We start from the raw sequence: 56,291 nt of genomic DNA on the forward strand, positions 1-56,291 counted from the left end.
AGCCGCTTCCCGCACGCTGCCCACCGACACCGCCAGTCGCAACACCCCCACACGAGACTCCAACAACACCTCAGGACCCACGCCCCACCTCCAGATTCAGGTGTTGCACTGACCCCCTGAATCTGCCTGCGGGATATCCCACACTCGCGCCAAGTTGCGCGGGTGCGCCCAGCACCTGGCCCGCAAGTTGGCGCGTACGTGGGGTATGGATGCGGGGTTTCCCACATTTGCGCCAAGTCGCGCGGGCGGGCCCGCCAAGTTGCGCGGGCGCGCGAGCGGTGCGAGCGGCGCGCGCGTAGGCTGACGCCATGACGGAGACCGCACCGAAGCAACGGCGGCGCGGACGTCCCCGCGGGGTTTCGGATGCGCGCGAGCGGATCCTCGCCGCGGCGGCCGACGAGTTCGGCAGCCACGGCTACGACGCGGCGACCATGCGGGCCATCGCGACGCGGGCGGGGGTCGACGCGGCGCTCGCGCACCACTACTTCGGCACGAAGGCCGACCTGTTCGCCGCCGCCGTCGGCATGCCCCTGCGACCCGACCGGGCGGTGCCGCTCATCCTGGCCGGGCCGCGTGCCGAGGTGGGTGCCGGCATCGTGCGGTTCGTGCTCGAGCAGATGGAGGATGCCGGTGTCCGCAAGCGCGCGGTCGCGCTGCTGCGCACGAGCATCGGCAATCGCCTGGCGACACCGCTGCTGGCCGAGTTCCTCCAGCGTGAACTGATCGGCCGCATCGCGACGTCGCTCGGCACTCCCGACGCGGAACTGCGCGCCTCGCTCGTGGGCAGCCAGATCGCGGGGCTTCTTATGGCCCGGTACATCGTGAAGCTGCCGGCGCTGACGGGCGCTTCGGTCGACGACCTCGTCGCCCGCGTGGGCCCGACCGTGCAGCGGTACCTCGACGCCTGAACGACAGCCCGACCCCTTGACGCGGGCCGGAGCGCGGCGCATTATTCATCGCATGATGAATAATGCGCATCCGCCCCACGACCCCACGCCGCCTCACACCCCCGCGGTCGTCGTGCGCGGGTTGCGCGTCACGCGCGGCCGCACCACGGTGTTCGCCGGGCTCGACGTCGAGATCGCGCGCGGCCGGATCACCGGACTGCTCGGGCCCTCCGGCGGCGGCAAGACGACCCTCATGCGCGCGATCGTCGGCGTGCAGAAGGTGGCCGGAGGCAGCGTGACCGTGCTCGGCGAGCCGGCGGGCAGCGCTGCCCTCCGGCACCGTGTGGCCTACGACACCCAGGCCGCCTCGGTGTACGCCGACCTCACGATCCGCCAGAACCTCCACTACTTCGCCCGGCTCATCGGCGCGCCCCGCCGCGGCGTCGACCGCGTGATCGACCAGACGGGACTGCGTGATCAGGCCGGCCAGACCGTGGCATCCCTCAGCGGCGGACAGGAGAGCCGCGTCTCGCTCGCCGTGGCCATGCTCGGCTCGCCCGAGCTCATCGTGCTCGACGAGCCCACGGTCGGTCTCGACCCCCTGCTGCGCGCGGAGCTGTGGGGAGTGTTCCGCGCGCTCGCCGACGACGGCGCCAGCCTGCTGGTCTCGAGCCACGTCATGGATGAGGCGCTGCGCTGCGACCGCCTGCTGCTCGTGCGGGCCGGGCGTCTCATCGCCGACACCACGCCCGCGGCGCTGCTGGCCGAAACCGGCGCACCCGACCCCGATGCGGCGTTCCTCGCACTGGTGGAGCGGGAGGCGGCGGCATGAACGCCGTCCGCACCGTGTCCACCGCCGGCCGCGTGCTGCGCCAACTCAGCCACGACCCGCGGTCGATCGCCCTGATGCTGGTGGCGCCGAGCCTTCTGGTGGGACTGTTCGCCTGGCTGTTCAGCGATCAGGAGGGCGTGTTCGACCGGTTCGGCGGGCCCATCCTGGCCCTGTTCCCGTTCGTCGTGATGTTCCTGATCACCTCGATCACCACGCTGCGTGAGCGGCGCAGCGGCACGCTCGAGCGCCTCATGACGACACCGCTGGGCAAGGCCGACTTCATCGTCGGCTACGCCCTGGCGTTCGGGCTCATGGCGACTCTGCAGGCGGTCGTGACCGTGGCCTTCGCCGTGTACGTGTGCGGGCTCGACGTCACCGGCCCGCTGTGGCAGCTGGGGCTGGTGGCGGTGGTGGATGCCGTGCTCGGCACCGCGCTGGGACTGCTGGCCAGCGCGTTCGCGCGCACGGAGTTCCAGGCCGTGCAGTTCATGCCCGTGCTGGTGTTCCCGCAGATGATCCTCGGCGGGTTGTTCATGCCGCGCGACCAGATGCCCGAGGTGCTCGAGGCCATCAGCGACTGGCTGCCCCTGAGCTACGCCATCGACGCCGTGGCGGCCGTCGCCGCCGGGGACGAGGGGTGGGATCTCGCCCGTCCGCTGCTCATCGTCGCCGCTTTCGGCCTCGGCGCCCTCATCCTCGCGTCCCTGACGCTACGACGCCGCACGCCCTGATCCGGCCGGAACGCGGCACTCAGCCGCGGGTGCGCAGCTTCGCGGTGAGGGCCTTCAGCTGCGCGAGTTCGTCGTCGCTGAGCACGGACATGCGGTCGGCGATCGCCCGGCCGTGCCGGGTGGCCAGGCGGCGGAACGCGGCGGCCCCCTCAGGGGTCGCGACCAGGATCGCCCCGCGGCCGTCGGCCGGATCGGGGATCTTCGTGATGAGCCCGCGGGCCACCATGCGGTCGACCAAGCGGGACACGCTGGGCTGGCTGATCAGCATGTTCGCGGTGACGTCGCGCAGCCGTGCGGAGCTGTTCTCGCCCCGGGTGACGGTCAGCAGCACGTCGTACTCGGCCTGCGCCAGTTCGCCGTCGTGGAAGGCGTCGTTGATCTCGTCGAACACCTCGTGCTGGGCGCGGAAGAGGCTCTCCCACGCGGCGATGGCGAGGCGACGGTCGGTCATGGCGTCCACTGTAGCGGGCACCATAGGCTGGTCGTCATGCGACGATTCCTGCGTGTTCTCGCCGTGGCCGCGATCGGAATCCTGGCATTCTTGATCCTGGCGGCGCCGGCCGCCGCAGACGTCGACGACTTCACCTTCGACAGCCTGACCGTCGATTACACGCTCACCCGCGCCGACGACGGCACGAGCCGGCTCCAGGTCGTCGAGGAATTCGTCGCCCGGTTCCCCGACGCCGATCAGAACCGCGGCATGCGCCGCACGATCCCCGACACCTACAACCGGCAGCCCCTGCATCCGCGCCTGGTGTCGATCACCGACGGGGACGGCAACCCGCGTCCGGCCGAGACCGACGCGCAGGACGGCAGCTTCTCGATGACTTCGCGCGCCGACGACTACGTGCACGGCGTGCAGACGTATGTGTTCACCTACACGCTCGAGAACGTGACGTGGCACTTCGACGACACGGGCCTCGAGTTCTACTGGGATGTCAACGGCGTCGACTGGGCACAGCCGTTCGGCGAAGTGACCGCGCGGGTGCACCTCGACGCGGCCCTGGCCGACCAGCTCTCCGGCCGTTGGGCCTGCTATGCCGGCGTGCAGGGAAGCACGTCGTCGTGCACGTCCGCCGATGTCGCCCCCGCCGAAGCCGGCGGGGTGACCCTGACCGCGACCCAGGCCGGGCTCGCCCCGCACGAGACCCTGACCGTCGCGGTGGGCTTCGCCGACGACACCTTCACCCTGTTCGACACGGCCTACCTCGCGGCGGCCGCCGGGTGGGTGCAATTGGCCGGCGGTGCCGGAGCGCTCGGGGCGGCCGGGTTGGCCGTCTGGTCGCGGCGGAAGTACCTGCGGGACGAGCCGGGACGGCCCACGATCATCGCCGAGTACACGCCGCCGCCCGGGATCGACGCGCTCGAGAGCGCGGTGCTGCTGCACAAGACGGGCAAGGCGATCCCGGCCGAGGTGCTCGAGCAGGCCGTCGTGGGGTCGATCCGCATCATCGAAGGGCCGAAGAAGTTCGGCGGCGGGCACAAGCTCATCGCCGAGCTCGTCGATCCCTCGCGGGCCGACGGCGACGGCCGCATGCTGCTGGACGGGCTCTTCCCGAGCGGGATGCCGGGGGAGCAGTACACCTTCGGTTCGCAGGACCAGCGGCTGTCCACCGCGGCGCAGAAGATCCTCAAGGAGGCGCGGCGCGCACTGAAGGACCGCGGCCTGTACCGTCCCGTGCCCCCCGTCGCACGGGCGCTGCCGTTCGCCGTGGCGATCGTGGCCGGCATCGTGGTCCTCGCGGCGGGCATCATCGCGCTCGACAGCGGCGTGGACTCACCGTGGCCGGTGCTGCTGATCGTCGGGTTCGGGGCCGTTCTGGTCTTTCTGTCGATCATGCTGCTGCGCTCGCCGCTGACGGTCGCGGGCGCCGAGGTGCGCGACCATCTGCGCGGGCTGCAGGAGTTCATCGAGTGGGCCGAGGCCGACCGCATCCGCATGCTGCAGTCGCCCGAAGGCGCCGAGCGGATGCCGGTGGACACGGGCGATCCGCGGCAGATGCTGCGCCTGTACGAGTCGCTCCTACCCTATGCGGTGGTGTTCGGTCAGGAGAAGGAGTGGTCGCAGCAGTTGGCGGTGCTCTACACCGCGACCGGTGCCGCCGGGCCCGCCTGGTATGACGGCGCCGGGTCGTTCAACGCCGCATCGTTCTCAGCGGGCATCGGCTCGCTGTCGGCGGCGGCGACGTCATCGTCATCGACCTCGGGCGGCTCGGCCGGTGGGGGCTCGGCGGGCGGCGGAGGCGGCGGTGGAGGCGGTGGTGGGGTGTGACCGGCGCCGACGCCCGGGCGCCGGAAACACACACCGAGCGCCGTTCGGTTCAGGATGCTTCGACCCGTCTCTCATGACCCGAATCTTCTCTACAACGGAGTAGCCATGCGCAAGCGCTGGATCGCGCTCATCGTCGTCGCGTCCCTTCTGATCGTCGCCCTCATCGGCGCCTATTGGATCGGTCGCAGTCTGTTCCACATGCCGACCGCCCGCGGCGTGGACTCGGTCGTCGGCGAACTCGACGGCACGCGGGTGCTCGGCGTCTTCGCCCACCCCGACGACGAGCAGACCGTCAACGGCCTGTTCTGGCGGGCCAAAGACCGCGACGGTGCGTACACCGCCATGACCACCGCGACCCAGGGGGAGGCGGGGCACCAGACACCGGTCGTCGCACGGCAGAGCGACCTGGGCATCGTGCGCAAGGCCGAGGCGCTGAAGAACAGCTTCCACCTCGGCGTCGATGAGCACGAGGTGTGGGACTACCCCGATGGCGGCCTGCCCGAGGTCGACGAGGACGAGCTCGTCGAGCGCGTCGTCGCGGTGATGAAGCGGGTGCAGCCCGACGTCGTGGTCGGCTTCTGGCCCGCCTCCGGGGCCACGGGGCACAAGGACCACATGGAGATGGGCCGGGTGACCGAGCTGGCGATCGCGCAGATCGCCGAAGAGGGCGGTGCCTACGCAGGCCCCGACCACCTCGTCTACACGATCAGCCCGACGACCGCCCTCACGATGTTCGGTGGCGAGGTCGGCGAATTCGTGGTCGCGAACCAGCCCGACCCCGAGTACGCCATGGCCGCGGAGACCGGCAAGAAGATGGACGGGTGGAAGATCCACGCCTCACAGGAGGACTACCTGCAGGCGGCGTACTCGCTGCCCGCCTGGCTGGTCTACCTGCTGTGGGACCAGGAGTTCTACCACGTGCGGGATCTGGCCGTAGACCCGCTGCGCTGAGGCCGCTCAGACGGCGGGGCACGGGCAGGGGATGCGCGACTGCATCCCGATCGGGCGCGCCCAGGTGGTGCGGGTGCGCCCCGCAGGCCGCGCTGTGCCCACTCGACGCGCACGCCGGCGACGGCGCATCGTGGCGGCCGCGCCGGACAGAGAGTCCTGCCGCTCCCGCATCAGCGCGAGCTGCGCGAGCTCCCGGTCGCGGACCGCGGTGTCGAGTCGGTATTGCATTTCGGCGGTGGTGACGTGCACGAGCATGGTGTCCTCCGTTGTTCCGATGTGCTCAACATACGAGGGGGTTCCGACATTGCCACCCGCCGGTCATCGGCAGGATTCGTGCGGACAACGACAGACCGATGCCGGCATCCGGACGTCGGACAGCGCCGACGACACATGACGTGCGACGCGGCCGGATCAGGCCTCGGCGGGACTGTAGGCGACCATCCAGTCGATGCCGAACCGGTCGGTGACCATGCCGAATCGTCCACCCCACGGCGGGGTCTCGAACGGCATGACGACAGTGCCGCCGGCGGTCAGGGCGTCCCAGAACCCCTGCAGCTGCGCTTCGTCGTCGCCGCTGACGGAGACCGAGATGCCCGCCGGAGGCGTGTACGGCACGTGGGCAGGGGTGTCGGATGCCATGAGCACGAACCCCGGGGGGGTCGTGAGCTGGGCGTGCATGACGAGATCGGCCTCGGCGGGATCGGCCGTGCCGGGGAAGTCCCCGAACGTGGAGACCGTCAGGTCACCACCGAAGACCTCGCGATAGAAGTCCATCGCCGCCGCGGCGGTGTCGCGGAAGGAGAGGTAAGGGTTGAGTGTGGGCACGCGCCCAGTCTTGCGCGGGGGTCCGACATCGCCGGCAGTTCACCGGGAGAAGGAAGGCGCAGGCGCTGAGGGCCCCCGAGGACAGAGTAAGGGCCGGTCGGAGAGGCTCCCGACCGGCCCTTGTCCCTTGCACCAAGAGTGTCCTGCAATCACATGCCGGTAGCTGCCACAGCAAAACAACTACCGTGCTTGCACTCTATAACGGAAAGATAACGGGCACAAGCATTTCCCGTTATCTGTTTGTGATTGTTTTCTCATGTGGATGGATCGGCCGCCACTGTCCGATGACAGTGATTCTGTCGTGCGTGCCATCGATCTTGTGTCTAGACGTTGATTCTGTCGTGCGTGCCAGTGATTCTGTGGGCGGGCCCGCGACACGCGGCTCTTCGTTGAGCAGTCGACGGGCGGCGAGTCGTACTCCGGCCGCGTCAGGTTGACTTCCTCAACTGAACATCGGGTCTGCTGAACGGATAGGTGACAGTTTGACCTGCCCCACGGATTCGGTTCCAGTCCGGGTCGCTAACTCGCGGCGGGGATGTCGTTGATTTCGAGTGTCTCGTATTCGATTGGGGTGCGGTAGCCGAGAGCGGAGTGTCGGCGCTGACGGTTGTGGAAGATCTCGATGTACTCGAAGATCGTGTTGGCGGGCTCGACCCTCGTCTTCCACTTCTTCCGGTTCAGCAGCTCGATCTGCATGGATGACCAGAAGCTTTCCATCATCGCGTTGTTCAGCCCGTCGCCGACCGATCCGAATGAGGGCAGCAGGCCTGCGGAGCGGATCTTCTCCCCGAACAGCCACGAGGTGAACTGCGTTCGATGATCCGCATGCACGATCCCGCCCGGTGCTGGACGACGATTCCGGATCGCCATGTCGAGCGCGTTGATGACGAGGGTGGTGTCCTGCTTGGAGTCGATCGACCAGCCGATGATGCGGCGACTGTAGGCGTCGAGGACCGCGGCGCAGTAGACCCAGCCTTCGCGCTTGCGGTGCTGCGTGATGTCCGTGACCCAGAGTTCGTTCGGACGCGGGCGGGCGAACTTGCGGTTCACGAGATCATCGGCGGTGACGACTCCTCGGAGTCGCTTGGTGCGGACCGGCCCGGGGAGCCCGTAGATCCCGGCCAGACGCATCAGTTTGTGCACCGTGCGCTCGCTGACGGTGACACCCATGGCCATGGTCAGCTCGGCGTGGACGCGGCGGTATCCGTATGTGCCGCGCGAGGTGACGTGCACTTCCCGGATCAGCCCGGTCAGCCATTGCCGGCGCGGCTCGGACTGGGTCAGGGGCTTCCGTTTGACACGGTAGTAGTGCTGCCTGGCGACCCCGAGGACGCGGCAGCAACGGTCGATCGGGATCCCGGCGTCGGCGAGGCGGTCGATCACCGGGAAGAGTCTTTTGGGCGGGGACACTCCTCGTCGAGGAACTTCGCCGCCTGCCGGACGATCAGCAACTCGGTCTCGAGCTCGCGGATGCGACGTCTCGCAGCTCGCAGCTCCGCCGATTCCGACGACGGGACACCCGGACGGCGGCCATTGTCGATATCGTCCTGGCGGATCCAATTCGAAAGCGTGACAGGGTGGATGCCGAGTTCGACGGCGGTCTGCTTGGCCTGTTTGCCGGCACGCACGAGCGCGACAGCGCGAGCACGAAACTCCGGCGGATAGGGACGAGGCATGAGGATGAGCCTTCCGGATCAGGCCACCGGCTAGCCACCGAAACTGGAACCCTTTCCGTGGGGCAGGTCAACCTGTCACGTAACCGTGCAGCAGTCCCCAGCTCGCGCTCTCATCGGAGTCGACGGGACTCGATAACGGCGTAGACATCTCCGTCGTCAGATGCGAAACTACTCGGTTCGAAATCGGGAGGTCGCAATGCGGATCGAAGGCCAGTCAGAGGATTGGGAACGCATCACCCAGGGGATGATCGAGCGCGCCAGGGAGACGGCGCCATCCGAGCCCGGCGTCTACAAGATGCCGTGCGGTGAGTGCGTGGTCGACTTCTTCGTCACCGCGGAGGGCGAGGAGCGTTGGCTCGTCGCAGGCGACGGCCACTCCTATACGCGGGAGTCGGTCGTGGTCGCGCGTCACGGTGAGCATCCCTGGGTGCGCCTCTACTCGCTCGCCGACGCCGCAGCGGAGATCGCACGGCTCGCCGCGTTGGGCGAAGGTGATCTGGATCGCGTAGTCGAGGACTTGATCGAGTCGATCGACGATCGCGAGGTCGAGAGCGTTGTGCGTGAACGCGCCGGGATGCGCGAGGTGCCGCTTGCGGAAATCGCTGATCGCTTCGGGATCGAACTCGGCGATGAGCGGGACCCAACTCCCGACGCGTGAGCGGAAGTCTGTCAGGAAGGAGATGGTGATCCTCACCGTTCGCCCGTTCGCCACGCGCGACCTCCATTCCGGACCACGTCGGCCCCTCGCGATAACGTGACATTCATCCCGTGTCGTGAGGTTCAGGAGCTACGGTGCTCCGTCGAGAGAGTATGAGATGGCCCGAGTAGCGAAGCCGAAGCACCAGAAGTCTCTGGAGCAGACCCTTTGGGAGGCGGCCGATAAGCTGCGTGGCAACCAGGAGCCGAGCGAGTACAAGCACGTCGTCCTCGGCCTGGTCTTCCTGAAATACATCTCGGACCGCTTCGAGGAGCGTCGTCAGGCCCTCGAATCCGAGCTGGTCGCGGATGGCATCAAGCCGGAGCGTCTGGCCGGCTTCCTCGAGGACCGCGACGAGTACTCCAGCCACAACGTCTTCTGGGTGCCTGCCGACGCCCGCTGGGAGTACATCCAAGGTCGGGCCAAGCTCTCCAGCGTTGGCGAGGACATCGACCGGGCGATGGATCTGGTCGAGAAGGAGAACGCCTCCATCCGTGGCGTGCTGCCTCGCAACTACGGCCGTGACGGCCTCGACAAGCGTCGCCTCGGTGAACTGGTCGACCTGATCGGCTCCATCGGTTTCACCTCGACCGATGACCACGGTGCCGACGACGTGCTGGGTCGGGTATACGAGTACTTCCTCGGCCAGTTCGCGGGCAAGGAGACCGGCAAGGACGCCGGAGCCTTCTACACGCCTCGCTCGGTGGTCAAGACGCTGGTCGAGATGCTCGAGCCGTACAAGGGTCGCGTCTACGACCCGGCTGCCGGTTCGGGCGGCATGTTTGTCCAGTCCGCCGAGTTCGTGAAGGCCCACGGCGGCAAGCGAACCGACATCTCCGTCTACGGCCAGGAGTTCACCGACACCACCTGGAAGCTGGCCAAGATGAACCTCGCCCTGCGAGGCATCGAGGCTGACCTCGGTACGCACTCCGCCGACTCGTTTACCGAAGACCTGCACCCGGATCTGCGGGCTGACTTCGTGATCGCCAACCCGCCGTTCAATGTCTCGGACTGGTGGGACGCCAAGCTCGCCGACGACCCTCGGTGGAAGTACGGCACACCTCCGCAGGGCAACGCCAACTTCGCCTGGGTGCAGCACTTCGTCTATCACCTGAGCCCCAAGGGTACTGCTGGCTTCGTCCTAGCCAACGGCTCGCTCTCTTCCAAGAGCGGCGGCGAGGGCGACATCCGCCGCAAGCTGGTCGAGGCGGGACTGGTGGACTGCATCGTCGCCATGCCCGACAAGCTCTTCTTCAACACCGGCATCCCGGTGTCGCTCTGGTTCGTCTCCAAGGACCGCCACGGCAACGGCCACCGCGAGCGTGACGACGAGGTGCTGTTCATCGACGCCCGCAAGCTCGGTGACATGGAGACCCGACGCCTGCGGGTGCTTTCCGACGACGACATCCAGAAGATTGCTGGCACCTACCACGCCTGGCGGAACCACGACGGTGGCTACGAGGACGTACCGGGCTTCGCCAAGGCGGCTTCGCGTGAGGAGATCGCCGGCCACGACTTCGTCCTGACTCCTGGACGCTACGTCGGCACAGAAGAAGCCGAGGCCGACGACGAACCCATCGACGAGAAGATCGAGCGGCTGACCGCTAAGTTGTTCGCCGAGTTCGACCGGGGGCGGGAGCTGGAAGAGGAGATCAGAACACGTCTCGGGGGCATCGCAAAATGACTCGGCTTGGTGATCTTGTAGACATGACGTTCGGATTCGCCTTCAAGAGCGCCGAGTTCACGGATTCTCGGGACGCGGTGCGTCTTCTGCGCGGCGACAACATTGGTCAGGGTCGCTTGCGATGGGACGGTGCTAAGCGGTTTCCGCAAGAACGCGTAGGCGAAGTCACCAAGTACCAGCTCGCTATCGGCGACGTTGTCCTAGCGATGGACCGCCCCTGGATCGAGGCTGGCCTGAAGTACTCGGTTGTTCGCTCCGGTGATGTGCCGTCACTGTTGGTCCAGCGTGTTGCTCGGCTGAGAGCAAAGCCCGCACTCGACCAGGGTTACCTAGCTGCAGTCATTGGCAGCAAGGAGTTCATGGACTACATCGTCGGCACTCAGACTGGATCTGCGGTACCCCATATCAGCGGTGGGCAGATCGGAGACTTCCAGGTTGACCGCCTACCCCCGCTGGCAGAGCAAGCGGCCATTGCACGGATTTTGGGTGTGATCGACGACAAGATCGAGTCGAACCGTCGAGCCATCGTGCTTGCCAGTGCCCTGCTCGACGCGATGGCGGTGCAGTACGGATCTGAGCTCCCGAGTGTTCCGCTCGCCCGCCTGGTGTCTACTCCGAAGAACACTGTGAACCCGAAGACTTTGGGCGAGCAAGTGGTCGACCACTACAGTCTCCCCGCGTTCGATGACGGTGCAAGACCCGAGCGGACGCCCGCGTCAACCATCATGAGCAACAAGCTCGTCGTGCCGCACGAGGCGATCATGGTCTCTCGCCTGAATCCGCGGTTCAACCGAACCTGGTGGGTTGGCGACGACGAAACGCAGCCGAAGCTCGCGTCGACTGAGTTCCTTGTTCTTACTGCTGAGACAGGCATTGAGCTGGCTGGGGTTTGGCTTGCAGTTCGTGACCCCTATTTCATGTCAGAGCTTGCTCGTCGTGTAACTGGCACGTCGGGAAGCCACCAACGAGTGCGTCCTGAAGATGCACTGGCAATTGAAGTGCCGGATATGTCGCAGCTTGACGTATCCACGAAGCAACAGGCGCTAGCACTCCTGACCCGAATCCATGAGCTTCGTGTCGAGAACGCGAGCTTGAGCTTGCTCCGCGACACCCTCCTCCCGGAGCTACTGTCCGGCCGTATTCGCGTCCCTGTCGGGGAGTCGGCCGCATGACGACGCTCGACACTGATTGGGCTATCAAGTCCCTCAAGGAATTCATCCATGCCACCGATCAGGTGGGCTACGACAACAGCCGAGGCAGTGGTGTGGTCATGCTTGGTACCCACCAGCGTGTCCCCGACAGCAAGGCCGCCGAACACGCCTACGTGGCGGAGCAGATACTCGACCGCGTCCTTCCAGAGTGGCGAGCGGCCGACAAGAAGAACGGCGAGGCAGCTGGCAAGGCTCGCTGGAAGCACCTGCGGGACTGGGCTGGCCGGGGCGTCGCGGCACTCGAGCGAGAGGCCGAGCTACGGGAAAAGCTTGGCGAGACGGCACCTCGTGTCTCCGCCGGTGACTTTCACTCGTGGATCTGGAGCGGGGCTGTGTCGCTTTGGCAGTCCGGCCACTACCGCGAGTCCGTTGAGGGTGCGATCAAGAAGCTGAACGCCGAGACTCAGAACAAGGTAGGGCGTCGCGACCTCAGCGAGACCGACCTCTTCAACCAAGCGTTCAGCGAGCACCCTCCAGCTGCAGGCAAGCCTCGTCTGCACCGCATGGCAGACGACGGCAGTTCGACATTCAAATCGGTTCAGCGAGGAGCTCGGACCTTCGCTGAGGGCGTCTTTGCTGGCATCCGGAACCCGCTGGCACACGAAGTCGAGCAGGAGATGAGCCAGCAGCAGGCACTCGAATACCTCGCCGCTCTCAGCGTTCTGGCACGCTGGGTGGACGAGTCCGAAGTGGAGGTTGCGAAGTGACCTCCTTCAACGAGAACACGGTCGAGCTGGCAGCCCTCGAGTACTTCGCCGAGCTTGGCTACCACACGCTTCACGGCCCGACGGTTGCCCCCGGCGAGCAGCTCGCCGAGCGGGCTTCCTACAAGGACGTCTTCCTCTGGGACCGGCTCCGCGATGCCGTTGGCCTCATCAACCCGAAGGTCCACCGGGCAGTTCGTGATGAGGCCATCAAGCGGGTTCAGCGGGCTGAGTCGCAGAGTGCCATCGACGAGAACTACCGGCTGCACAAGCTCATCACTGAGGGCGTGCCCGTCGAACATCGTGGTGCCGATGGTCAGGTGCGGACGACTCGTGTCTGGCTGGTGGACTTCGAGCGGTCGGCGAACAACGACTGGCTGGCCGTCAATCAGTTCACGATCATCGAGAACGGCAAGAACCGTCGCCCGGACGTGCTGGTCTTCCTGAACGGCATCCCGCTGGGTCTGCTTGAGCTGAAGAACCCGACGGCCGAACATGCCACGCTCAAGTCGGCTTGGAACCAGGTGCAGACCTACCGCTCTGACATCCCGTCGGTGTTCGTACCCAACGCCGTGACGGTCATCTCGGATGGCACTTCGGCAGCGATGAGCAGCTATACCGCTGGCTTCGAGCATTACGCCCCGTGGAAGACCATCGAGGGCCGGGACGTCGTCACCGACCGCCCTGCACTTGAGGTACTCATCAAGGGCGTCTTCGACCAGCGTCGCTTCCTCGACCTGCTCCAGAACTTCATCGTTTTCTCGGACGAGACCGCTACTGACAAGAACTCCGGCCAGCCCATCCGCATGCTGGTGAAGCGGGTCGCCAAGTACCACCAGTACTGGGCCGTGAACGCAGCTGTGGATAGCACGGTCGAGGCGTCCAGTCCGAGCGGAGACCGTCGTGGTGGTGTCGTCTGGCATACCCAAGGCTCGGGCAAGAGCTTTGAGATGGTCTTCTACGCGGCCAAGATCATGCGGGATGCTCGCATGTCGAACCCGACGCTGGTGTTCATCACCGACCGCAACGACCTCGACGACCAGCTGTTCGGTGAGACCTTCGCACCGGCTCGCATCCTGCCGGAGACGCCCGTCCAGGCAGAAACCCGCAGCGACCTGCGTACCAAGCTGAAGCGAGCTTCAGGTGGCATCATCTTCACGACGCTGCAGAAGTTCGCTCCGGGCGAGGACGGCGATGCCAACCCGGTTTTGACCGACCGTCGCAACGTGGTAGTGGTGGCCGACGAGGCCCACCGCAGCCAGTACGGCTTTGGCGAGACCATCGATTCGCACGGTCGTATCAAGGCTGGCCTCGCTAAGCACATGCGTGACGCCCTGCCGGGTGCAACCTACTTGGGCTTCACCGGCACGCCGATCGAGTCGGGCGACAAGAGCACCCGCTCAGTCTTTGGCGACTACATCGACGTCTACGACCTGACCCGTGCCGTCGAGGACGGTGCCACGGTCAAGATCTTCTACGAGTCTCGTCTGGCCAAGGTCGACCTCTCCGTCGACGACCTGGCTGCCTTCGATGACCTGGCCGATGAGATCACCGAGACAGTGGAGGAGGACGCCGCCACTGCCGCCAAGTCTCGCTGGGCTCGCCTGGAGGCCATCGTCGGCGCTGATGAACGCCTCGACCTGATCGCTCGCGACATCGTCGAACACTGGGAGAAGCGCCGGGAAGCTCTGTTCGGCAAGGGCATGGTCGTGGCCATGAGCCGCCGCATCGCGGTCAAGCTCTACGAGAAGATCGTCGCCCTGCGTCCCGACTGGCACTCCGACGACCCCACCAAGGGCAAGATCAAGGTCGTCATGACCGGCTCGGCGGCCGACCCAGCCGAGTTCCAGCCACACATCCACTCCAAGGACGTCCGCAAGGACCTCAAGCTCCGGGCCAAGAATCCCGACGACGAGCTGGAGCTGGTCATCGTCCGCGACATGTGGCTCACCGGCTTCGACGCGCCGAGCATGCACACGATGTACGTCGACAAGACGATGCAGGGCGCCGGACTGATGCAGGCCATCGCCCGCGTCAACCGTACCTTCCGCGACAAGCCCGGTGGCCTGATCGTCGACTACATCGGCGTCTTCGCCAACCTGCAGGCCGCCCTTGCCGAGTACAGCCCAAGCGACCGCGACCAGGCCGGTGTGCCCATCGACGAGATGGTCGCCGTCATGCTGGAAAAGCACGACATCGTCCGTGGTCTGCTCCATGGCGTGACCTACGACGCCTCGCCGTCGCTGTCGGCCTCACAGCGTCTGGCCGAGTACGCCAAGGTACTCGACTTCGTCATGGCCGACCCTGACCGCACCAGTCGCTTCAACGACCAGGTGCTGGCCCTGGCCAAGGCGTTCGCTCTGGCCGGTGCCCGTGATGAGGCGGCTGCCATCCGTAACGACGTCCGTCTCTTCACCGACATCCGTGCTGCCATCCTCAAGATCCAGAACCCTGACTCCGGCCGTGGTGGCTCCGGTGCCGTCGAGATCGACACCGCCCTCGGCCAGCTGCTCAACGAGGCCGTTGCCGCCGACCAGGTCATCGATGTCTACAAGCTGGCCGGTGTCGAGACGCCGGAGCTGTCCATCCTCAGCGACGAGTTTCTCGACTCGCTGGCCCAGAAGGAGAAGCCGAACCTCCAGATGGGGCTGTTGCGGCGTCTGCTCAACGACCAGATTCGCACCGTGCAGCGCACCAATCTCGTGCAGGCGCGGAAGTTCTCCGAGCTGCTCGACGAGGCGATCAATCGCTATACGAACAGGTCCCTCACGACAGCGGAGATCATCGCCGAACTGGTGAAGCTCGCCAAGCAGATGCGGGACGACGCGAAGCGCAACGAGCGTCTGGGTCTGTCCGCGGCCGAGGTTGCCCTCTACGACGCGATCGCTCAGAACGACGCTGCGGTTCTGCAGATGGGCGATGACACGCTCAAGAAGATCGCGGTCGATCTCGTCTGGGCGGTGCGGTCAAGCGTGGTCATCGACTGGGACCAGAAGGAGAGCGTCCGCGCAGCGATGCGCTCCAAGGTGCGCAGGCTACTTGCGAGGTATGACTATCCGCCGGATGCAGAGGCGAAGGCCGTCGAACTTGTTCTCGAGCAAGCCGAACTCTTCGCGAACAGTGAGGGTGCGCGATGAGATGTAGCGAAGTTGTTCAGACAGCCGGGGTCGGGAGCATGCATGACGCAGTCCGAGCAATGGAGCTGTCGAGATGAGTGGGGCGTTTGGCCCAATGAAGCTTGACTTCAGTAGCTTCTACAAGTTCGTGGCCTCGGTGGGGCTCATTCTGCTCGCAGCGTCAGTGGTGCTCCCGTGGTTCGTGTTGCGGACAGCGGCGCCTGACGCGCCCTCCGGTACCCCGGCCGCGGCAGTTGTCGATCTGGCGCTCGACGAGCGCGCGGGCCAATACCGCTTCATCCTTCAGGTCTATCCGTGGGTGTCGCTCGGGCTGTTCGTCCTGGGGTGCGGACTGACGGCGTACGGTCTCATCGCGTGGCGTGATCGCCAGAAGAAGCAGGATGCAGACGAAGATGAGGTCTATCGCCAGCGCAGAGAGCTTGGCCAGACAACACAAGCATCCGACGACGACCGAGACAAGAAGCTCGACCGCGAGGCGCTTGAAGACAACGGGCCGTCCGACATCATCACGCCCGACAGCCGGACCTCGGCTCCCAGCGGCCCGCCATCATCGCAGTCCGGCGAAACGGGCAACTCCTCAGAAGACAGGTATCGCGCCCGCCGAGACTTCATCAAGGAAGCCGAGGCGCACGTTGGCGATCTGCTAAGTGATGCGTTTGCCGACACGCATCGCGTAGAGGCCGGAGTCCGAATCGGTGCAGATGCCCCGATTCTCGATCTCGTTGCGCGAGCCGGTGATCCCTCGCGGTGGTCGAGCTTTGCGATGGAGGTGCGGCTGGTGGCGAGTTCGGGTCTGTCGTCCATGAGACTGCGTGACTCGATGCTCTCGGTCGCGATCGCGGCACGCGACGTGCCAGAGGGGCAGATCCAACTCCAGAGAGTGGGACGACCACCGGTCGCGAAGTCTGTTTCGCTCTGCTTTGTGATCGTCGACGACGAGCTTGCGCCGGGTGAACTCGTGTCGCGTCCGGCATTGATGGGGTTTGGCGACTTCGCTCAGCGTGCCCAACGCGTCGTCCGAACCGTTAACTCCGTACTCGCCCGCAAAGTGGGCGTCATCATTGTTCGGCGGTCGCAGTTCAAGGACATATCGGCTCACTGGGTGAGGCAGTCTGTGCTCGAATTGATGCAGCACCCCGAGGACCCGGCCTTCGCGTCGATGGCGAAGGCAAGTTTGTGACGCTTGGTGGTCGTGGGCAGGGGTTGAGCGAGTGAACGCCGCATCATCGTTGGCGGTCGCTGAGATCTTGCCGAACTGGATCGTTGACGGCGAACCGGTCACGGTAGTCATCCACGATCTTCTCCAGTTCGCGGGTCAGCGAGTTGAGGCATCGGTATTTGTGCTTGACTCCGCGGACACGTGGTGGCATATGGGGGTGCCGGTACATCTCGACTCTGCCGGCAATGGAAGCGCGGTGCACCCGGCGGGACTCTCTGTCGGGCGTCATGCGGCGGTCTACATCGGTGGAGTTCAGACTGAGTCCGGGCCTTTTCGGTTCGAGCATGTTCTCGTGAGTATCGCGAACTCGCCATTCCCCGGTGGAGACCTTGACGCAGTCAGGGGCGAGTTCGAGAGCATTCAGAAGGTGCAACAGGATCTGTACGAAACGCCGATCGGCGATGCCACCGTTGCCGGAGCGCTCCGCTACCGTGCGATTGTCCTGTTTGAAGCGCTCCTCACAACGATCCCCGTTCGCTTGCCCGGCGCGGTCGTGCGCCCCGTCGAGTCGAAACTGGCGAATGGGGAACACCTCGAGGTCGTCAACGCGCGGCTCGCGGAACTGGGTTGGGTCACGCGCATCCCAGCAGACAAGTGGAGCGCTGCGGTGACTAGTCAGTCTCATTTGTCAGAGCTCGTCATCCCAGAGTTATGGGCGACGTCGTTGGACGAATCGATGGAACTCGTTCGTGACGTCACAGCGAGGATGCTGACCGTACTATCCCGTCACCGCGGGTCCGCAGGTCGCGCTATCGCCACGGTCATCGAACAACCGCAGCCCGATGGCGGCGCGACCTATCGGGTGCTGCCTCATGCGCCCAGTTATCGCGGAAACCTCCTGGGCGGCCCCATTGGTGGAGAGGACCAACGGACCATAGCCGGCGAGTACCTCGCTGTTGACAGAGATCCGCTGCTGCGGTTGGCCTCGGACCTCTACGTCGAGGCGCTGAGTGAGCAGTCACCAGACGCCAGATACTTCCGCCTCTGGTCGATCCTGGAGTTCTTGTCGGGGGCCCGGGTGCCAAGCGGCACCGCGGTGCAACGCACGGATGGGACAGCGTGGCCGGGCCGCTACAACACCACCTCGTACGCCGCGCCTCGCGTGTACCAATACATCGCTACTGCGCTTCAGACGAACCATGTTGATGAGCGCAGCACCGCCGCGCCAGCCGCGGACCTCTATAAGGCTGTTCGTGGCTGGTATGGACGGCGCAACGCCACTGGCCACTACGGACGGTTCGCAGAAGCGGACCTCGAACAGAAGCGCCAGGGCTGGTACCAGTACGCACTCGACACGACACGTGACGAGCGAGAGAGCCTGCGATCGTTGGAGCGAATCGTCGAGATCATGATTGCCTTCGAGATGAGGGCGCACGCGCCAGAGCTATGAGCTTGGTCCTCCGTCTGTTGCTGACAAGTTGTGTGGCCATGCGGAGGGTGGCCGGAGCGGCAGAAGCCACAGAATCTCAGGGGTTGTCGCTGTCAAAGTGCGTGGCGTCGAACAATCGGCCGCCACACCGGCCCGGCTGCGGCGTGATCGATGTCAGACGCCGTACTCGGCGCGCACGACCTCGCGCAGCTGTGCGCTGCAGGCGGCCACGGCCGCGCGCCAGTCGGTGATGGCGTCGTCCCGCGCGCGGTCCGACACCGCCTTCAGCACACGGATCGGCACACCGAACTGCTCGGCGACCCACGCGTAGGCGTAGGTCTCCATGTCGACGAGCCCGGCGCCGAGGGCTCGGATCGCGGCCGCGGCCTCGGAGTCGTCCACGAACCGGTCGCCGGTCGCGATCGAGACGCCGGCGCCGGCGTGGTCCCGGTGGGCCAGCTGCACGCGCGGCGGCAACGAGACGTGCTGTCCGACGACGCCGTCGATGTCGGCCACGTCGTGCTGGGTGGCCGAATGGATGTCGTACACCGTGGGCTCGAGCGCCGGGTCGATCGCCCCGGCCGTGCCGACGACCAGCACCTCGTCGTAGGTGCCGGCATCCAACGCTCTCGTCAGGGCATACGTGGCCTGCAGCTTGCCTGGGCCGGTGACGAGCCGGTCGAACCCCTCCAACTCGGCGGGGAACGCGACCAGTTCGGCCTCGAGGGCGGCGACGAGGAGCTTCACCGGACCATTCTCCCAGCTGCATCGTCGCGAGCGCCGACGCCGCGCTTCTCACACCGGCATCCCGCCCGTGGTGAGCGAATCGCCCCGCAGACGTAACGCATCCGGCACGGCCGGCGAAACACCGAGTCGGCAGTCTGAGCGGACACCGACCTTGAGGAGCCGCCATGTCCTACGTGAAACCGACCGAACTGGTCACCCGCATGATCGACGCGGGCGAGTCGAAGATCCTCATGTCCGCCCGCGACACCGTCATGCGGGCGTTCATGGGCGGCGCGATGCTCGCCATCGGTGCAGTGTTCGCCGTGTCGGTGTCGACGCAGACCGGTTCGCCGCTGCTGGGCGCGCTGCTGTTCCCGGCCTGCTTCGCGCTGCTGTACCTGCTCGGCTACGACCTGCTCACCGGGGTGTTCACACTCGGGCCCCTCGCCTGGATCGACAAGCGCCCCGGCATCAACCTGTCCGGGGTGCTGCGCAACTGGGGGCTCGTGTTCGTGGGCAACTTCATCGGCGCGTTCATGATCGCCGTGCTCATGGCGATCTACTTCACCTACGGATTCACGACCGAGCCCAGTGCCGTCGGTCAGGCGATCGGCGAGATCGGCCACGGCCGCACCGTCGGCTACGCCGACCACGGCGCCGGGGGCATGCTCACCCTGTTCATCCGCGGCGTGCTGTGCAACTGGATGGTCTCCACCGGCGTCATCGCGGCCATGATGAGCGACAGCCTGCCCGGCAAGGTGCTGGGCATGTGGCTGCCCATCATGGTGTTCTTCTACATGGGGTTCGAGCACTCGATCGTGAACATGTTCCTGTTCCCGTCGGGCCTGCTGCTGGGCGCCGAGTTCACCCTGTGGGACTACCTGCTGTGGAACGAGATCCCCACCGTCATCGGCAACCTGGTGGGCGGGCTGACATTCGTGGGCATCATGCTCTACGTGACGCACTACCGCACGGCGCCCAAGCGCGTGCCGGTGTACCGCCCCAACGGCAAGAGCTTCGCGGCCTCGCCCACCAAGGTGCCGGCGGAGCTTCTCGAACAGCGCTGACGCGGGGGATGCCGGGGTGCGGCGCCCCGGCATCCCCTGTCCTGCGGTCAGCGCCGGTCGGCGCCCTCGCCCGGGCGGGGACGCCGCAGCACCCGCCGCCACAGGTGCACGAGCATGACGACGAAGGTCAGCGTCCAGGCGGCGAAGGCGATCCAGCTTTCGACGTAGCCGATCGAGAAGACGATGGGCAGGCTGTCGACGGTGCCGAGGAACTGCGACCCGACCCCGTACATGCCCAGCGGGAAGATGATGCTCCACAGTGTCGCCTCGTAGCGCATCGGGTAGCGGTGCCGCACATGCCGCCAGTAGCCGGCGACGATCAGCGGCGGGATCAGCCACGTGCCGAACGCCCAGAAGAACACGGCCGCGCCGGCGATGAGGCCGCGGGTCGCGTCGACCATCGGCGCGTCGGCCATCTCGACGATGCGGGCGCCGGCGACGACCGTGATGGCCGTGGCGCCCATCGCGACCCAGTACGGCGGGGTCAGGTCGGCGGGGCGGAAGGGGTAGGCCAGCATGCGCACCCCGACGAAGACGCCGACGGCGCAGTAGAGGAACGTGCCGACCGACCACGAGAACACCGCCAGCAGCGCCATCGCGTTGCGCCCGGTCTCGAACTCGGTCTCGAGTGTCGCGGCCAGCACCGCGATCGACTGGCTGGCGACCGCCCAGATGAACCAGGTGCCGTTCGCGGTCTGCAGGGCCGTGCGCTTCGCCTGGCCCAGCACCGCCGTCCACGGCACCGTGTAGCCCAGCGCGATCCAGGCGACGGCGGCGACCAGCAGCAGCCACAGGGACACGTCGTGGTAGCCGGCCGCGCTCAGCCGGCTGCCGAGCACGCAGGTGGCCGCCACGAAGGTGAAGAACCCGAACGCGCGCGCCGGGTCGGCGAAGTCGGCGGCCATGGCATCCCGGTGCCGCACGATGCGCACGACGTTCAGCACGATCAGCAGCACGTACGCGACGGCGGCGATGACCAGCAGCAGCGTGGACACCGCCATCCACCCGTTGGTGCGCAGGCCGATCGAGACGATGCCGGTCGCCATCACCAGCGCGAAGTATCCGGGTGTCAGGCCGCGGACGGCCGCGTCGACGCGCGCGGCGAGCGTCGCACCGGGTTGTGTGTCCGTGGCCGCCGTCGCCATGCGATCACGATAGCGCCGCGGTGCCGCGCCGCCGGGGGTGCACGCCCATCCGGTAGGAATGGCGGGCGGTCAGCGGCTGCGCTGGCGGGCGGCCTCGTACAGGATGATCGACGTCGCGTTGGCGGCGTTCAGCGAGGAGGCATGCCCACCCATCGGGATGCGGGTGAGCACGTCGCAGGCCTCGCGCCATGCCGTCGACATGCCCGCGTGCTCGTTGCCGGTCACGATCAGGGTCGGTCGCGTGAAGTCCACGTCCCAGACGTCGACGGTGCCGGCCTCGTCGGTGCCCACGATCTGCAGGTCCAGGCCGGCGGCATCCCTCCACTCGAGGAGCGCCTGGGCGCTGGGCAGCCGCACCGTCGGCACCATGAGCGACGAGCCGGTCGACGCGCGCAGCGCCTTCGGGTCGTACGGGTCGGCGGCATGCCCGGTGACCAGCACGCCGTGGCCGCCGAGCGCGTCGACCGACCGCACGATCGAGCCGATGTTGCCGGGCGAACTCGGCCGGTCGAGGGTCACCAGCAGCGCGTCGCCGGGTGTCGGCAGTCGTGCCGGGTCGTCGGGCGGGATGGCGACTACCAGCAGCACCTCGGGGGCGTCCTCTTCCTTCTCGCCCAGCTCGCGCATGAGTTCCTCGGCCACGGTGAACTGTGCGGCGCCGGCGGCGGTCGCGGCCGCGATCGTCTCCGACGCCCAGCGCGAGAGCGCCGAGGACCGGGTGGCGAGCACCGCGCGCGCCTCAAGCGGTGACTGCAACGCGAGCGTGATGGGCCGCACACCCTGCACGAACATCTCGCCGGCGCGGTTGCGCTTGGTGCGGTTGGTCAGCAGCGTCTGCCAGTACTGGAACGTCGCGTTACGGGTCGACACGGCCTGAATGCGCTGCGCACGGCGATCGGATGCCATCGGCTGAGCCCCCGGTCCCTTCGATCTCGATCTGATCTGACGAGCGTACCTATGCTCCCGCCTGCCCGGTGTCCTCGCCCACGAGGGCGGCGTCGGCGCGGCCCGACGCAGATCAGACGCGGATCAGTACCAGCCGTGGGACTGCGAGTGGCTCCAGGCGCCGCAGGGGGTGCCGTAGCGGCCGTCGATGTACCCAAGGCCCCAGCGGATCTGCGTGGCGGGGTTGGTCTGCCAGTCAGACCCGGCGCTGGCCATCTTGCTGCCGGGCAGCGCCTGCGGGATGCCGAACGCACCGCTGGAGGCGTTGTAGGCCTGGTAGTTCCAGCCCGACTCGCGCGACCACAGCGCGTCGAGGCACTGGAACTGGTCGTCGCCCCAGCCGCGCTGGGCCAGCATGTCGCGGGCGATCGCCCGGGCATCGCCGCCCGAGTACTGCCGCGAGCCCGATGCGGGCGACGGGGCGGCCGCGGAGCGCTCGGTCGCGGCGGCGGCCTTCTCGGCGGCCTCGCGTTCGGCCTTCGCCTTGGCCTCGGCAGCCTTCCGGGCCGCCTCCTCGGCGGCCTTCTTCTCCTGGGCGTCGGTCAGCGCCTGCTGCAAGTCGTCGATGGCCCCGGTGACGCGGGTCGTCTCGGAGACGGTGTCGTCGGTCATGTGCGGGATGAACAGGTGGGACATCCGCTGGATCGTCCGCAGTTCGTCGGTGAGGGAGGCCAGTTCGTCGGTGTCGATGGCGATCTCGACGTCGCCGAGGTCGAGGTCGGCCTTGTCGGCTACGGCCTTCACCTCGGTCACGGTGCTCTTCGCCTCGGCGAGCGCGGCGGTCGCGGCCGCCAGGGCCTGCGCGCTCTCGCTGTCGGGCTGTGCGACCTCTTCCTCGCTCGCCGTGAAGGCGACGGTGGCCATCACAGGCGCAGTCGTGGTGGGTGCGGCGCCGCCGTCTGCCTGGGCGGGGGCCGATCCGGGGATGCCGGTGACGACGACGGTCGCGGCGAGTGCGAGGCCGGTCGCCCAGGTGAGGGGAGTGAGGGCGTGACGGCGGGAACGATTCGAATCTGAACGCATGAAAAAGGGGTCTTCCGGGTTGTCAGCACCGGGAGGATTCACCGGTGTGCGTCTCGGGCGGACACAAAGCAGCGAGTCTGCCACACCTGATCTGGACGTTCACCGGGCATTTCCTGGACGTGCTGCCAGGTGTGCCGCAGATTACCCCTCGATTCCGGACCAAGCAGTATCGACATCAGATGCATCACTTGCTTGCGATTGCATGGTTGATCTGGAGTTTCTCGGTCGCGGCAGGAGGCTCGGCGGGAGCTGGCCGCCGAGCCCAGGAGTGGATCACGGGCGGCGTGGCTGTCGCGTATGGTGCCGACAAGGGTGATTCGGCTACCAAGTCACCTTCTTGCCTGCTGGGGTGGTGCTTCACGAACGTGTCCAACAGCCTCTGCGGGTGAAGATCATGGAGAGTGGTTGCAACAATGATGCAACTGCTGCAACCATGGAGGGGTGCGTTCTGGTTCAGATGTTGATGGTCGCTCTTCGCTGCGGCTGACAGGAAATGTCGTCGCCCTCGATGAGGGGAAGTACGTCTTCGAGTCGATGCTGGATGGCTGGGCGAACCAGCAGACAAGTCGCGGTTTGCAGGCGACCACCATCGATTCGCGCCGGCGGTTCATCGAGGATTTCGCCGAGTTCTGCGCGGCGTACCCGTGGCAGTGGCAGCCGCGGGATCTCGAGGACTATTCAGTGCGCGTGCGACCCGGCAAGGGTCCCTTGAAGCGGTCAACGATTCGGGGGTATCAGACGAGGATCCGTCTGTTCTGCGACTTCCTCACTGACCCGCGGTACGGCTGGCAGGCGGAGTGTCTGGCTCGGTTCGGGGATGCGCCGCAGCAGATCTGCCATGACTGAAACACGATCTCGCACCTGCTCGACCATGAGGGGGATCCCGGGCGACGTGCCCTCACTTTCGATGAGCTGGAGCGGTTCTTCGATGCTGCGGATGCTCGGGTCGAGGCGATCGTACGTGCCAGGAGGAAGGGTGCGCTTGCTGCGCTCCGGAACGCGCAGATGTTCAAGACCATCTACGCCTTTGGGCTGCGGCGTTCCGAGTGCATTGGGCTCGACGTTGCCGATCTGCGGTCGAACCCGGTGGCCCCGGGGTTCGGGAGTTTCGGAGCGGTGTATGTCCGGCACGGGAAGGGCAGTCGGGGCACCGGTCCGAAGCGACGGACCGTGCTGACTCTGCCCGAGTTCGACTGGGTCGTTGACGGCCTCACCCATTGGGTGGACCAGGGCCGGCCGCGGGTGGTCGGTGATTGGGAGACGGACATCCTCTGGCCGACGGAGCGCAGGACCAGAATCGGTGGCCGCTACCTGAACGACCGTTTCGCCGAGCTGCGCGACGAAGCCGGACTTCCGGAAGAGCTGGTTCTGCACTCGCTGCGGCACACCTATGTGACGAACCTCATCGAGTGGGGCTACAGCGAGAAGTTCGTGCAGGATCAGGTGGGCCACACGTTCGCTTCGACGACGGCGAGTCGACGGCGATCTACACGTCTGTCGGGGACGACTATAAGAACCGGGTGCTCGCTGATGCGCTCAAGAGGAACACGGAGGACCGTGATGGAGACTGACTCGAAGGGGCCGATCGACTGGCACCTGCGTGCTCTGATGGCCGAGGCTGGGATGTTCCAGACCACGGAGCTGCTCGCGCCGCTGCGCGAGCAGGGCATCGTCTTGTCCCGCGAGCAGGTGTATCGACTGGTCACCAAAGCACCGGAGCGGTTGAACGTCGAAGTTCTTGCGGCGCTGTGCCGCATCTTCGGATGCCAGCCGAACGACCTCATCACTGTCGTGGCGCGACCGGCAGCGGCGAAGAAGACGGGCACTGGGCGGGGGCGTGACACGGCGATCGGGGACCTTCGTCCTGTGCGTGCGCGACTTCATCGTCCCGCCGATCCAGGCCGATGACGGCTACGCCGTCACAGACGTGTGACCGTTGCGGGCGTTCGAGCGCGGGCCGTTACTCGCTGCTCGGCGAGAAGATCTGCAACGTCTGCTACAGCGCGCTCCGCAGGAACCCGTCAGAGTGTCCGTTGTGCGGGAACATCCGAGTCCTCGCATTTCGCACCGATGAAGGCGTGATCACCTGTGCGATCTGCGCCGGACACCCGCCACGGTTCGCGTGCCGCACGTGCGGCAGTGAGGAGTTCCTGACCGGAACGCACTGCGGGCGATGCCGGCTGCAGGCACGACTGGACGAGCTCATCGGACCCAAGGGATCGGCTCCGATCGAGCTGACCAGGCTTCGCGTGTACCTTGCGAACGCGCCGATGGACCCGCGTTCGGTGGTGCGCTGGCTGCGGCGGCCGCACGTCACAGAGACCCTGCGCGGCATGGCCACGGGCGCGCTGCCCGTTGATCACTCGTCTCTTGATCAACTCCAGCAAAGGCCAGCAACGCGGTATTTCCGGCGTCTGCTCATCGAAGCCCAGGTGCTGCCGAACATCCACGTGCTGCAGCACGAGCTCACGCTGCACGTTGCCGCGGTGGCTGCGACTCTCGAGCGCCCGACCGGGAACAAGCTCCGCCGCTTCTACAGATGGGACGTGTTGCCCAAGCTTCACAGGCGCTATCGAGACCGCGATCGAGACCTGTCCAACGAGGCCTTCATCGGCCAGCGCGGGAAACTGGCCGCGGTCGTCCGGTTCCTGACCTGGATGGATGCTCGCGGGCTCGCCGTCAGTGACCTTGATCAACGCACGCTCGATCACTACATCGCCCGCGTCAAGACGCGAGAGCCCGTGGAGCACTTCGTGCGGTGGGCGACCAAGACGCGGCTGACGGGCGACCTCGCCACCAACGTCCGGGCTGCACGAAACACGATGTCGAACGTGACCGAGGAGGAGCTGTGGCGCGATATCGACCTTCTGCTCAACGGAGAAGATGTGGAACTGGAAGTGCGCGTGGCAGGGCTGTTCATGCTCCTCTATGCGCAGATCCTCGGACGCGCCGTCAGTATGACTCGCGACCGAGTAGACGCCACCGGGGCGCAGGTGACCGTGCGGTTCGGGGTCACGCCCGTCGTGCTCGATGACCGGGTCGGGGACATCGTCAGACGGCACCTCTCCGCCGCGCCGCGACGGGGATACGCCGCGGGGGAATCGAGCTGGCTGTTCGAGGGACTCTCGCCCGGCGCTCACATGACTGCGGCCTACATCAGGCTGCGCCTCACGGAACTCGGGATCCGTCCACGCGTGTCACGCGAGACCCGGATGAACCTGCTGAGCATGCGGATGCCCTCGGCCGTGGTTGCCGACGTCATCGGAATCGGCAACCACACGGCGGACCGGCGTAAGAGCAAAGCCGGCGGGATCTGGTCGAACTACCCAGCCGTGCGTCGATGACTACTAGTTCGCACTGCCCAGCGCGGCAGGTCGCAGCGCATCCGCGGCCGCCTCGAGCGCCCCGTCGTTGAGCGCGAAGTACGCCCACTTCCCGCGCTGTTCGCGGGTGACAAGCCCGGCGTCGGTGAGGAGCTTCATGTGGTGCGAGACCGTCCCCTGTGACAATCCGACCGGCTCGATGAGGTCGCAGATGCAGGCCTCGCCGCCTTCGGTGCCGGCGATAAGGGAGAGCAGCATCACGCGGGTCGGATCACCGATGGCCTTGAACACCCGAGCGGAACGCTCGGCCTCCTCGGGGGTGATCGATGCGGTGATGCGCGGCACGCAGCACGTGCTCTGCTCGATGGTCACGGGAAGGCTCATGCGGATAGTCTGACACGTATTGACAAACTTCGATAGGTAAGCGAGTGTTCTCGTATTGAAGTTTTTCGATCTGAGGAGATGTGATGTCTGAGCTTCCTGTCGTCGTCATCGGTGCCGGTCCGCAGGGCCTGGCTGCAGCCGCCCACCTGACCGAACGCGGCGTTGACGCCGTGGTCGTCGAGCGGGGCGGCTCGGCCGGTGCTGCCGTGTCCGAGTGGGGACACGTGCGACTGTTCTCCGGGTGGCCGGAGCTCACCGATGCCGCAGCGCGACGCCTTCTCGAGCCGACCGGCTGGACGGCGCCAGCAAGCGGCTACCCGACCGGGGCTGAGTGGGTCAGCGAGTACCTTTCCCCGCTCGCCGACGCTCTGGGCGACCGGGTGCTCTACGGCACGACCGTCACCGGTGTCGCTCGTCAGGGTCGAGATAAGGTCGTCGCGAGCGGCCGGAAGGCGCAGCCGTTCGTCGTGCACACGGTCGACCAGGACGGCCGTGATGGCCGCATCCTCGCCAGCTCTGTAATCGACGCGACCGGCACGTGGTCACTTCCGAACCCCGCGGGCGCTGACGGATACCCCGCGGTCGGCGAGACGGCTGCCTCGGAGCGCATCTCATACCGGATCCCAGACGACGTGTTCGAGCTGGCCGGCTCGCACGTGGTCGTCGTCGGCGCCGGCCACTCCGCGACGCACGCAGTGCTGCGCCTGAGTGAGTTGGCGCGTCGCGAGCCGGGCACCAAGGTGACCTGGCTGCTGCGCCGCGGGAGTGCAACGAACGTGTTCGGCGGCGGAACGGGAGATGAGCTGCCCGAGCGGGTCGCACTCGGCTCCCGCGCACGCAAGGTCATCGAAGCCGGCGTCGTCGAGGTCGTCACCGGGTTCCGCGTCGCGGAGTTCCAGCAGGACGGCGACACGCTCACGATCCTCGCCGAGAACGGCCAGGAGATCTCGGGTGTCACGCGTCTCGGGTGTCACGCGCGTCTTCGCCCTCACCGGGTTCCGCCCCGACACCAGCATCCTGCGGGAGGTGCGCATCGAGCTCGACGGATCGCTGGACGCCGTGGCCGGGATCGCCTCGGAGATCGACCCCAACATCCACTCCTGCGGCTCGGTGGGAGCGACCGGCGCACGCCAGCTCGCACAGCCGGAGAAGGACCTGTTCATCGTCGGTGCGAAGTCCTACGGCCGCGCCCCCACCTTCCTCGCGCTCACCGGCTACGAGCAGGTGCGCAGCGTCGCAGCCCACCTTGCCGGCGACCATGAGGCCGCGGACCGCAACGAGCTTGTCCTGCCCGACACCGGAGTGTGCGGCGGCGCCGGCGGCTTCGACGCCGAAGGCAGCAGCTGCTGCGCCACGCCGTCCGTGCTGCAGATCGGCTCGCGCCCCGTCACCGTCGGCTGACGGTCTCGGAAAGAGGGCGGCTTCCCGTGGGAGGCCGCCCTCTTCGCGTGTCCAGGTGAAGAGTCGGTGAACGACGCCAGCGCCGATTGCGCCTTGCATAGATTGATGTCAATATAGAAGCATGTCGATTCAAGAGGTTGAGCTGGTCATCGTCGGGTCCGGCCCTGCGGGGTTCACCGCTGCGATCTACGCGGCCCGTGCGAACCTGGCGCCCGTGGTGATCGCCGGCTCCGTGACGACCGGTGGCGCACTGATGACCACGACCGAGGTGGAGAACTTCCCCGGCTTCGTCGACCCGGTCAACGGCCCGGAACTGATGGAGTCGATGCGTCAGCAGGCCGAGCGCTTCGGTGCCCGCATCCTCCTCGATGACGCGATCCGCGTCGACCTCGAGGGACCGATCAAGGTCATCGAGACGGGTGCAGGGGAGGCCTTCCACGCCCGCGCGGTGATCCTCGCGATGGGGTCGGCGTACCGCAAGCTCGGCCTCGCGGACGAGGAGCGCCTCACGGGCCGCGGAGTGTCCTGGTGCGCCACCTGCGATGGGTTCTTCTTCCGCGAGCAGGAGATCCTCGTCGTCGGCGGAGGCGACTCCGCGATGGAGGAGGCCCTGTTCCTCACCCGCTTCGCCTCCAAGGTGACGATCGTGCACCGCCGCGACGAGTTCCGGGCATCGAAGATCATGGCGCAGCGCGTTCTCGACCACCCGAAGATCGAGGTCGCCTGGAACAGCGAAGTCGCACGCCTCAACGGCGCCGAGAAGCTCGAGTCCGTCACGCTTCGCGACACCGTCACCGGCGCCGAGCGCGACCTGCCCGCGACGGGGCTCTTCGTGGCCATCGGCCACGACCCCCGCTCCGAGCTCGTCACCGGAACGGTCGACACCGACGCCGCCGGCTTCGTACTCGTCGATCACCCCTCGACCCGCACGAACCTCTCCGGCGTCTTCGCCGCCGGCGACCTCGTCGACCACACCTACCGGCAGGCGATCACCGCCGCCGGCACAGGTTGCGCCGCAGCGCAGGACGCCCAGCACTTCCTCGCCGCCTTCGAGAACGCGACCGCGCCTCTGGACGCCCTGACCGAGACCGAGGAGGTCTTCGCATGAGCACGCTCGCCGCCGTCACCGACGCGACGTTCCAGGACGAGGTCCTCGGCTCCGACCTCCCCGTCGTGGTGGATATCTGGGCCACCTGGTGCGGGCCGTGCCGGCAGGTCGCCCCGCTGCTCGAGCAGCTCGCTGCCGAGTACGAGGGGCGCGTGAAGATCGTCAAGGTCGACGCCGACCAGAACCCCGAGACAGTGATCGCCGCCGGCGTCACCTCCATCCCCACTCTCGGCTTCTACCGCGACGGCACACGCACGGACATCCTCATCGGCGCGCACCCGAAGCCTGTCATCGCCGAGAAGATCGAAGGACTGCTCGCATGACCACCGCAACCACCACCCCTGCCCGGGCCGCAACCCGGCGGCTCTCCACACTGGACAGGTGGCTGCCGCTGTGGATCGGGCTCGCCATGGTCGCGGGTCTGCTTCTGGGGCGGTTCGTGCCGGCGCTGTCGGATCTGCTCGGCCGGATGGAGGTCGGCGGCATCTCGGTGCCGATCGGGCTCGGACTGCTGGTGATGATGTACCCGGTGCTGGCGAAGGTCCGCTACGACCGGATCGCCGCCGTCACGGGAGACAAGAAGCTCCTGATCTCCTCGCTGGTGCTGAACTGGCTGGTCGGCCCGGCCGTGATGTTCGCATTGGCCTGGATCTTCCTGCCCGACCTGCCCGAGTACCGCACCGGACTGATCATCGTCGGGCTCGCCCGCTGCATCGCGATGGTCGTGATCTGGAACGACCTCGCCTGCGGCGACCGTGAGGCGACCGCCGTACTGGTCGCGATCAACTCGGTGTTCCAGGTGGTCGCGTTCTCGCTGCTGGGCTGGTTCTACCTGACCGTGCTGCCCGGGTGGCTCGGGCTGGACACCCAGGGGCTGGAGATCTCGGTCTGGCAGATCGCGCTGAACGTGCTCGTCTTCCTCGGCGTGCCGCTGGTCGCCGGCTTCGCGTCCCGGTGGATCGGCGAGCGGCGCCGCGGCCGCGACTGGTACGAGGAGAAGTTCCTGCCCGTGATCGGACCGTGGGCGCTGTACGGGCTGCTGTTCACCATCGTGCTGCTGTTCGCTCTGCAAGGAAAGCAGGTGACGTCCCATCCCCTGGATGTCGCGCGCATCGCCATCCCGCTGCTGGCGTACTTCGCGATCATGTGGTTCACCGGCATCCTCACCGGCAAGGCACTCGGGCTGAACTATGCCCGCTCCACCTCGCTGGCCTTCACTGCAGCGGGCAACAACTTCGAACTCGCGATCGCCGTCGCCATCGGCACCTTCGGCGCCGCCTCCGGCCAGGCCCTCGCCGGCGTGGTCGGCCCGCTCATCGAAGTGCCCGTCCTGGTCGGGCTCGTCTACGTCTCACTCTGGGCGGCCCGAGCCTGGTTCCACACCGATCCGTACACCGGCGAAAGGATCACCTCATGAACCTCACCCTCACCGGCACGGCCGACGCCTGCAGCCCGGTCGCCACGCACGCCATCGGCCAGGAGGCCGCCGGCACGGTGGCCGCGACCCTGAAGGCACTCGCCGACCCGCTGCGACTGCGGATGCTCTCTGCGATCGCCTCGGACCCGCGCGGCGAGTCCTGCGTCTGCGACCTCGCCGAGCTCGCAGACGTGTCACAGCCGACCGTGTCGCACCACCTGAAGGTGCTCAAGGACGTCGACGTGCTCACCTCGGAACGCCGCGGGACATGGGTCTGGTATCGCATCAACCCGAGCCGCCGCAGCGCCGTCACCGCCCTGCTGGACTCCTTCGCCCCGGCGACCATGACGGCGCCCAGCGAGGACGGGAACAGCGAAGATCGCGACATCCGCCCAGACTTCGACATCCGGATCACCCACCTCGCCGACGAACTCGCCGCCGAGATCCCCGAGCTCGCCCCGGAGACTGTGCTGAGCATCGTGCGTGAGTCCTACACGTCGCTGGCCCGTACCGCGAAAGTCACCGGCGCGCTCGTCCCTCTCACCGAACGCTTCGCCAGGCAACGACTCGCAGACATCACCAGAGACCGCAACCACTCCGTCCCGCAAGTGCTCTTCGTCTGCGTCGCCAACGCCGGCCGCTCCCAGCTCGCCGCGGCCCTGGTCAACCAGATCGCCGGCGGCAAAGTCATCGCCCGCTCCGCCGGATCCAGCCCCGCCGAGATCATCCACCCCCACGTGCGCTCGATCCTCGCCGAGATCGAAGGCGATGCCGCGGCCGCGCGCTTCCCGAAGCCCCTCACCGATGACGCCGTCCGCGCCGCCGACGTCGTCATCACCATGGGCTGCGGCGACGTCTGCCCCATCATCCCCGGGGTTCGCTACGACGACTGGGCGGTCGGGGACCCCGCCCTCGCCTCGCGCGAAGGCGTCGAAGCCATCCGTGACGACATCGAAGGCCGCGTCCGTGCCCTCGTCAACGAACTCACCCACTGACCCATCCCTCACAGGAGCCACCATGATCGACACCACCGCACCCAAGCCCTCCGTCCTCTTCGTCTGCGTACACAACGCCGGCCGCTCGCAGATGGCCGCCGGATTCCTGCGCGACCGCGCAGGCGATCGCATCGAAGTGCGTTCCGCCGGGTCCATGCCAGCCGACCAGATCAACCCCGTCGCCGTCGAGGCCATGGGCGAGCTCGGGATCGACATCACCGCCGAGCAGCCCAAGGTCCTCACCACCGAAGCGGTGCAGGCCTCCGACGTCGTCATCACCATGGGCTGCGGCGATGCGTGCCCGTTCTTCCCCGGCAAGCGCTACGAGGACTGGAAGCTCGACGACCCGGCCGGGCAGGGCATCGACGCCGTCCGTCCGATCCGCGACGAGATCCGCACCCGCATCGAACAGTTGGTCAGCGAACTCGTCTGAGCGACTCCGATTGCCGTGCACTGTCCCCGGGACCTCGTCTCTCCGTCGACAGCCTCCTTGCCTCGTAAGTTCAGTAAGCACTGTATAATCAGTGCATGCTGACTATTGCTTCTCGCCTCGACGTCATGAACCGGCTCGGCCGGGCCATGGCGGACCCGACGCGTTCCCGGATCCTGATGACCTTGCTCGGCGGCCCGAGCTATCCGGCCGTGCTGTCGCGCGAGTTGGAGCTGACCCGCTCGAACGTCTCGAACCACCTGACCTGTCTGCGCGACTGCGGCATCGTGGTCGCCGAGCCTGAGGGGCGGCAGACGCGCTACGAGATCGCCGACCCGCACCTCGCGGCGGCGCTCACCGCACTGGTGGACGTGACGCTTGCTGTCGACGAGCACGCTCCCTGCGTGGACTCTTCGTGCACCGTGCCGGGCTGCTGCGGGACGGGAGCAGGCGAGTGAGCGCGGCGTGCGGCTGCGAGCACGACGAGCCCGAGACTGTCATAGGCGATGAAGCCGAGGAGGCGGAGCGCCCCTGGTGGCGGGACCGCGGGATCATGGTCCCGGTCTTCTCCGGCGTCGCCTTCCTCACCGGCCTGGCGCTGGAGTGGTCCGGGATGGAGATCCCGGCACTGGTGGCGTTCTGGATCGGTCTGCTGCTGGGCGCGTCGACGTTCACCCCGGGCGCGATCCGGAAGCTGTTCAAGGGCAAGCTCGGCATCGGCCTGCTGATGACCATCAGCGCCGTCGGCGCGGTGATCCTCGGCTACGTCGAGGAGGCCGCCGCCCTGGCGTTCCTGTACTCGATCGCCGAGGCGCTGGAGGACAAGGCGATGGACCGTGCTCGCGGCGGGCTCCGGGCGCTGCTCAAGCTCGTCCCGGAGACCGCGACCGTCCGCCGCGACGGCGTCTCGGTGGAGGTCGCCGCGAAGGACCTGGCTGTCGGTCAGTTGATGCTGGTGCGGCCGGGCGAGCGGATCGCGACCGACGGCGTCGTCCGCACGGGACGTTCCAGCCTGGATACGTCCGCGATCACGGGGGAGTCGATCCCGGTCGAGGTCGAGCCCGGCGATGCCGTGTCGGCGGGTGCGATCAACACCGCGGGGGCGCTGGAGGTCGAGACGACCGCGGCCGGCACGGACAACTCGCTGACCACGATCGTCGACCTGGTGGAGAAGGCGCAGGCGGAGAAGGGAGACCGCGCCCGTCTCGCCGACCGCATTGCCCGCCCGCTCGTGCCCGGCGTGCTGATCCTCGCCGCTCTCGTCGCGATCATCGGGTCGCTGCTCGGCGACCCGGAGCTGTGGATCACCCGCGCACTCGTCGTGCTGGTCGCGGCATCGCCCTGCGCGCTGGCGATCTCGGTCCCGCTGACCGTGGTGGCCGCCATCGGGTCGGCGAGCAAGTTCGGCGTGATCATCAAGTCCGGGGCCGTGTTCGAGCGGTTCGGCGTGATCCGCCACGTCGCGGTCGACAAGACCGGCACCCTGACCCGCAACGAGCCCGCCGTCACCGCGGTGCTCACCGCCGACGGCGTGACCGAGGCGCAGGCGCTGGCGTGGGCGGCGTCGTTGGAGCAGCACAGCACCCACCCCCTCGCGGCCGCGATCACCGCTGCAGCGCCTGAGGCCCCTGCAGCCGAGGGCGTGACCGAGCAGGCAGGTCACGGCATCGAAGGCGAGCTCGACGGCGCGCGGATCACGGTCGGCAGCCCGCGTTGGCTCGACGCCGGATTCCTCGGCGACCAGGTCGCGGGGCTGGAGGAGCAGGGCATGACGGTCGTGATCGTCCACCGCGACGGCGAGCCGGTCGCCGCGATCGGCGTCCGCGACGAGCTGCGCCCGGAGGTCCCCGAGGTCGTCCGTACCCTCGCCGCGCAGGGCATCGGGGTCACGATGCTCACCGGCGACAACGCTCGCACCGCCCGCGCCCTCGCCGCCCAAGCGGGGATCGAGGACGTCCGCGCCGAACTGCGCCCGGAGGACAAGGCCGCTGCGATCGCAGAGCTCGGTGCGAAGGGCTCGGTCGCGATGATCGGCGACGGCATCAACGACGCCCCCGCCCTGGCCGCTGCCGATATCGGCATCGCGATGGGCGCGACCGGCTCCGATGCCGCGATCGAGTCCGCCGACGTGGCCTTCACCGGCCACGACCTGCGGCTGCTGCCGCGCGCGTTCGACCACGCCCGCCGCGGACGGCACATCATCAACCAGAACATCATCCTGTCGCTGCTGATCATCAGCGCCCTGCTCCCGCTCGCCCTCTTCGGCGTCCTCGGCCTCGCCGCCGTGGTGCTCGTGCACGAGATCGCCGAGGTCGTCGTGATCCTCAACGGTCTGCGCGCCGCCCGGACCCGGAAGACCATCGCGTGACCGTGCAGGACGTCGCCGCGACAGTCGGCGAAGACCGTACGGGCCCACGGCCGCAGGCGAGGAGAGCCCTTGGCTTCACCTTGGTCGTGGCCGTGCTCGCTGTGGTGCTCGACCAGGCCTCGAAGGCCCTCGCCGTGGCACAGCTGGCCCCGGGGGAACGGATCCCGCTGGTCGGGGACCTGTTCGGCCTGTCCCTGGTCTACAACCCCGGAGCCGCGTTCTCGCTCGGCTCCGGGGCCACCTGGATCATCACCCTCATCGGCGTACTCGCCTCCGCCGCGGTGGTCATCTTCGCCATTCGGCTGCGCGGTGCCCGCTGGGGCCTCGCGCTGGGGCTGGTCCTCGGCGGCGCGGTCGGCAACCTCATCGACCGAATCATGAACCCGCCCGCGTTCGGCCGCGGCCACGTCACCGACTTCCTCGCCTACGGCGACCTCTTCGTCGGGAACGTCGCCGACGTCTTCGTCGTGATTGGGGTCGGACTCGTCTGCCTGAACCTCCTCCTGCCGAACGCTCGCACGATGACCAACAGCGAGAGAACGGAAAGCGCCTCGTGAAAGTGGAATTGCTGCACATCGTCGACTGCCCCAACACGGACATCGCCGAAGCCAACGCACGCGCGGCGCTCGACGCTCTCGGGCTCGGGGGCGTCGCCGTCGAGCTGGTGACGATCCACACCGAGGCCGAAGCGGCAAGCCTCGGGTTCGGAGGATCGCCCACGCTCCTGGCCGACGGCGTCGACCTATTCCCGACATCTCCTGTACAGGCACTTGCGTGCCGCGTCTACACAACGGAGAACGGGTTCGCTGGGGCACCAACCACGTCCCAGATCGAACGGGCGATCCGAGCATTGCCCGAGCAGGCGTAACCGGCGGACACGATCATCACCTGGTCAACATGGAGCCCACCAAGCCGTGGTGCGAATACTGCCTCCCGAAATACTGCTCTCCACCGACACACCTACGAGCACCATCGATACCGGCGCTGCGCGGCCCCCGATCGGCCCGCCGATCGCGCCGTCCCGCCCGGCGGGGGATAGCCTGGCCGTCATGGCGAAACCGCACTCCGGTGAGCCGGTTCCCGTGGCGGACGACGCCGTCGCACCGACGGTCACCCGCACGATCCCGATCACCCCCGCCGCCCGTTGGCGCGCGTTCTGGGTGTGCGTCTCGGTCGCGGCGGTGACGATCCTCGACCTCACGAAGGTCAACGTCGCCATCCCGGTCATCGGCGAGGTGATGGATGCCGGTTCCACCGAGCTGCAGCTGATCGTCTCCGGGTTCGTGCTCACGTTCGGGCTCGCCCTGGTGCCCATGGGTCGCCTCGGCGACCAGCGCTCCCGGCGCACCCTGTTCCTGGTGGGGCTCGTGCTGTACACGCTGACCAGCGCCATGTGCGCCCTCGCCCCCGACGCCACGATCCTGTTCATCGCCCGGCTCCTGCAGGGCGCGGCCGCCGGCATCCAGATGCCGCAGGTGCTGGGCCTGATCCAAGAGCTGTTCCACGGCAAGGAGCGCGGGCGGGCCTTCGGGCTGTTCGGCGCCACGATCGGCATCGCGACCGCGTTCGGCCCGACGCTGGGCGGCCTGCTCATCGCGCTGGGCGGTCCGTCGGACGGCTGGCGCCTCATCTTCTGGATGAACGTGCCGCTGTGCATCATCGCGATCGCCTGCGTCATCTGGCTGCTGCCCACCGTGCGGCACTCCTCACCGCACCCGGTCGCGCTCGACCCGGTCGGCCTCGTGCTGTTCGCGGCGACGGTCGTCTCACTTATGTGGCCGTTCCTGTTCACGACCGGCGCGCCCACCGACGACCCCGCCCGCTGGTGGCTGCTGGTCGCCTTCGCGCTGTTCGTCTCGGCGTTCATCGCATGGGAGCGGCACTATGCCGCACGCGGCAAGGCACCGCTCGTGTCGCTCGAGCTGTTCCGCATCACGTCGTTCCGCAACGGCACGCTGCTGCAGACCCTGTACTTCACCGCCACGCCGGGGATGTTCCTGGTCACGACGCTGTTCCTGCAGATCGGCCTGGGCCTGGAGCCGGTCTATGCCGGCATGGTCTCGATCGGGTTCGCGCTGGCGAGCGCCGTCACCTCGTGGATCGGCGGCAATCTCGTCGCCCGTCACGGCCGCACGGTCGTGGTGTGGGGCTTGGCGGGGGTGCTCGTGTCGGTGGGCGGACTCATGCTCGCGGCGATGTTCGCCGACCCGGCCGCCACGCCGTACATCATGGCGGCGGTGATGACCCTCGGCGGTGCCGGCGGCGGTTTCGTCATCGCCCCGAACCAGACGCTCACCCTCGCCGACATCGCCGTCAAGCAGGGCGGACTGGCCGGCTCGGTCGGCCAGCTCGGCCAGCGTATCGGCGCCGCGGTCGGAACCGCTGTGGCACTGTCGCTGTTCTACGCCACGATCTACCGGGAGTCGGGCACCCACGACGCCCTGGTCGTCTACCACGATGCGTACGCGTTCGGCATGCTGTCGGTGGCGATCTTCCTCGCCCTCGCGTTCATCGTCGCGATCGTCGACCTCTCGGCCCGCCGCCGCGTGATCGACTGACCGCGCCCGTCAGCGCAGCGTCATCGGCCCTTTCACGACGCGGCGCCGGTCGCGCACCCAGTGGTCGCCGGACGCCCGGTGCTCCGCGCGGGTGGCAAACCGGTAGCGATACGAGACCGCACGCACCCATCGTGGCGGCGCGCCGTCGAACGGGTCGTCGGCGAGCAGGCGCAGCGTCGCGGCATCCGCTTCGAGCAGGCGCACCAGGAGCACCGTGAACCAGTCGTCCAGCGAGCGCCCCAGCGGCAGGAACCACATCAGCCAGTCCAGTCGCAGGTGGTAGGGCGCGAACGGGCGCGGCACCCGCTTCACCGGCCCCGGCTTGCCCTTGAACGTGTACTCATGCCACACGCCGGCGTCGGGATCGGTGTCCCGCGTCCCCTCGACGACGATCTCGATGCGCTCGGTGGTCACCGTGCCGAAGGCGCCGTAGGCGTTGGCCAGCTGCCAGCGGTTGAAGCTCGCGTTCATCAGCTGGCGGCGGGCGAACAGGTTCCGCACCGCCGGCACGCTGATCACCACGTACCCGACGAACACGACCGAGGTCACCACGATCCAGTACCCGGGCAGGGATGCCGGGGTGCCGCCGGCCGGCACCGCGACCGCCGAGAACGCCAGCACGATGGTCGCCCAGTTCAGCCACGCGAAGTTTCCGGTGACCACGAGCCACAGCTGGGTGAGGATCACCACCCCGGCCGCCGCCGTGCCGACGATGAGCGGCCACGTTCCCGGCACCACCAGCGACAGCAGCGGCACGAACAGCAGCCACGGCACGAGCAGCTGTGCGACGTGATTGCCCACCACCTCGAGCCGATGGAACCAGGCCGGCAGCAGGTGGGCCTGGCGGCTGAACGGTCCCGGCATCGGCTGGGTCTCGTGGTGGTACATGAGCGCCGTCAAGTCGCGCCACTCGCGCCCGCCCCGGATCTTGATCATGCCCGCCCCGAACTCGAGCCGGAACACGAGCCACCACATCAGCACGATCACCATGGTCGGCGGTGGCTGCGAGTCCGACCCGAGGAACGCCGCGAGGAACCCGGCTTCCAGCAGCAGCATCTCCCACCCGAACCCGTAGAAGGTCTGCCCGATCGACGTGACGGACAGGTATCCGAGCCACAGCAGCAGGAAGGCGATCATCGGCACCCACGGCGGCCCGAGCTGGGGGATGCCGGCCACCAGCAGCGCCGCCACCGCCACACCGCCGGCGCACAGCCAGACCAGGCGCCGGTCGGTGTAGCCGACGTACCGGAAGATCGTCGGATGCAGCGGCCAGCTCGGTCGGGACTTCGCCCAGGTCAGCAGCGTGGATGCCGGCAGCAGGCCCCGCTCGCCCAGCAGCGGGCGGAACTGGTTCAGCGTCGAGACGAACGCGACCAGGAACAACGCCGCGATCCCGCGCTGCAGCACCTGCCGCGCGAACACGAAGTCGACCGCCGCGAAGCCGTCCATGGCGTCACCCTACGACCGGGCCCCGCCCTCGGAAAGCCCGGCCGACCCCGATCGCGGTGACAGGTCCGGGAGCTCGCGCACGCCGAACTCGTGCCGCAGGGCGCTGCGTGCTGCGTGCCAGCCGGCCAGGCCGTGCACGCCGGGCCCGGGGGAGGCCGACGCCGTGGCCAGGTACACCCCGGGGATCGGGGTGCGCCAGGGGTCGGCGGAGACGATCGGCCGACGCACGAGCTGCCGCAGTGTGGGGGCGCCGGCGGCGATGTCGCCGCCGATGTAGTTGGGATTGTGCAGCGCGACTTCGACCGCCGAGCGTGAGCTCACCGCGAGGATCGTGTCGCGGAATCCCGGCGCGAACCGCTCGATCTGGGCGATGACCGCCTCGGCGCGGTCGAACGGGCTGTCGGCCGGCACATGCGTGTAGGTCCACAGCGTGTGAGCGCCGGCGGGCGCGCGGGTCGGATCGAACAACGTGGGCTGCGATACCAGCACGTAGGCGGAGTCGGGGTGGTGGCCTTTCATCACGGCGTTCTCGGCGCGGGCCATCTCCGCACGGGTGCCGCCCAGGTGCACCGTGCCGGCGCGCCGCACCTCGCGGTGGGTCCACGGCACCGGCTCAGACAGCGCGAAGTCGACCTTGGCGACACCGCCGCCGTAGCGGAACCGCTCCAGGGCACGGCGGTAGCGCGCCGGCATCCGATCGCCGGCCAGCCGCACCAGTGCCCGGGGGGTGACATCCAGCAGCGCCACCCGGGCGTCGTCGAGCTCGGCGAGCGAGGTGACCTCGTGGCCGGTGACCAGCTCGCCGCCGTGGGCGTGCAGGTCGGCCACGAGCGCGTCGATGATCGCCTGGCTGCCGCCGACCGGCAGCGGCCAGCCCTCGGCGTGCGCGTAGGCGGCCAGGGCCAGGCCCGCCCCGGCCCCGGCGATCGACGGCTGCGCGAGGATCGAGTGCGAGGTCACGCCGGTCAGCAGTGCCGGCGCCGCGTCCTCGCGGAACCGGACGTTCCACAGCGGGCCGCCCTGCTCCAGCGCCCGCAGCCCGAACCGCAGTGCCGTGACCGGGTGGCGCGGCACCCGCAGCAGGGAGGAGCCCGTGAACTCGGCGACCTGGTCGGCGTGGGTCGCCAGCGGGCGCATCAGCCGCGCATACGCCCGCCCGTCCCGGCCGAGGGCGGCGGCGGTCGCGTCGAGGTCGCGGTAGGCGATGGCGGCCCGGCCGGCGTCGAGCGGCTGCGCGAACGAGACGGGCGGCGTGACGAACTCGACGCGTTCCCGCAGCCCGAACGCCGCGAAGAACGGCGAGGCGAACGCGAGTGGATGCACCGCCGAGCACACGTCGTGATGGAAGCCGGGCAGGGTCAGCTCGCGGGTCGCCGCCCCGCCCCCGGGGCGATCGTCGCGTTCATAGACGCGCACGGACAGTCCCGCGCGGGCGAGGGTCACCGCCGCGGCCAGGCCGTTGGGCCCGGCGCCGACGACGACGGCATCCACTGCTGCTGCGCCGGCGCTCATGGACTACCCCCGGTCGGCGGGAAGGTGGTCGAGGGGGGTGAACGGGGCGGTCAGGCTGGCGGTGTCGGTCTCGACGGTCTCGACGTCGCGCACGCCGGTGAGGCGCGCGACCGCGTCGTCGAACTGGCGGCGCAGCGCCGCGACCGCGCCGTCGGCGTCACCGGCGGCGAGAGCATCGAGCAGGAGGCGGAAGGTGGGCGACACCGTCGCGGGCACCGCGTAACCGTCGCTGGCGCTGAAGCTCGCGATACGGGTCTGGATGGCGAAGGTCGCCATGGCCTGTGACAGACGGCGGCTGCCGGCGGCGTCGACGAGGGCCTGGTGGAACGCGAGGTCGGCATCGCCGATCGCGCGGGCGTCGTCGCCTTCGCTCGCCTCCAGCAGCCGGGTCAACGCCTCCTCGAGCACCGGCAGGGCGGATGCCGGTGATCCGGCGGCCAGCACGCGCAGCGCCTCGCCCTCCACCGCGAGCCGTGCCAGATACAGGTCGGGGATGTCGTCGGCCGGGATCACGCTCACCCGCAGTCCGCGCCCGGGCAGCGCCGTGAGCAGGCCCTCCTGCACGAGCCGCTGCGTCGCCTCGCGCAGGGGCCCGCGGCTGACGCCGAGCTGCGCGGCGATGTCGACCTCACCCAGTTGGCTGCCCACCGCCAGTGCGCCCGAGAAGATCGCCGAGCGCAGCTCGATCGCGATGAGATCCACCGTCGACGGACGCGCGACCCGCAGTACGGAGGCGGGCAGTCCTGGGCGGGAGGGGGTGATCGACATGGGGCTCTTTCGGGTGGTGTTGGACTGATTCTCCCTCAAAATCGCGCACGGTCCGGTACGTGACCATCCGTGGCCGTCGGGGGTGTGTGCGGCAAGAGTAACAAGTCTGTATACATGTAAACAATCTGCACGTCTGATTGTACGCACGTCCGAAAATCGGCGTACAGTGATGCACGGCCCTTCACCCGAGCCGGGTCACCGGTGCCGTCTGGCGCCGATCCCCACCGACATCGAAAGAGGAACCACCATGAGCACCTCACGCATGATCCTGCGGCGCAGTGCCGCCGTCCTGGGAGCCGCCGCTCTGGCCGTGACCTTCGCCGCGTGCGCGGGCGACAACGGCAACGGCAACGGCAACGGCGACGACGCGGGCACCGCCCCCTCGGGCGACGCTTCGACCCTCGAGCGCCTGCAGGAAGAAGGATCGATCACCGTCGCCATCGCCGACGAGCGCCCCTACTCGTGGGTCGGTGACGACGGCGAGCCCACTGGCGCCACCATCGCCATGCACAAGGAGATCTTCGCGGGCATGGGCATCGACGAGGTCGACGTCGTCGAAGTCGACTGGAACTCGCTCATCCCGGGTCTGAAGGCCGGCCGCTACGACGCCGTGAGCGCGGGCATGTCGATCCTCCCCGAGCGCTGTGCCGAGGCCGCGTTCAGTGACCCCGAGATCATGTACACGACCGCGCTGATGGTGCCCGAGGGCAACCCCGACGGTCTCAGCGACCTCGACTCGGTCGTCGAGAACGGTGATGTCACCCTCGCCGTGCTCAAGGGCGGCATCGAGGCCGGTTACGCCGACAAGCTCGGCATCTCCAACACGGTCTCGGTCGACAACGCCCAGTCCGGCATGGACCTGGTCGCCAACGGCCGTGCCGACGCGTTCGCCATGACCGCCATCTCGCTGAACTGGATGGCCGACAACAACCCCGACGCGGGCGTGGAGACCACCGACGCGTTCGTGCAGGTCATCGACGGCGTCGAGCAGATCGGTGCCGGTTCGACCGTGTTCCGTCAGGGCGACACCGAGCTGCTCGAGGCGTACAACGAGCAGCTGGCCACCATCACCGATGACGTGGACGCCTACATGAGCCTGGTCGGCGAGTTCGGCTTCACCGAGGAGAACCTGCCCCCGGCCGACCTCACCACCGAGCAGCTGTGCTCGGGTGACCTGGGCTGATCACCCTCCTTCATGGACAATCTCGAAGCGCTGGGAGCGGCGCTGCCACTGATCTGGCAGGGACTGGGGATCACCCTCCTGCTGACGGTGTGTGGCGCCCTCCTGGCATTCGTCATCGCCGTCGTGCTCGGCCTCGGCGCCCGGGTCGACAACATCATCGTGCGCGGCGCCTCGCGCGTGGTGATCGAGTTCTTCCGCGGCACGTCGCTGGTCGTGCAGCTGTTCTTCCTGTTCTTCGTGATGCCGCAGCTCGGGGTGAACCTGCCCGCCGTCGCGTGCGGCATCATCGGGCTCGGCCTCAATTACGGCGCCTACGGGGCCGAGGTCGTGCGCGGGTCGATCAACTCGGTGCCCACCGGCCAGTGGGAGGCCACGACCGCGCTGAGCATGTCGCGGACCCAGCGCATGTGGCGCGTCATCTTCCCGCAGGCGTGGGCGCTGATGATCCCGTCGCTGAACAACCTGCTCATCCAGCTGCTGAAGGGCACCGCCATCGTCGGGTTCATCACGCTGTTCGACCTCACCGTCGCGCTCGACAAGCTGCGGATCGCCACCGACACGTTCTTCTACGGACTCATCGGACTGGTCATCTACTTCGTCATCGCGTACGTGTTCACCCTCGCGATGAACGCGCTCGAGGTGCACGCCAAGCACCGTCTGGGCCGCGGTGAGTCGCTGCGCGACGCGCTGCGGTTCCGCACCCCGGTCACCAAGGGGAGGACGGCCGCATGAGCGGGGGTCTGCAATGGGACTGGGCGACCGCGTGGGAATCGCTGCCGATGCTGCTCGAAGGGTTCGTCACCGTCACCCTCGTGGTGACGGCGGCCGGCAGCGCCATCGCCGCCGTGCTGGGCCTGCTCATCGCGATGGCACGCCGCATCTCGCCGCGGCCGGTCACGGCGGTGCTCACGTTCTTCGTGAACTTCATCCGCATGACGCCCCTGGTCGTGCAGCTGGTGTTCGCCTACTACTTCTTCCTCAGCATCGACCCGCTGACCATCGCCGTGTTCGTGTTCGGCATCCACTACGCCACCTACATGGCCGAGGTGTACCGGGCGGGCATCGAGTCGGTGCCGAAGGGGCAGTGGGAGGCCGCGACGGCGCTGAGCCTGTCGCGGGGACGCACCTGGGGCGCCGTGATCCTGCCGCAGGCGATCCGGGCCACCGTGCCGTCGCTGGGCAACTACGTCATCTCGATGCTCAAGGACACCCCGTTCGTGATCGCCATCACGCTGGCCGACATGGTCAGCAATGCCCTCGAGTTCGGCGGCAACCACTTCCGCTACCTCGAGGCCATCACCCTGGCCGGTGTCATCTTCCTGGTCACCAGCTATCCGGCATCCGTTCTCATCCGCAGATTGGAGAAGCGCCTTGAGTACGCCTCCTGACGCATCCACCCCCGCCATCCGCTTCGTCGACGTGCAGAAGCGCTTCGGCGACAACATCGTGCTCGACGACCTGAACTTCCAGGTCGCCAAGGGCGACCGCGTCACCCTCATCGGCCCCAGTGGGTCGGGCAAGACGACCATCCTGCGCCTGGTCATGACCCTCGAAGAGGCCGACGGCGGCTACATCTACATCGACGGCGAGCCGCTCACCCACGCCGAGCGCGGGGGCAAGCGGGTCGAACTGAAGGAGAAGCACCGCAACGAGGTGCGCAAGCGCATCGGTATGGTGTTCCAGCAGTTCAACCTGTTCCCGAACATGACCGTCATGGAGAACCTCATCGAGGCGCCCGTGCACGTGCTGCGCATGTCCAAGCGGGCGGCGACGGCCAAGGCACGTGAGCTGCTGGACAAGGTGGGCCTGGCCGACAAGGCCGACGCCCACCCCCTGCAACTGTCGGGCGGTCAGCAGCAGCGGGTCGCGATCGCCCGTGCGCTGGCGATGGATCCGGAGATCCTGCTGCTCGACGAGGTCACCAGTGCGCTGGACCCGGAGATCGTAGGCGAGGTGCTGGGCGTGCTGCGGGACGTGGCCGCCACGACCGACATCACGATGCTCATCGTCACGCACGAGATGCAGTTCGCGCGCGACGTCTCCAACCGGGTGCTCATGTTCGACAAGGGCAGCATCGTCGAAGAGGCCGACCCCGAGACGATGTTCACCAACCCCACCGAGCAGCGCACGCGCGACTTCCTCTCGGCGGTGCTCGCCGACTGAGTGCGGCGCCCGGGTGGGGTCAGACGCCGAGCAGGTAGACGAGCAGGTGGCTCGGCTCGTCGGCGAACACCTCGTGGCGCACGTTCGCGTCCATGTGGATCAGTCCGCCGGCGACGAGCGTGTGGGTGACCTCGCCCACGACCAGCCGCACGCGTCCGGCGGCCACCGAGATGATGATCGGCCGCGGCGCGGAGTGGTCGGTCATGACCGCATTCGCGTCGAGGGCGAGGTGACGGATGCGCACCCCCGCGCCGTCGAAAGTCTTGTGCGGCGTGATCCGTCCGGGCTCGATCGGGTTCTCCGCCAGTAGCTCGGCGGTGCCCGCGGCGATCAGGGTCGAGGTCTCAGCGGTGGGATCCGACATGCCTCGATGATGGCACGGGCGGTGCCGCTATTCCACCGGGTGCGTCACCGCAGCAGCGCCTGCAGCGCGCGGTAGGTCTCGGCCATGCCCTCGTTGGCGCGACGGGCGTCGGCGCTGGTGCCGGTGCGGGCGAGGTCGTCGAACACGCGCCGGTCGGCGTCGAGCCGGGCCTGCGCGTCGGTGCCGACGGTGCCGTGCCCGGGCACGACCCACGCCGCCCGGGCGGCGTAGGGCGCCAGCCGGTCGAGGGCGGCACGGTATGCCGGCACATCGTCGGGGGAGAACGGCAACGGCAGCTCGATGTCGCTGAGCATGTCGCCGGCGATCAGCACCCGCTGACGGGGCAGCCACAGCGCGGTGTGGCCGGGTGCGTGCCCGTCGTGCACGACCAGTTCGATTTCGAAACCGGGCGGTGTCGACGCGGTCGGCAGCGCGCCCGGCACCGCCGACACCTGCCCCATGAGCGCGACCAGCTCGGCCGGGAACTCCGCGCCGAGGGCGGCCGCGAGGGTCTCGCGCTCGGCGTGGGCCAGCCGCGCCGTCTCCGCCGACGCCCACCGCGGCGCCTCGCCGAACCCCGGATGCCACAGGAGGTGGTCGTGGTGCGCGTGCGTCGCGAACCCGCCGACGATGTCGAGACCCCGCAGCTGTGCGGCCAGCGCCGCCAGGTCATCCGGCATCCACCCCGGGTCGACCAGCAGCGCGCGGCCCTCGCCGACGAGGGTCGTCGAGGTGGTGTGCATGATGCGGCTCGTGCGCACATGCACGCCGGGCGCGATCTCCACCGGTGTCATGCGGCCGGAGGTTCGAGCCAGTGCTCGGGTGCGGGCACGTGCGCGGCCAGTTCGTCCCAGATCTCGTCGGGCAGGGGCGTGGACGCCGCGGCCAGGGCCTCGGCCAGCCGCGACGGCCGTCCCATCCCGACGACGGTCGTGGCCACGGCCGGGTCGCGCAGCGAGAACTGCAGCGCGACGGTGGCGATATCAGTGTCGTAGCGGTCACAGACGGCCACGATGGCGTCGACCGCGGCGAGGACCGCGGGGGAGGCGGGCGCGTAGGCGTAGCGCTGCACGGTCGGGTCGGCGAGGATGCCCGACCCGTAGACGGCGGCGTTGAGGACGGGGATGCCGAGGGTCTGCGCCTGCGTGATGAGCGGACCGGCGCTGCGGTCGACGAGCGTCCACCGGTTGTGCACGAGCACCGCATCGAACACGCCGAGGGCGAGGTAGCGCTGCATCTCGGGGATGGGCCCGCCGGCCAGTCCGATCGCGCCCACCTCGCCGCGCTCGCGCAGGTCGACGAGGGCCTCGACCGCGCCGCCGGGGGCCGTCATGTGCGCGAAGGGGAAGTTCTCGGGATCGTGCAAGTGCACCAGCGGCAGGGTGTCGAGGCCCAGGCGCTCCTTGCTCTCGCGCACGGACCGGCGCACGCGTTCGCCGGAATAGTCACGCCCGGCCGGATCGACCTTCGTGATCACGGTCATGCCGGCGGGCAGCCCGCCGGCCTGCGCGATCGCCGCGCCGATACGGCGTTCGCTCTCCCCACCCGAATAGCCGTTCGCCGTGTCGATCGTGCGCACCGGGCTGTCGAATGTGCGGTGCAGGAGGTCGAGGGCGTCGGCGGCCGGCACGTCCCGGCCGAACAGGTCCGGCATCGACCCCAGCGGGCCGCCGCCGAGGGTCAGGGCCGACACGGTGATTCCGGTCGCGCCGAGCGGGCGCAGCCAGTCGGGGTCTGTGGGGGAGGGCATGGTCCCAGCCTGTCAGACGGTGTGGGCTGTGTGCGCGGGCGCACGGCCGCGCGGGGTGGCAGCGCGGCGTCAGCGCGCGCGTACGGCGGCGACGGCGTCCCACAGTGCATCGGCCGCTTGGCGCTTGGTGCCGGCGGCGTCGGCGACCACGGCGCCGGTGTCGTCCAGGACGATCAGGCGGTTCTCGTCCGACTCGAACCCGGCATCCCACGCCACCCGGTTGACCGCCAGCAGGTCGACGCCCTTGCGCTCGCGCTTGCGGCGCCCGCGCTCCAGCAGCTCGGCATCGTCTGCGGCGGTCTCGGCGGCGAACCCGACGATCGTCTGTCCGGCGCGGCGCTGCGCGACGAGCCCCGCGAGGATGTCCGGGTTCTCGGTCAGCTCGAGCGTCGGTGTCCCGTCCTCCTTGCGCAGCTTGTCGTCGGCGACGGCGGCCACGCGGTAGTCGGCGACGGCCGCGACCATGACGATCACATCGGCGGCCGGGGATGCGGCATCCATCGCCGACGCAAGTTCGGCAGCGGTCGAGACGTGCGTGACCGTGATGTGTGGATGCCGCTGCGCCGCCGCCAGCACGCCGTCGTCGACGTGCGCGGCGACCAGTGTCACGCCGGCGCCGCGCTCGGCCGCGGCCAGGGCGACGGCCACGCCCTGGCGCCCGCTCGACCGGTTGCCGAGGAACCGGACGGGGTCGATGGGTTCGCGCGTGCCGCCGGTCGACACGGCGACGTGCAGCCCCGCGAGGTCGCGACCGGCAGGGGCGCCGCCGGGCACGACGGCGAGAGCCGCGGCGGCGAGCTCGTCGGGCTCGACCATGCGCCCGGGGCCGCTGTCACCGCCGGTGAGCGGTCCGTCGGCCGGCCCGACGACGTGCACGCCGCGGTTGCGCAGGGTCCGGATGTTGGCCTGGGTGGCGGCGTGCTCCCACATGGCGGTGTGCATCGCGGGGGCGACCACGACCGGCGCGGTCGTGGCCAGCAGGGTCACCCCGAGCAGGTTGTCGGCGATGCCGGCCGCCATCTTCGCGAGCGTGTTCGCGGTGGCCGGGGCCACGATGACCAGGTCGGCGCGGGTGCCGAGCGCGACATGGCGCACCTCGGCGACCTCGTCGTGCACGCTCGTCGTGACAGGATGTCTGCTGACCGCCTCCCACGTGGTCGTCCCCACGAAGCGCAGCGCGTCTTCGGTGGGAACAACATGCACCTCGTGGCCGTTGGTCACCAGTGCCCGCACGAGGTGGACCGTCTTGTAGGCGGCGATCCCGCCCGTGACCCCGACGACGACGAACATGGTCCGATCCTGCCACGGATGCCGGACAGGAAGGCCCGCCCCATGTGCACGGTGATCGTTCACGTCCCCGCCGCGCCCGGCGCTCCCACCCGTGTGCTGGCGGTGCGCGACGAGGATCCGACGCGGGCCTGGGATCGGCTCGGTCCGTGGTGGCCCGAGACCCACCCGGGCGTGCTGGGCGTGCGCGATGCGCGCGCGGGCGGCGCGTGGCTGGCCGCCGACCCGGCCGCAGGGCGCCTCGCGGTGATCCTCAACCGCGCCGACGTCATGCCCGACGACGGCACGCCGGTGCCCTCGCGCGGCCACCTCGTGCTCGATGCCGTGGCCGGTGTCGAGATCACCGATCCGCGCACGCACGGCTTCAACCTCGTCGAGGTCACGGCCGGCCGCACCCGGGTGACGATGTGGAACGGCGCCGAGCTGCGCGCGGTCGACCTGGCCCCCGGCATCCACATGATCGCCCATGACGACGTCGACGATCCGACCAGCCCCCGCATCATCGCGTGGCGCGACGCGTTCCCCGTACCGGCAGCCGACGACGAGCGGTGGTGGACGGCATGGATGGACGTGCTCGAGCGCACAGCCGCCGTCGGGCCGACCGACGACCGTGCGATCGTGCGCGACAACCGTGCGCACGGCTATCCGACGCTGTCGCTGCTGGTGTGTGCGGCGTCGGTGACGGATGCCGGCGTCGACGTCGTCTACGGCGAGTTCGACCAGCCGGGGCAGTGGAATCGTCCCGAACTGTCCTGAACCGGGCGTCGGTGGCCGCTGGTACCGTCGCACGCATGGCGACAGCGCAGCGGAGCACCGAGGGCCGGCCGATCTTCTTCGCCTCGGCGGCGGAGTTCCGGGCGTGGCTCGAAGAGAACCACGAGACGGCCACCGAACTGTGGATGGGGCTGTACCGGAAGGGTGACCCGCGCCAGGGCATCACGTGGGCCGAGGCCGTTCCCGTGGCGCTGTGCTTCGGCTGGATCGACTCGGTCAGCAAGCGCATCGACGAGAGCGCCCGCCGGCAGCGGTGGACGCCGCGCAAGCCCGGCTCGAACTGGAGCGCGGTCAACATCGCCCACATGGAACGCCTCATCGCCGAGGGCCTGGTGCACCCGGCGGGCCTGGCCGCCTACGAGCGCCGCGACCCGTCGCGGGTGTACTCCTACGAGCAGTCCGCGGAACTGACTGGCGAGCAGGCGGCCGCGATCGCCGCCGATCCCGCGGCGGCCGCGTTCTGGGACGCCGCGACGCCGTCGTACCGTCGTGTCGCCGCGCACTGGGTCGCCAGCGCGAAGCGCGAGCAGACGCGGGCCGACCGCCTCGCGACCCTCATCGCCGACAGCGCCGCCGGACGGCTCATCAAGATGCAGCGCTACGGCGCCGAGCCGGCCTGGCTGGCCCGCGCCGCCGCAGCGGCCGCCGCCGCCCGTTAACTGTCGCCCGCCCGCCGCACCTACCCCGCACGCCCCGCTACGCGCGGTGCGCCCGGTAGTAGTCCAGCAACGCGCGGGTCGAGGCGTCCTGGGCGGCCAAGGCCTCGGCATCCCCCTCGATCGCGGGCGCGATCTGCAGCGCGAGCTGCTTGCCCAGCTCCACGCCCCACTGGTCGAACGAGTTGATGCCCCAGATCACGCCCTGCGTGAAGGTGATGTGCTCGTACAGCGCGATCAACTGGCCCAGCACCGACGGCGTCAGCGCGGGCGCGAAGATCGACGTCGTCGGCCGGTTGCCGGCGAAGGTGCGCGCTGCGACGAGCGGCCCGGTCGTGCCCTCCGCCTCGACCTCGGCCGCCGTCTTGCCGAACGCCAGGGCCTTGGTCTGCGCCAGGAAGTTCGCCAGGAACAGTCCGTGCACGTCACGGCCGTCGTCGGTCAGCGGGTACGCCGGGTTCACGAACGCGATGAAGTCGGCGGGGATCAGGCGCGTGCCCTGGTGGATCAGCTGGTAGAACGCGTGCTGCCCGTTCGTGCCCGGCTCTCCCCAGAAGATCTCGCCGGTGTCGGAAGTGACCGGCGACCCGTCCCACCGCACCGACTTGCCGTTGGACTCCATGGTCAGCTGCTGCAGGTAGGCCGCGAACCGGGAGAGCTGCTGCGCGTACGGCAGCACGGCGTGCGACTGCGCGCCGAGGAAGTTCGTGTACCAGACGTTCAGCAGCCCCATCAGCACCGGCACGTTGCGATCGAGGGGGGTGGATGCCACGTGCTCGTCGACCGCGTGGAACCCGGCGAGCAGTTCCCGGAACACGTCGGGCCCGAGCTCGATCATCAGCGACAGCCCGATCGCCGAGTCGACCGAGTAGCGGCCGCCCACCCAGTCCCAGAACCCGAACGCGTTGGCGGTGTCGATGCCGAAGGCGGCGACCTTGTCGAGCGCGGTCGACACGGCCGCGAAGTGGTGGGCGACGGCATCCACCCGGGCCGCTTCCGTGTCGTCGATGGCGCCCGCGGCCGCCAGGCCCGCCCACAGCCAGTCGCGCGCGAGCCGCGCGTTGGTCAGGGTCTCGAGCGTGGTGAAGGTCTTCGACGCCACGATGAACAGCGTCGTCTCCGGATCGAGGTCCTTCGTCTTGTGGGCGAGATCGAACGGGTCGATGTTCGAGACGAACCGGGCTTCGATGCCCGCCGTCGCATACGGCTCGAGTGCGGCCGAGATCATGGCCGGCCCGAGGTCCGATCCGCCGATGCCGATGTTGACGACGTGGGTGACCTTCTTGCCGGTCACGCCCACCCAGTCACCCGACCGCACGCGCTGCGCGAAGACGGTCATCGCCCCGAGCACGCCTTGCACGTCGGCGTCGATGTCCTGCCCGTCGACGACGAGCGGCGGCTGCGCGCCGGCGGGGCGGCGCAGCGCCGTGTGCAGCACCGCGCGGTCCTCGGTGGTGTTGATGTGTGCGCCGGTCTGCATCGCGGCGAAGCGCTCGGCGACACCGGTCTGCTCGGCCAGCTGCACGAGCGAGGCGAGGATGCCGTCGTCGACGAGGTTCTTCGACAGATCGACGCGCAGGTCGGCGAGGTCGAAGGTGAGCCGTTCGACGCGGCCCGGGTCGTCGGCGAACCAGCCGCGCAGATCGGGGGTGAAGTCCTGTGCACGGGCGTCGAGTGCGGCCCAGGCGGACGTGGTGGTGGCGTCGATCGGAGTGGTCACGCCCACCAAACTACTCGCCCGCCGCCGGCTCAGTACCCGGCAGCCGTGGGACCGGGTGAGAGACGGCACGGGACGAGCGGATGCCGGGGCCGCCGGCGGTGCGCCGACGGCCCCGGCGTTGCTCAGCGCGCCGCGCGCAGGTGGATCGAGCCGGCCGACACGTCGGCGGTGATCGTGCTGCGGGCGCTGCTGGAGGTGTCGAGGTCGTGTGTCAGGTCGCCGGCCGACACGTCCTGCTGGAGGGCGTAGACCTGGTCGGGGACGGTCAGCGAGATGCGGCCCGCGCTCACGTCGAGGTCGAGTGACCGCAGCGCTCCGCGCAGCTCGCCGTCGATGTCGCCGGCGCTGACGTTCAGCCGCGCGGTGTCGACGTCGCCCAGGTCGAGGGTGGTCCGGCCGGCCGAGACATCGGCATCCACGCGCTGTGCGGAGCCGCTGATGTCCATCGACCCGGCGCCGAGGTCGAGCTCGAGCTCGCCGTAGGTGCCGTCGGCCGTGATGGAGCCGGCGCCGAGGTCGAACGAGGCGTCCAGCTCCTCGTCGGCGTACCGCTCGGGCAGAGTCAGCGTGACGCGCTCGTCGGAGCCCCACCATCCCCAGCCGCCCCACCAGGGTCGGTGCGACTGCACGCGCAGGGTGTCGCCGGTGCGCTCGACCCTCCATGCGGAGGCTCCGGTGCCGCCGGTGACCTCGAGGGTCGCCTCGTCGGAGTCGTCGTAGGCCAGTCGGAATCCGGCGGCGTCAACGTCGATGTCGAGTCCGGTGATGCCGGACGAGTCGGCGGTGAGGCTGTCGGTGTGCACGGCCGCCGCGCGGACGGTGGAGAACACCGCCGTCGTGATCGCGCCGAGCACCAGGACCGCGCCGAGGCAGATCGCGAGGATCGCGATCACGCGCGAGGTCGAGCGCGGCTGCGGGGCCTGCGGCGGCTGTGCGCCGGCGGGAGCGGGCGGGGGCGGGGGAGTGACGGTCGTGCTCATGAGAGTGCTCCGTTCTGCGGCTGGGTGCCGCCGTGTTCGAGGTGGACCAGCGCGGCCAGAACGCGCCGGTTGCCGTGCTCGTCCTGTTCGAGGTCGAGCTTCTGGAAGAGGGAGGTGATGTGCTTCTCGACGCTCGCCTCCGAGACGAACAGTGCCTGGGCGATCGCTTGGTTGCTCTTGCCTTCGGCGATCAGGGCGAGCACGGTGCGCTCGCGGTCGGTGAGCCGGGCCATACGCTCGTCGCGGGAGCGGCGCATCAGGAGCTGCGCGACCACTTCGGGGTCGAGCACGGTGGCTCCGGCGGCGATCCGCTCGATCGACTCGAGGAACTCGCGGACGTCGGCGACCCGGTCCTTGAGCAGGTAGCCGAGGGCGGCACCGTGCGAGGTGATGAGGTCGCTGGCGTAGCGCTCTTCGACGTACTGGCTGAGGACCAGCACCGGCAGAGCGGGGTTCTCGGACCGCAGCGCGAGCGCCGCCCGGATGCCCTCGTCGGTGAAGGTCGGCGGCAGCCGCACATCGAGGATGCACAGTTCGGGTGCGGTGGATGCCACGGTCTCGGCCAGGCTGCCTGCATCGGGCAGAGCGGCGACGACCTCGTGGCCGGCGTCCGCGAGCACGCGCACGAGGCCTTCGCGCAGCAGGGCGGAGTCTTCGCAGATCAGGATGCGCACGGGACGCTCACCTCCAGGGCGGTCGGGCCGCCGGTCGGGCTGTCGAGGCGGGCGGTGCCGCCGGCGGCGGTCACCCGGTTCACGATGCCGTCCAGGCCGCCGCCGGGCAGCACCCGGGCGCCGCCCATGCCGTTGTCCTCGACGCGGGCCCACAGGGTGCCGTCGTCTCGGCGTCGCACGACCACGCGCGCCTCCGAGCCGCGGGAGTGCTTGGCCGCGTTGGTCAGCGACTCGGCGATCGCGAAGTACACCGCCGCCTCGGCCGTCGGGCTGCAGCGGCCGTCGAGGCGGACGTCGAGCTGCACCGGGATGGGGGAGCGGGCGGCGAGGGCCGACAGTGCGGCATCCAGCCCCCGATCATCGAGCACCGAGGCGTGGATGCCGCGGGCGAGCTGGCGCAGTTCGGTGATGGCGGCCTTCGTCGAGGTGTGCGCCTCGTCGATGAGCTCCTTGGCGGCAGCCGGATCGGAGTCGATCTTCTGCTGCGCCAGCCCCAGGGTCATGCCGACCGAGACCAGCCGCGGCTGGACGCCGTCGTGCAGGTCGCGTTCGATGCGGGTGCGCTCGACCTCGCTGGCGCGGACGGCCCCCTCGCGCTGCATGCCGGCGGTGCGGGCCTGCTCGGCGAGGATCGCCTCCCGCGAGGGCACCAGGATGGCGCGGGTGAGCAAGGCATGCAGCGGCGCGATGCCGACGACGATCGCCGCCGACACGATGAGGCCGACGACCCCGACGACCAGGGCCCATTCGGTGGCGATGACGATGTCGGTGCCCGGGAAGAGGGTGGTGTCGGCACCGGACAGCGGCGCGAACAGCAGGCCGATGCTGCGCACGAACCCGGTGATCGAGGGGAGCACGATCAGGCCGAGCACGGTGGCGATCGCGGCGCTGGCGATGCCGCGCCACATCGGGCCGTCGGTGAACTGCTGCCACAGGGTGCGCAGCCAGCCGCCGAAGCCGGGTCGGCCGCTGCGGCGCGGGCGCAGCTGCGGCAGGCCGTAGGCGTACAGGCCGTCGACGCGTTCGTACTCGAGCCAGCCGGCCGCGTACAGCACGTAGACGAAGGCGATGAGGAACAGTGCGCCGATGCCCAGCACGAGCAGAAGACTGAGGCCCACGCTCAGCAGCACGGTGAGCAGCGTGAACACAGCGGTGCCGACGATGCCCATCGCGGCCAGCTGCGCGAGCGCCCCGAGATGGATCAGGATGCCGGTGCGTGGTCGCACGGGAGGGGGAGCTGTCGAAGTCATGACACCAACGTACGGCGGGGTGTGCGACGCCACACCAGAGTCATCCCGAGACCTGGATTCGGGTTATCCCGAAGCCCACGTGGCGCCGATCGCGTCATCTCCACGATCGGGTCGCCGCTGTCGGCGTAGCCTGGGGCCATGGTCACCATCCCCACCGTCACTCTCAACGACGGCGCCGACTTCGGCGTCCTCGGCCTGGGCACCTACAATCTCCGCGGCGACGAGGGCATCGACGCCATCGTCTCGGCCGTCGAGACCGGCTATCGGGTGCTCGACACCGCGGTGAACTATGAGAACGAGGCCGAAGTGGGCGAGGCGGTGCGGCGCACCGGCATCCGCGACGAGCTCATCGTCACGACGAAGGTGCCCGGCCGCGACCACGGCTTCGACGAGACCATCCGCAGCGCGCAGGGCTCGCTGCAGCGGCTGGGACTGGAGAAGATCGACCTGTACCTGATCCACTGGCCGAACCCCTCGGTCGACAAGTACGTCGAGACGTTCCGGGCCATGATCGCGCTGCGCGACGAGGGTCAGGTCGGCTCGGTCGGCGTCTCGAACTTCACCGAGCCGATGCTCACCCGTCTCATCGACGAGACGGGCGTGACGCCGGCGGTCAACCAGGTCGAGATGCACCCGTACTTCCCGCAGGCGGCGCTGCGCGCCTTCCACACCGCGCACGGCATCCGCACCGAGAGCTGGAGCCCGCTCGCCCGGCGCACCGAGCTGCTCAGCGAGAAGGTCGTCGCCGACATCGCCGCCGCGCACGGCGTCAGCCCCACCCAGGTGGTGCTGCGCTGGCACGTGCAGCTCGGTTCGACCCCGATCCCGAAGTCCGCGCACCCGCAGCGCCAGCGTGAGAACGCCGATGTGTTCGACTTCACCCTCACCGAGGACGAGATCGCCGCGCTCAGCGGCCTCGAACGCGGCCGGCTGTGGGGCGGAGATCCCGACACCCACGAGGAGATGTAGGCGCCGCAGGTAGCGTGGGGGCATGGTCACACCCTTCGATTCCCTCGACGACTACCTCTCCCTTCCGCGCATCGAAGGGCTGGCGCTCTCACCCGACGGGGACCGCGCCGTGCTGACGGTCGCGACGTTGAACAAGGACAAGACCGGGTACGACCGGTCGCTGTGGCAGGTGCCCGTCGAGGGCGAGGGGATGCCGGTGCGGCTCACCCGCTCGGCGAAGGGCGAATCGGGGGCGGCGTTCACCGCCGACGGTGACGTGCTGTTCGTCTCGGCGCGGCCCGACAGCGAGGCCGAGGGCGACGACGACCCGCAGGCGCAGCTCTGGCTGCTGCCGGCCGCCGGGGGTGAGGCCCGGCCCGTGACGCGGCTGGCCGCGGGCGTGTCCGATGTGGTCACCGCCGCGGCGTCGGACCGCATCGTCATCGGGTCGTCGCTGCTGCCGGCGTCGCAGTCGCTGGAGGACGACGCGAAGCGTCGTGCCGACCGCAAGAAGAAGAAGGTCGCGGCGATCCTGCACACCGCCTACCCGGTGCGGCACTGGGACCACGACCTGGGCCCCGCGACCCCGGCCTTCCACGCCCTCGACCTGGGCGGGCTCGCCGACACCATCGAGGTGCTGGCCACCGAGGCGGCCGACACCGGCGACGACGCCGACGAGATCGACACCACGCCGTACCCAGCATCGCTGCCGCGCCCGCGCACACTCATCCGCGGGCGTCAGGCGGATGCCGCCGGCTCCGCCCTCTCGCCCGACGGGCGCACCTTCGTCGTCTCGCTGCAGACCCCGCAGGGGCGTTCGTCCCGCTACCGCCTCGTGGCCGTCGACACCGAGACCGGCGAGCTGACCGAGCTGTTCGACGAGGGCGACACGTACTTCGAGTCACCGGTGATCAGTCACGACGGCCGCACGATCGCCTTCGTCAAGGCACCGCGGTCCACCCCGGCCGGTCCCGCCGACCAGGAGTTGTGGGTCTGCGGCATCGACGGCTCCGACCCGCGGCAGGTGGCGCAGGGCTGGGACCGCTGGCCCACCGGAATCCGCTTCGACCGCGACGACACGGCACTGGTCGTGACCGCCGACCAGGACGGCCGCGGCCCGATCTTCCGCGTACCGCTGGACGGCGGGGCCGTGCAGCAGGTGACCGACGACGACTTCACGTACACGCACGTCGACGTGCGGCCCTCCGGTGAGCTGGTCGCGCTGCGGTCGAACTGGATGACCCCGCCGCACGCCGTGCGCGTCGGCCGGGACGGTGCCGTCACCCCGCTGGTGTCCCCGGTCGCGCTGCCCGAGGTGCCCGCCACGATGACGGAGGTGGAGACGACGGCCGCCGACGGCGCGCGCGTGCGCGGCTGGCTGCTGCTGCCCCCGGGCGCGTCGGCGGAAGACCCGGCGCCGCTGCTGCTGTGGATCCACGGCGGCCCGCTGAACAGCTGGAACGCGTGGAGCTGGCGGTGGAACCCGCAGCTGGCTGTGGCGCGCGGGTACGCCGTGCTGCTACCCGACCCGGCGCTGTCGACCGGCTACGGCCTCGAGTTCATCGCTCGCGGCTGGAACGCGTGGGGCGCGGCGCCCTTCACCGATCTCATGTCGATCACCGACGCGGTGGTCGCCCGTGACGACATTGACGAGAGCCGCACCGCGGCGATGGGCGGCTCGTTCGGCGGCTACATGGCCAACTGGGTCGCCGGACACACCGACCGGTT

At 68.7% G+C, this 56,291-nt stretch carries 54 protein-coding genes and 2 pseudogenes (1 of these 56 running past the window's edge); 36 read left to right on the plus strand and 20 right to left on the minus strand.

Translation table 11 applies throughout. From position 1 onward, the window contains the following. The first annotated feature begins 308 nt into the window (after positions 1–308). The 3 genes from ACQ143_RS07865 to ACQ143_RS07875 are packed head-to-tail and all read left to right on the plus strand — an operon-like array spanning position 309 to position 2,450. Positions 309–908, plus strand: coding sequence for a TetR/AcrR family transcriptional regulator (locus tag ACQ143_RS07865; RefSeq protein WP_449570151.1), 600 nt, complete (start codon positions 309–311; stop codon positions 906–908). 52 nt (positions 909–960) lie between these two features. Next, positions 961–1,719, plus strand: coding sequence for an ABC transporter ATP-binding protein (locus ACQ143_RS07870; RefSeq protein ID WP_449570152.1), 759 nt, complete (start codon positions 961–963; stop codon positions 1,717–1,719). After that, positions 1,716–2,450 carry an ABC transporter permease gene (locus ACQ143_RS07875; protein WP_449570153.1) on the plus strand — a complete coding sequence of 245 codons (735 nt, stop codon included), beginning with the start codon at positions 1,716–1,718 and terminating at the stop codon, positions 2,448–2,450. The genes ACQ143_RS07870 and ACQ143_RS07875 overlap by 4 nt, the downstream gene beginning before the upstream one ends. 19 nt (positions 2,451–2,469) lie before the next feature. On the opposite strand, the gene ACQ143_RS07880 is transcribed toward ACQ143_RS07875, so the two are convergent. After that, positions 2,470–2,901 carry a MarR family winged helix-turn-helix transcriptional regulator gene (locus ACQ143_RS07880; RefSeq protein WP_449570154.1) on the minus strand — a complete coding sequence of 144 codons (432 nt, stop codon included), beginning with the start codon at positions 2,899–2,901 and terminating at the stop codon, positions 2,470–2,472. A gap of 36 nt (positions 2,902–2,937) precedes the next feature. On the opposite strand from ACQ143_RS07880, the gene ACQ143_RS07885 reads away from it, so the two are divergent. Together ACQ143_RS07885 and ACQ143_RS07890 are read left to right on the plus strand one after the other, a co-directional pair. Beyond that, a complete protein-coding gene (locus tag ACQ143_RS07885) occupies positions 2,938–4,722 on the plus strand; it encodes a DUF2207 domain-containing protein (RefSeq protein WP_449570155.1) in 1,785 nt (594 codons plus the stop codon). 105 nt (positions 4,723–4,827) lie between these two features. Beyond that, positions 4,828–5,673 (plus strand): PIG-L deacetylase family protein, encoded by an 846-nt coding sequence (locus ACQ143_RS07890; protein WP_449570156.1) that lies wholly within the window; start codon positions 4,828–4,830, stop codon positions 5,671–5,673. Between the two features lie 6 nt (positions 5,674–5,679). Here the strand turns inward: ACQ143_RS07890 and ACQ143_RS07895 are convergent, their stop codons facing one another. The 3 genes and pseudogenes from ACQ143_RS07895 to ACQ143_RS07905 form a co-directional block, all read right to left on the minus strand. After that, a complete protein-coding gene (locus tag ACQ143_RS07895) occupies positions 5,680–5,928 on the minus strand; it encodes a hypothetical protein (RefSeq protein ID WP_449570157.1) in 249 nt (82 codons plus the stop codon). 156 nt (positions 5,929–6,084) lie between these two features. After that, complete coding sequence (locus tag ACQ143_RS07900) at positions 6,085–6,498, minus strand: VOC family protein (protein ID WP_449570158.1); 414 nt, start codon at positions 6,496–6,498, stop codon at positions 6,085–6,087. A 519-nt stretch (positions 6,499–7,017) separates the two neighbouring features. Beyond that, positions 7,018–8,174, minus strand: a pseudogene (locus ACQ143_RS07905) (IS3 family transposase). A gap of 196 nt (positions 8,175–8,370) precedes the next feature. Here ACQ143_RS07905 and ACQ143_RS07910 point away from each other — a divergent pair. The 7 genes from ACQ143_RS07910 (at position 8,371) to ACQ143_RS07940 (ending at position 18,216) form a co-directional block, all read left to right on the plus strand. After that, a complete protein-coding gene (locus tag ACQ143_RS07910) occupies positions 8,371–8,832 on the plus strand; it encodes a zinc ABC transporter ATPase (protein WP_449570159.1) in 462 nt (153 codons plus the stop codon). 157 nt (positions 8,833–8,989) lie between these two features. Then, positions 8,990–10,555 (plus strand): class I SAM-dependent DNA methyltransferase, encoded by a 1,566-nt coding sequence (locus tag ACQ143_RS07915; RefSeq protein WP_449570160.1) that lies wholly within the window; start codon positions 8,990–8,992, stop codon positions 10,553–10,555. A gap of 23 nt (positions 10,556–10,578) precedes the next feature. Continuing rightward, positions 10,579–11,727, plus strand: coding sequence for a hypothetical protein (locus ACQ143_RS07920; RefSeq protein WP_449570161.1), 1,149 nt, complete (start codon positions 10,579–10,581; stop codon positions 11,725–11,727). Next, a complete protein-coding gene (locus ACQ143_RS07925; protein ID WP_449570162.1) occupies positions 11,724–12,473 on the plus strand; it encodes a TIGR02391 family protein in 750 nt (249 codons plus the stop codon). Before ACQ143_RS07920 ends, ACQ143_RS07925 begins: the two co-directional genes overlap by 4 nt. Next, entirely contained in the window at positions 12,470–15,607 is a 3,138-nt protein-coding gene (locus tag ACQ143_RS07930; RefSeq protein WP_449570163.1) for a type I restriction endonuclease subunit R, read from the plus strand. Before ACQ143_RS07925 ends, ACQ143_RS07930 begins: the two co-directional genes overlap by 4 nt. Positions 15,608–15,701: 94 nt before the next feature. Beyond that, positions 15,702–16,787 carry a hypothetical protein gene (locus tag ACQ143_RS07935; protein ID WP_449570164.1) on the plus strand — a complete coding sequence of 362 codons (1,086 nt, stop codon included), beginning with the start codon at positions 15,702–15,704 and terminating at the stop codon, positions 16,785–16,787. 31 nt (positions 16,788–16,818) lie between these two features. Further along, positions 16,819–18,216, plus strand: a complete 1,398-nt coding sequence (locus ACQ143_RS07940; RefSeq protein ID WP_449570165.1) for a hypothetical protein — start codon at positions 16,819–16,821, stop codon at positions 18,214–18,216. Between the two features lie 153 nt (positions 18,217–18,369). Here ACQ143_RS07940 and ACQ143_RS07945 read toward each other — a convergent pair whose 3' ends face one another. Next, a complete protein-coding gene (locus ACQ143_RS07945; RefSeq protein WP_449570166.1) occupies positions 18,370–18,942 on the minus strand; it encodes a phosphorylase family protein in 573 nt (190 codons plus the stop codon). Between the two features lie 164 nt (positions 18,943–19,106). Here ACQ143_RS07945 and ACQ143_RS07950 point away from each other — a divergent pair, with 164 nt between their 5' ends. Beyond that, entirely contained in the window at positions 19,107–19,988 is an 882-nt protein-coding gene (locus ACQ143_RS07950; protein WP_449570167.1) for a formate/nitrite transporter family protein, read from the plus strand. A 47-nt stretch (positions 19,989–20,035) separates the two neighbouring features. On the opposite strand, the gene ACQ143_RS07955 is transcribed toward ACQ143_RS07950, so the two are convergent. The 3 genes from ACQ143_RS07955 to ACQ143_RS07965 all read right to left on the minus strand — a co-directional run bounded on the left by ACQ143_RS07955 (position 20,036) and on the right by ACQ143_RS07965 (position 23,101). Further along, positions 20,036–21,133: a tellurite resistance/C4-dicarboxylate transporter family protein gene (locus tag ACQ143_RS07955; protein ID WP_449570168.1), complete on the minus strand. Its 1,098-nt coding sequence runs from the start codon at positions 21,131–21,133 to the stop codon at positions 20,036–20,038. Positions 21,134–21,202: 69 nt separating this feature from the next. Next, the gene (locus tag ACQ143_RS07960) at positions 21,203–22,039 is read right to left on the minus strand and encodes a TrmH family RNA methyltransferase (protein WP_449570169.1); all 837 of its coding nucleotides are present in this window, start codon (positions 22,037–22,039) and stop codon (positions 21,203–21,205) included. Between the two features lie 123 nt (positions 22,040–22,162). After that, positions 22,163–23,101 (minus strand): aggregation-promoting factor C-terminal-like domain-containing protein, encoded by a 939-nt coding sequence (locus ACQ143_RS07965; RefSeq protein ID WP_449570170.1) that lies wholly within the window; start codon positions 23,099–23,101, stop codon positions 22,163–22,165. Positions 23,102–23,542: 441 nt separating this feature from the next. On the opposite strand from ACQ143_RS07965, the gene ACQ143_RS07970 reads away from it, so the two are divergent. From ACQ143_RS07970 to ACQ143_RS07980, 3 genes are all read left to right on the plus strand, one after another. Next, positions 23,543–23,947, plus strand: coding sequence for a hypothetical protein (locus ACQ143_RS07970; RefSeq protein WP_449570171.1), 405 nt, complete (start codon positions 23,543–23,545; stop codon positions 23,945–23,947). A gap of 108 nt (positions 23,948–24,055) precedes the next feature. After that, entirely contained in the window at positions 24,056–25,009 is a 954-nt protein-coding gene (locus ACQ143_RS07975) for a tyrosine-type recombinase/integrase (protein WP_449570517.1), read from the plus strand. 170 nt (positions 25,010–25,179) lie between these two features. Further along, complete coding sequence (locus ACQ143_RS07980; RefSeq protein WP_061015169.1) at positions 25,180–26,445, plus strand: hypothetical protein; 1,266 nt, start codon at positions 25,180–25,182, stop codon at positions 26,443–26,445. A 3-nt stretch (positions 26,446–26,448) separates the two neighbouring features. On the opposite strand, the gene ACQ143_RS07985 is transcribed toward ACQ143_RS07980, so the two are convergent. Next, on the minus strand, positions 26,449–26,808 hold the full coding sequence (locus ACQ143_RS07985) for an ArsR/SmtB family transcription factor (RefSeq protein ID WP_061015170.1): 360 nt from the start codon (positions 26,806–26,808) through the stop codon (positions 26,449–26,451). Between the two features lie 83 nt (positions 26,809–26,891). On the opposite strand from ACQ143_RS07985, the pseudogene ACQ143_RS07990 reads away from it, so the two are divergent. The 12 genes and pseudogenes from ACQ143_RS07990 to ACQ143_RS08045 form a co-directional block, all read left to right on the plus strand. Further along, a pseudogene (locus tag ACQ143_RS07990) lies at positions 26,892–27,698 on the plus strand (NAD(P)-binding domain-containing protein); the annotation flags it as partial. A gap of 61 nt (positions 27,699–27,759) precedes the next feature. Further along, a complete protein-coding gene (locus tag ACQ143_RS07995) occupies positions 27,760–28,209 on the plus strand; it encodes a hypothetical protein (protein ID WP_449570528.1) in 450 nt (149 codons plus the stop codon). Between the two features lie 121 nt (positions 28,210–28,330). Then, positions 28,331–29,317 (plus strand): thioredoxin-disulfide reductase, encoded by a 987-nt coding sequence (gene trxB, locus ACQ143_RS08000; RefSeq protein ID WP_016465422.1) that lies wholly within the window; start codon positions 28,331–28,333, stop codon positions 29,315–29,317. Continuing rightward, positions 29,314–29,640 carry a thioredoxin gene (gene trxA / locus ACQ143_RS08005; RefSeq protein WP_449570172.1) on the plus strand — a complete coding sequence of 109 codons (327 nt, stop codon included), beginning with the start codon at positions 29,314–29,316 and terminating at the stop codon, positions 29,638–29,640. Before trxB ends, trxA begins: the two co-directional genes overlap by 4 nt. Then, the gene (gene arsB / locus ACQ143_RS08010) at positions 29,637–30,734 is read left to right on the plus strand and encodes an ACR3 family arsenite efflux transporter (protein WP_016465420.1); all 1,098 of its coding nucleotides are present in this window, start codon (positions 29,637–29,639) and stop codon (positions 30,732–30,734) included. Before trxA ends, arsB begins: the two co-directional genes overlap by 4 nt. Further along, positions 30,731–31,729 (plus strand): metalloregulator ArsR/SmtB family transcription factor, encoded by a 999-nt coding sequence (locus ACQ143_RS08015; RefSeq protein ID WP_016465419.1) that lies wholly within the window; start codon positions 30,731–30,733, stop codon positions 31,727–31,729. The genes arsB and ACQ143_RS08015 overlap by 4 nt, the downstream gene beginning before the upstream one ends. Positions 31,730–31,751: 22 nt before the next feature. Next, on the plus strand, positions 31,752–32,162 hold the full coding sequence (locus ACQ143_RS08020) for an arsenate reductase ArsC (protein ID WP_016465418.1): 411 nt from the start codon (positions 31,752–31,754) through the stop codon (positions 32,160–32,162). Between the two features lie 95 nt (positions 32,163–32,257). After that, positions 32,258–32,617: a Cd(II)/Pb(II)-sensing metalloregulatory transcriptional regulator CmtR gene (gene cmtR / locus ACQ143_RS08025; protein ID WP_016465417.1), complete on the plus strand. Its 360-nt coding sequence runs from the start codon at positions 32,258–32,260 to the stop codon at positions 32,615–32,617. Beyond that, entirely contained in the window at positions 32,614–34,527 is a 1,914-nt protein-coding gene (locus tag ACQ143_RS08030; protein ID WP_016465416.1) for a heavy metal translocating P-type ATPase, read from the plus strand. Before cmtR ends, ACQ143_RS08030 begins: the two co-directional genes overlap by 4 nt. A 2-nt stretch (positions 34,528–34,529) precedes the next feature. After that, complete coding sequence (gene lspA / locus ACQ143_RS08035; protein WP_036283889.1) at positions 34,530–35,084, plus strand: signal peptidase II; 555 nt, start codon at positions 34,530–34,532, stop codon at positions 35,082–35,084. Between the two features lie 2 nt (positions 35,085–35,086). Next, positions 35,087–35,395, plus strand: coding sequence for a hypothetical protein (locus ACQ143_RS08040; protein WP_436970512.1), 309 nt, complete (start codon positions 35,087–35,089; stop codon positions 35,393–35,395). A 181-nt stretch (positions 35,396–35,576) separates the two neighbouring features. After that, on the plus strand, positions 35,577–37,085 hold the full coding sequence (locus tag ACQ143_RS08045; RefSeq protein ID WP_449570173.1) for an MFS transporter: 1,509 nt from the start codon (positions 35,577–35,579) through the stop codon (positions 37,083–37,085). Positions 37,086–37,094: 9 nt separating this feature from the next. Here ACQ143_RS08045 and ACQ143_RS08050 read toward each other — a convergent pair whose 3' ends face one another. The 3 genes from ACQ143_RS08050 to ACQ143_RS08060 are packed head-to-tail and all read right to left on the minus strand — an operon-like array spanning position 37,095 to position 40,814. Next, complete coding sequence (locus tag ACQ143_RS08050; protein WP_449570174.1) at positions 37,095–38,534, minus strand: lipase maturation factor family protein; 1,440 nt, start codon at positions 38,532–38,534, stop codon at positions 37,095–37,097. Positions 38,535–38,543: 9 nt separating this feature from the next. Continuing rightward, positions 38,544–40,046 carry a phytoene desaturase family protein gene (locus ACQ143_RS08055; protein ID WP_449570175.1) on the minus strand — a complete coding sequence of 501 codons (1,503 nt, stop codon included), beginning with the start codon at positions 40,044–40,046 and terminating at the stop codon, positions 38,544–38,546. Positions 40,047–40,049: 3 nt separating this feature from the next. Beyond that, a complete protein-coding gene (locus ACQ143_RS08060; protein WP_449570176.1) occupies positions 40,050–40,814 on the minus strand; it encodes a GntR family transcriptional regulator in 765 nt (254 codons plus the stop codon). Between the two features lie 247 nt (positions 40,815–41,061). Between ACQ143_RS08060 and ehuB the strand changes: the two genes are divergently transcribed. From ehuB to ehuA, 4 genes are read left to right on the plus strand one after another with little or no spacing between them, the layout of a single operon-like run. After that, positions 41,062–41,997: an ectoine/hydroxyectoine ABC transporter substrate-binding protein EhuB gene (ehuB, locus tag ACQ143_RS08065; protein ID WP_449570177.1), complete on the plus strand. Its 936-nt coding sequence runs from the start codon at positions 41,062–41,064 to the stop codon at positions 41,995–41,997. Positions 41,998–42,009: 12 nt separating this feature from the next. Next, positions 42,010–42,729, plus strand: a complete 720-nt coding sequence (locus tag ACQ143_RS08070; protein ID WP_449570178.1) for an amino acid ABC transporter permease — start codon at positions 42,010–42,012, stop codon at positions 42,727–42,729. After that, positions 42,726–43,385: an ectoine/hydroxyectoine ABC transporter permease subunit EhuD gene (gene ehuD, locus ACQ143_RS08075; protein WP_449570179.1), complete on the plus strand. Its 660-nt coding sequence runs from the start codon at positions 42,726–42,728 to the stop codon at positions 43,383–43,385. The genes ACQ143_RS08070 and ehuD overlap by 4 nt, the downstream gene beginning before the upstream one ends. After that, positions 43,369–44,160 (plus strand): ectoine/hydroxyectoine ABC transporter ATP-binding protein EhuA, encoded by a 792-nt coding sequence (ehuA, locus tag ACQ143_RS08080; protein WP_449570180.1) that lies wholly within the window; start codon positions 43,369–43,371, stop codon positions 44,158–44,160. Before ehuD ends, ehuA begins: the two co-directional genes overlap by 17 nt. 19 nt (positions 44,161–44,179) lie before the next feature. On the opposite strand, the gene ACQ143_RS08085 is transcribed toward ehuA, so the two are convergent. From ACQ143_RS08085 to coaBC, 4 genes are all read right to left on the minus strand, one after another. Next, the gene (locus ACQ143_RS08085) at positions 44,180–44,524 is read right to left on the minus strand and encodes a cupin domain-containing protein (RefSeq protein ID WP_449570181.1); all 345 of its coding nucleotides are present in this window, start codon (positions 44,522–44,524) and stop codon (positions 44,180–44,182) included. A 44-nt stretch (positions 44,525–44,568) separates the two neighbouring features. Then, positions 44,569–45,318: an MBL fold metallo-hydrolase gene (locus tag ACQ143_RS08090; protein ID WP_449570182.1), complete on the minus strand. Its 750-nt coding sequence runs from the start codon at positions 45,316–45,318 to the stop codon at positions 44,569–44,571. Then, entirely contained in the window at positions 45,315–46,274 is a 960-nt protein-coding gene (locus ACQ143_RS08095) for an aldo/keto reductase (RefSeq protein ID WP_449570183.1), read from the minus strand. The genes ACQ143_RS08090 and ACQ143_RS08095 overlap by 4 nt, the downstream gene beginning before the upstream one ends. A gap of 69 nt (positions 46,275–46,343) precedes the next feature. After that, a complete protein-coding gene (coaBC, locus tag ACQ143_RS08100; protein ID WP_449570184.1) occupies positions 46,344–47,564 on the minus strand; it encodes a bifunctional phosphopantothenoylcysteine decarboxylase/phosphopantothenate--cysteine ligase CoaBC in 1,221 nt (406 codons plus the stop codon). Positions 47,565–47,606: 42 nt separating this feature from the next. Here coaBC and ACQ143_RS08105 point away from each other — a divergent pair, with 42 nt between their 5' ends. Both ACQ143_RS08105 and ACQ143_RS08110 read left to right on the plus strand, forming a co-directional pair. Continuing rightward, positions 47,607–48,317 (plus strand): NRDE family protein, encoded by a 711-nt coding sequence (locus tag ACQ143_RS08105; RefSeq protein ID WP_449570185.1) that lies wholly within the window; start codon positions 47,607–47,609, stop codon positions 48,315–48,317. Between the two features lie 35 nt (positions 48,318–48,352). Next, positions 48,353–48,994 carry a YdeI/OmpD-associated family protein gene (locus ACQ143_RS08110; protein WP_449570186.1) on the plus strand — a complete coding sequence of 214 codons (642 nt, stop codon included), beginning with the start codon at positions 48,353–48,355 and terminating at the stop codon, positions 48,992–48,994. A gap of 37 nt (positions 48,995–49,031) precedes the next feature. Here the strand turns inward: ACQ143_RS08110 and pgi are convergent, their stop codons facing one another. From pgi to ACQ143_RS08130, 4 genes are all read right to left on the minus strand, one after another. Next, positions 49,032–50,711 (minus strand): glucose-6-phosphate isomerase, encoded by a 1,680-nt coding sequence (gene pgi / locus ACQ143_RS08115; protein WP_449570187.1) that lies wholly within the window; start codon positions 50,709–50,711, stop codon positions 49,032–49,034. A 122-nt stretch (positions 50,712–50,833) separates the two neighbouring features. Then, positions 50,834–51,691: a DUF4097 family beta strand repeat-containing protein gene (locus ACQ143_RS08120; protein ID WP_449570188.1), complete on the minus strand. Its 858-nt coding sequence runs from the start codon at positions 51,689–51,691 to the stop codon at positions 50,834–50,836. Continuing rightward, the gene (locus ACQ143_RS08125; RefSeq protein ID WP_449570189.1) at positions 51,688–52,365 is read right to left on the minus strand and encodes a LuxR C-terminal-related transcriptional regulator; all 678 of its coding nucleotides are present in this window, start codon (positions 52,363–52,365) and stop codon (positions 51,688–51,690) included. Before ACQ143_RS08125 ends, ACQ143_RS08120 begins: the two co-directional genes overlap by 4 nt. Next, positions 52,353–53,615 carry a histidine kinase gene (locus tag ACQ143_RS08130; RefSeq protein WP_449570190.1) on the minus strand — a complete coding sequence of 421 codons (1,263 nt, stop codon included), beginning with the start codon at positions 53,613–53,615 and terminating at the stop codon, positions 52,353–52,355. The genes ACQ143_RS08125 and ACQ143_RS08130 overlap by 13 nt, the downstream gene beginning before the upstream one ends. 138 nt (positions 53,616–53,753) lie before the next feature. Between ACQ143_RS08130 and ACQ143_RS08135 the strand changes: the two genes are divergently transcribed. Together ACQ143_RS08135 and ACQ143_RS08140 are read left to right on the plus strand one after the other, a co-directional pair. Continuing rightward, entirely contained in the window at positions 53,754–54,584 is an 831-nt protein-coding gene (locus tag ACQ143_RS08135) for an aldo/keto reductase (protein WP_449570191.1), read from the plus strand. A gap of 22 nt (positions 54,585–54,606) precedes the next feature. Next, on the plus strand, positions 54,607–56,291 hold the 5' portion of the coding sequence (locus ACQ143_RS08140) for a S9 family peptidase (RefSeq protein WP_449570192.1). 397 nt of this gene lie beyond the right edge of the window; the window shows 1,685 of its 2,082 coding nt (coding positions 1–1,685); its start codon is at positions 54,607–54,609; its stop codon lies beyond the right edge, outside the window.

The sequence above is a fragment of the Microbacterium pollutisoli genome, assembly GCF_053586795.1.

Bases quoted from the DNA above. Each gene is read 5' to 3' on its own strand.
- ACQ143_RS08060 (WP_449570176.1), bottom strand. From the start codon at position 40,814: ATGTCGATCACCCCCTCCCGCCCAGGACTGCCCGCCTCCGTACTGCGG.
- ACQ143_RS08045 (WP_449570173.1), top strand. From the start codon at position 35,577: ATGGCGAAACCGCACTCCGGTGAGCCGGTTCCCGTGGCGGACGACGCC.
- ACQ143_RS07870 (WP_449570152.1), top strand. From the start codon at position 961: ATGATGAATAATGCGCATCCGCCCCACGACCCCACGCCGCCTCACACC.
- ACQ143_RS08135 (WP_449570191.1), top strand. From the start codon at position 53,754: ATGGTCACCATCCCCACCGTCACTCTCAACGACGGCGCCGACTTCGGC.
- ACQ143_RS08085 (WP_449570181.1), bottom strand. From the start codon at position 44,524: ATGTCGGATCCCACCGCTGAGACCTCGACCCTGATCGCCGCGGGCACC.
- ACQ143_RS07920 (WP_449570161.1), top strand. From the start codon at position 10,579: ATGACGTTCGGATTCGCCTTCAAGAGCGCCGAGTTCACGGATTCTCGG.
- ACQ143_RS08120 (WP_449570188.1), bottom strand. From the start codon at position 51,691: ATGAGCACGACCGTCACTCCCCCGCCCCCGCCCGCTCCCGCCGGCGCA.
- trxA (WP_449570172.1), top strand. From the start codon at position 29,314: ATGAGCACGCTCGCCGCCGTCACCGACGCGACGTTCCAGGACGAGGTC.
- ACQ143_RS08050 (WP_449570174.1), bottom strand. From the start codon at position 38,534: ATGGACGGCTTCGCGGCGGTCGACTTCGTGTTCGCGCGGCAGGTGCTG.
- ACQ143_RS07960 (WP_449570169.1), bottom strand. From the start codon at position 22,039: ATGGCATCCGATCGCCGTGCGCAGCGCATTCAGGCCGTGTCGACCCGT.
- ACQ143_RS08070 (WP_449570178.1), top strand. From the start codon at position 42,010: ATGGACAATCTCGAAGCGCTGGGAGCGGCGCTGCCACTGATCTGGCAG.
- ACQ143_RS07915 (WP_449570160.1), top strand. From the start codon at position 8,990: ATGGCCCGAGTAGCGAAGCCGAAGCACCAGAAGTCTCTGGAGCAGACC.
- coaBC (WP_449570184.1), bottom strand. From the start codon at position 47,564: ATGTTCGTCGTCGTCGGGGTCACGGGCGGGATCGCCGCCTACAAGACG.
- ehuD (WP_449570179.1), top strand. From the start codon at position 42,726: ATGAGCGGGGGTCTGCAATGGGACTGGGCGACCGCGTGGGAATCGCTG.
- trxB (WP_016465422.1), top strand. From the start codon at position 28,331: ATGTCGATTCAAGAGGTTGAGCTGGTCATCGTCGGGTCCGGCCCTGCG.
- ACQ143_RS08055 (WP_449570175.1), bottom strand. From the start codon at position 40,046: ATGAGCGCCGGCGCAGCAGCAGTGGATGCCGTCGTCGTCGGCGCCGGG.
- ehuB (WP_449570177.1), top strand. From the start codon at position 41,062: ATGAGCACCTCACGCATGATCCTGCGGCGCAGTGCCGCCGTCCTGGGA.
- ACQ143_RS07895 (WP_449570157.1), bottom strand. From the start codon at position 5,928: ATGCTCGTGCACGTCACCACCGCCGAAATGCAATACCGACTCGACACC.
- ACQ143_RS07910 (WP_449570159.1), top strand. From the start codon at position 8,371: ATGCGGATCGAAGGCCAGTCAGAGGATTGGGAACGCATCACCCAGGGG.
- ACQ143_RS08110 (WP_449570186.1), top strand. From the start codon at position 48,353: ATGGCGACAGCGCAGCGGAGCACCGAGGGCCGGCCGATCTTCTTCGCC.
- ACQ143_RS07925 (WP_449570162.1), top strand. From the start codon at position 11,724: ATGACGACGCTCGACACTGATTGGGCTATCAAGTCCCTCAAGGAATTC.
- arsB (WP_016465420.1), top strand. From the start codon at position 29,637: ATGACCACCGCAACCACCACCCCTGCCCGGGCCGCAACCCGGCGGCTC.
- ACQ143_RS07965 (WP_449570170.1), bottom strand. From the start codon at position 23,101: ATGCGTTCAGATTCGAATCGTTCCCGCCGTCACGCCCTCACTCCCCTC.
- cmtR (WP_016465417.1), top strand. From the start codon at position 32,258: ATGCTGACTATTGCTTCTCGCCTCGACGTCATGAACCGGCTCGGCCGG.
- ACQ143_RS08105 (WP_449570185.1), top strand. From the start codon at position 47,607: ATGTGCACGGTGATCGTTCACGTCCCCGCCGCGCCCGGCGCTCCCACC.
- ACQ143_RS08015 (WP_016465419.1), top strand. From the start codon at position 30,731: ATGAACCTCACCCTCACCGGCACGGCCGACGCCTGCAGCCCGGTCGCC.
- ACQ143_RS07955 (WP_449570168.1), bottom strand. From the start codon at position 21,133: ATGGCGACGGCGGCCACGGACACACAACCCGGTGCGACGCTCGCCGCG.
- ACQ143_RS07885 (WP_449570155.1), top strand. From the start codon at position 2,938: ATGCGACGATTCCTGCGTGTTCTCGCCGTGGCCGCGATCGGAATCCTG.
- ACQ143_RS07875 (WP_449570153.1), top strand. From the start codon at position 1,716: ATGAACGCCGTCCGCACCGTGTCCACCGCCGGCCGCGTGCTGCGCCAA.
- ACQ143_RS07890 (WP_449570156.1), top strand. From the start codon at position 4,828: ATGCGCAAGCGCTGGATCGCGCTCATCGTCGTCGCGTCCCTTCTGATC.
- ACQ143_RS07880 (WP_449570154.1), bottom strand. From the start codon at position 2,901: ATGACCGACCGTCGCCTCGCCATCGCCGCGTGGGAGAGCCTCTTCCGC.
- ACQ143_RS08095 (WP_449570183.1), bottom strand. From the start codon at position 46,274: ATGCCCTCCCCCACAGACCCCGACTGGCTGCGCCCGCTCGGCGCGACC.
- ACQ143_RS07935 (WP_449570164.1), top strand. From the start codon at position 15,702: ATGAAGCTTGACTTCAGTAGCTTCTACAAGTTCGTGGCCTCGGTGGGG.
- ACQ143_RS08020 (WP_016465418.1), top strand. From the start codon at position 31,752: ATGATCGACACCACCGCACCCAAGCCCTCCGTCCTCTTCGTCTGCGTA.
- ACQ143_RS07950 (WP_449570167.1), top strand. From the start codon at position 19,107: ATGTCCTACGTGAAACCGACCGAACTGGTCACCCGCATGATCGACGCG.
- ACQ143_RS07985 (WP_061015170.1), bottom strand. From the start codon at position 26,808: ATGAGCCTTCCCGTGACCATCGAGCAGAGCACGTGCTGCGTGCCGCGC.
- ACQ143_RS08130 (WP_449570190.1), bottom strand. From the start codon at position 53,615: ATGACTTCGACAGCTCCCCCTCCCGTGCGACCACGCACCGGCATCCTG.
- ACQ143_RS08090 (WP_449570182.1), bottom strand. From the start codon at position 45,318: ATGACACCGGTGGAGATCGCGCCCGGCGTGCATGTGCGCACGAGCCGC.
- ACQ143_RS07865 (WP_449570151.1), top strand. From the start codon at position 309: ATGACGGAGACCGCACCGAAGCAACGGCGGCGCGGACGTCCCCGCGGG.